Consider the following 51,411-nt stretch of genomic DNA (forward strand, 5'->3'; position numbering starts at 1 on the left):
CTCTGGAAACGAGATCGTCGTCGCGGTAGCTTCGCTCATGGCGGTGGGTTCCGGTGAAGGGTTGGAGGTCAGATGCCTCCCTTCTCCACGAACCCGCCGCCCTCTTCAACCTACGCCGTCCACAACATTCGACGATAACTCTCTGTTTGTCGCGTAATGGTTGCGCGATACCGCATGTTGGACGCCGAGTTGGGTCGGAAGTTCTACGCGGCGAGGCGGACCGGCCGGGTCACGACCTGCTCGGCCGCGAACGCTTCGACCGCGTCGATCACCCGCTGCTGCTCTTCGGGCCGCAGCTCGGGGTAGACCGGCAGCGACAGGACCTCTGCGGCGGCCCGCTCGGTGTGGGGCAGGTCGCCGGGGTGGTAGCCCAGCGGGGCGAAGCACTCTTGCAGGTGCAGGGGGATCGGGTAGTAGATCGCCGAGCCGATCTGGCGCGCGGCCAGGTGCTGCTGCAACGCGTCGCGGCGGCCGCCGGTCACCCGCACGGTGTACTGGTTCCAGACCGACGGGCAACCGAGGGCCTCGACCGGAGCGGTGACGACCTCGGCGGTGGGGCCGGCCGAGAAGGCGGCCGCGTAGCGGTCGGCGTGACGCGTGCGGGCGGCGGCGTACGCGTCGAGCCGGCGGAGCTTCACGCCGAGCGCGGCGGCTTGGATCGTGTCGAGCCGGCTGTTGAGGCCGACCACGTGGTGCACGTAGCGGGGGTTCTGGCCGTGGTCGCACAGCACGCGGACCGATTCGGCCAGCGTGGCGTCGTCGGTGGTGACCATGCCGCCGTCGCCCATGCCGCCGAGGTTCTTGGTCGGGTAGAAGCTGAAGCAGCCGAAGCGGCCGAGCGAGCCGACCGCGCGGCCGCGGTGCGTGGCGCCGATGGCCTGGGCCGCGTCCTCGATGAGCGGCAGGCCGTGCCGGTCGGCGACCTGCTCCAGCGCGGTCATGTCGGCCGCTTGGCCGAACAGGTGGACCGGCATGATCGCCTTGGTGGCCGGCGTGACGCGGCGGGCCACGTCGGCCGGGTCGATGTTGAACGTGTCGGGCAGGATGTCGGCGAACACCGGCGTGGCGCCCAGCCGCGACACGCAGCCGGCGGTCGCGAAGAACGTGAAGCTGGGCACGATGACCTCGTCGCCCGGCCCGACGCCCAAGGCCATCAGGGCGAGCAAGATCGCGTCGGTGCCCGAGGCGCAGCCGATCGCGTGGCCCACGCCGAGCCGCTCGGCGATGCGGTCTTCCAGGTCGCGGACGGCCGGCCCCTTGAGGAACGCGCCGGCGTCGATCACCTCGGCGATGGCGGCCAGCACCTCGTCGCGGAGCGGGTCGTTTTGGCGGTTGATGTCCAGCAGCGGGGTGGGCTGGTGCGCAGCGTCGGCGGGCGTTTGCATGACCGGTCTTCCCTGATCGGAACGTGGTGTTCGCTAGTGAGGGGACGCGCGGGCGGCTTCCTGCCGCCGGGGCGGCGTGGGGCGGAGCGTAGGAACGACCCGCAGGCCGAGTCAACGCCGACGCGCCGGCCCCGCTGGCCGGGCCCGCGCTAGGGAGGATCGGCCACCGGGGGCGCCGCTCACGAGACGAACCGGGCGGGTGCGACCATCGGTCGCTCTGCTAGCACGCGCAAACCAAGAGCCGCCGCCGGCGGGGCGCCGGCGGCGGCTCGTTGGGAGTCGATCGGTTGTGGGTCGCGCGAGCGCGGGTCAGCCGCGGCGGCCGCGGGCCGCGACGGCCGCGAGCGACACGAGCGCCAGGCCGGCGGCGGCCGGCTCGGGGATCGGCGTGAAGCTGCCGATCGGGAAGGCGTTGGCGCCGGTGTTCTCGGTCTTGCCGTCGTTGGCGTCGACGCCGCTGAAGCTCCAGTCGCTCAGCACGAACGGCGAGGGGGTCGTCGGGTCGTTGTCCGGGTCGGTCGCCGACGTGAAGTCGTTGCGGTAGGCCCAGCCGTCGAGGTGGTCCCAGGGCTGGCCGGTGCCGTCGACGTTGATGTCGCCGAACACGTCGCCGACGACCGACGTGGCGAAGTCGCCGTCCATGTCGTTGTCGAAGAAGACCTCGATCGCGTCGTCGCCGTTGATCGCGGCGGCGCCGCCGCCGGTGTCGAACGAGCCGTCGAAGATCAGGTCGGGGGTGAAGCCGAAGTAGGCAGCGAACGTGTCGAAGCCGCCGTCGACCACGTACAAGAAGTCGCCCGCGCTGGCCGAGCCCGAGAGGATCGTCTCGGCGCCGTCGGTGCCGCCGCCGTTGTTCGCGGCGCCGATCGCCCACTTGCCGAGGTCGGGGATGTCTTCCACGGCGAACAGCTCGACAACCTTCGGCACGCCGCCGGTGAGGGGGCCGTCGAACATGCCGGTCACGATCAAGCTGAGGTGCGCGGCCTGAGCCGACGCGGCCAGCATCAAGCCGGCCGAGAGGAATCCGAGGGTGCGTTTCATGAGACTGCTAACTCCGAGGGAAGGGGGATAGCGTCTGTCGTCCGCTGACAGGGCGTCTATCCAGAACGTTGAGCGTGAAGCCGTTCGCCGCGGGAAGAAGTCGGGCCGATTCGGAAGGGGGTGCGCGCGGGGAGGGCAAGCGGGGGGAGGCGGGCGATCGCGGGGCCGCCGCCCCGGCGGGAGCCGCCACGGTACTCTTTATCCAGATTGCCTCAACCCACTTTCGCCCGATCTGAACGCTTTCTTAACAATCGCCACGCCGGGCCGCCGGTCGCCGTGCGCAAAAGCAAGCGGGCGCCGGAGCCAATCGCCCCGGCGCCCGCCTGGTGAGAGTTCAAAGCCGCCGCCGGTGGGCGTCTGTGCCCCCCGCTTCCTGCATCCGGCGGCGGTGTGGAAAAGCTGTCGGCGGTCAGCTATCAGCGATCAGCTGTCAGCCGATAGCCGATAGCCTACGCATCAGCTGCAGCCCATGCTCGCTCCGCAGTTGTGGCACAGGTAGCAGTTGCCGTTGCGGACGGTGATACTGCCGCAGTTGTCGCACGCGGGGGCGTCGGTCTGGAAGCCGGCGAATTGCTCGTTGCGGCTGCCTTCGGAGAGGACCACGCCGGCGCGCTCCAGGAGCTTTGCGCCGAGGTCCTCGAGGGCGGCGGCCGAGTCGGCCAATTGCTTGGCGGCCCCTTGCTTGGCGGCCGCACCCGGCGCGTGGCCGTTGCGAGTGGCCGGCGTGGCGTCTTGCCCAGCCGTGTGCCCGCCGGCCGTCTTGGCGGCGGGCCCGGTCTCGCCGAGCTCGTCCCCGGTGGGCGGGGAAGAAGACTTGGCCGGGGCGGAGCTGCCCGCGTCGATCGCCGAGCCGGCCATCTGGCCCTGCGAGGCTTCCTTGTACCCGGGCAAGAACGTGATCCCGAGCCAGCGGAAGATGTAGTCGATCAGGCTCTTGGCGATGCGGATGTCGGGGTTCTTCGTGTGCCCCTGGGGCTCGAACCGCATGTGGCTGAACTTGCGGACGTAGTCCTCCAGCGGCACGCCGTACTGGAGGCTCATCGAGACACTCGTGCCGAACGCGTCCATCAGGCCGCCGATGGTGCTCCCTTCCTTGGCCATGGTGATGAACAGCTCGCCGGGGCGGCCGTCCTCGTAGAGGCCGACCGTGATGTAGCCCTCGTGGCCCGCGACGCTGAACTTGTGGGTCTTGGAGTCGCGGGTGTCGGGCAGCCGCTCGCGGCGGGGTTTAGCGACGCCGTGCTTGTGCGTGGCGGCCTCGTCGGCCTTGCCCTTGCCGCCTTGCTTCTTCGTGTTGAGCGGCTGGCTGTCCTTGGAGCCGTCGCGGTAGATGGCCAGCGCCTTGAGGCCCAGGCGCCAGCCGTCGTAGTAGGCCTCGGCGATCTCTTCGGGGGTCGTGTCGCGCGGCATGTTGACCGTCTTGCTGATGGCGCCAGACAAGAACGGCTGCGCGGCGGCCATCATCGACACGTGGGCCCGCCAAGGGATGCTGCGTGTGCCGCCCGCGGGGGTGAACGCGCAGTCGAACACGGCCAGGTGCTCGGGCTTGAGGTCGACGGCGCCCTCGATCGTGTCTTCGCGGTCGATGTGGCCCAGGATCGACTCGATCTCCGGCTGGTCGTAGCCGAGTTTCTCCAGCGCGATCGGCACCGTTTGGTTGACGATCTTCAGCATGCCGCCGCCGGCGAGCTGCTTGTACTTCACCAGCGCGATGTCCGGCTCGATGCCGGTCGTGTCGCAGTCCATCATGAAGCTGATGGTGCCGGTCGGTGCGAGCACGGTCGCTTGGGCGTTGCGGAAGCCGTGCGCGGCGCCGGCGTCGACGACCTTGTCCCAGACGAGCTGGGCCGCGTCGCGCAGGTGGGCCGGGCAGGCGGGGTCGATCTGGGCGACCGCGTCGCGGTGCATCTGCATCACCCGGTTCATCGGCTCGGAGTTCTCGGCGTAGCCGTCGAACGGGCCGACGGCCTCGGCCAGCTCGGCGCTGGTGAGGTTCGCCGTGCCGTGGAGGATGGCGGTGATGGCGCCGCACGTGCCGCGGCCCTCGTCCGAGTCGTACGGCTTGCCGCCCGCCATCAGCACGCTGCCGAGGTTCGAGTACCCCAGGCCCAGCGGGCGGAAGCGGTGGCTGTTCTCGGCGATCTGGGCGGTCGGGTAGCTGGCGTGGTCGACCAGGATCTCCTGAGCGATGAAGAACACACGGCACGCGGCGGCGAAGCGCTCGTGGTCGAACGTGCCCGCCGCGCCGCCGGCGTCGTCGGCCTTGCGGACGAACTTCATCAGGTTGATGCTCGCCAGGTTGCAGGCCGTGTCGTCGAGGAACATGTACTCGCTGCACGGGTTCGACGCGTTGATCCGGCCGCTCGCGGGGCAGGTGTGCCAGCGGTTGATCGTCGTGTCGTACTGCACGCCGGGGTCGCCGCAGTGCCACGCGCACTCGGCCATGCGGTTCATGACCTCGCGGGCCTTGTAGGTCGGCCCCTCGACGGTGTTGTCGGTCACCCAGCGGGTCCGCCACTCGGCGTCCTTCTCCAGCGCCTGCATGAAGTCGTCGGTCAGGCGGACCGACAGGTTGGCGTTCTGGAACATGACGGAGCTGTAGGCTTCGCCGTTGAAGTTGGCCTCGTACTTGCCGCTGGCGATGAGGGTCTGGGCCTTCTGCTCCTCCTTCCACTTGCACTCGATGAACTCCATCACGTCCGGGTGCCAGACCTTGATGGACTGCATCTTCGCCGCGCGGCGGGTCTTGCCGCCGGACTTCACGACCGCGGCGATCTGGTCGTACACCCGCATGAACGACAGCGGGCCCGAGGGGATGCCTCCGCCGGAGAGCTTTTCGCGTCGGCTGCGGAGGGTCGACAGGTCGGTGCCCGTGCCCGAGCCGAACTTGAAGAGCATGGCCTCGCTCGTGGCGAGGCGCATGATGTCCTCCATGTTGTCGCCGACCGACTGGATGAAGCAGGCCGAGCCCTGGGGGTACTCGTACGGGTTCTCCGGCTGCACGACCGACTCGGTCTGTGGGTCCCACCGCCAGTTGCACTTGTCGCCCGTGACGCCGTACTGGTGGTACAGGCCGACGTTGAACCACACCGGCGAGTTGAACGCGCCGTGCTGGTGCAGGCACAGCCACGAAAGGTCGCGGTAGAAGCGCTCGCCGTCTTCCTTGCTGGCGAAGTAGCCGTCCTCGAGGCCCCAGTCGGCGATCGTGCGGCTGACGCGGTGCACGAGCTGCCGCACGCTGTACTCACGCTCGGGGGTGCCGACCTCGCCGTAGAAGTACTTACTGCAGATGACGTTCGTGGCCAGCTGGCTCCAGAACGTGGGGACCTCGCAGTTGGTCTGCTCGAAGAAGACCTCGCCGTTCTCGTCCTTGATCTGCGAGGTGCGGACCTCCCAGTTGACCGTGTCGAACGGGTCCGCGACGTCCGTCGGGCAGAACGTCGGATCGACCTTCAACCGGCCGTGGAACGTCTTAGAGCGAGCCGGTGGGCCGCCAACCTGGGGGGTGGGGGTAGATTGGGCTTGAGCAGTCGCCACGAGGACCTCCTGTTTGGTTGGGCGAGACTGGGCATCCGAACCATTGGAGCAGGTGAACGGGTGTTCATTCAACTCCCGCTGCGTCGCATCGGCTAGTCGCGCCGAGAGGCTTCACTCCGTCTTGCGTACCGCGTTGCGTCCGTGCGGGCGACCGTCGTCGTGAGGTCCGCCCCCATATGTGGCCCCTATCGGAACCAACTCCCGAAAAAGGGGAGCTAAAACGCCGCGTAAGCCCAATATGTTGTGGCGGATGCCCTCCAGGACACAACATTTGGGCCCTCAGGCGGCAAATCGTACGCACCGCGGCGGGATCGTCAATCCAAATCCTGGTGTTTCGTAAGTTGCTAGCACACAACAGGTTGTGGATTGCGAGAAGACAAAGAGAAGCTGGCGTGAAGCCGCCGTTAAGAGCTTAAGTCGTTGCCATCATGCAGCTTACGGCAAAGCAGCTTGTCCAGGGGCAAGACGCCCCCTTCACCGAGCTTTTTAGGTCATGTGTGGCCCGCCTGCGAGAAGCCGGGCAGGATCGGTAAACGACGCCGGCTAGCGAGAGAGAGAGGGGGGCGCCTTTCGATCAGCCGAGGCCTCGGCACACGCCAGCCCCGCTAAGCCCGCGCTTCGCGCAGGGGCAAACCGTCGGCGAGCTGGCTGGCGGCGCCGAAGGTTCCCCTGACGGGGCGTCACGCAAGCGGTCGCTCGACGCGTGCGCCGAGCGTCGCGCGCCAAGTGTAGGTAGCGGCTCAGCCGCTACTCGACTTCCTCGACGGCCGGATCGTCGATGGCTGTGTCGCCGTTGGTTTCGCCGGTGGTCCCGCCGGCGGGCGGCGAGTCGGGCGTGGTGGCTGGCTCGTTCGTGTCGGGGCTGGTTTGGGGGGCCTCGTCCGTCTGGTTGTTGAAGGCGCCTTCCTCGCATCCGGCGAAGGTCAGGCCGACAACGGCGGTCAGAGCGGCGGCTCGGATCAATCCAAGAGTACGCATGGGTCGGTTGCTGGTTAGGTTCGGTTCGAGGGGAAGCCGTCGCCGGCGGCGAGCGGCCGGCGGCGACGGCGAGGATCGTGTGGATAGGGCAGCGCGACGCCGGGGGCTCTATTGCCCGCTGTCGTCATTGCCCGCTGTCGTCCTGGCCGCCGAACAAGCGAGTCGGCTCCTCCGACTTGACCGGCTTCTTGAGCGACTGGGATTCGAGGTTCGCCTGGAGCCGCACGGCGCCGGCTTTTTCGGCCTTGGCGACGAGTCGCCAGACCGCCTCGCCGCCGGGCTTCAGCTCATCGACTCGGTCGAAGCGGACTTGGCCATCTTGATCCTCCGCGTCGGTTTCGCCGGAGGCCTCGACGAACGAGAGCCCGCTGGGGATCTTCGCGGTCAGCTTCAGATTCTTGGCCGGCGCGTTGCCTTCGTTGCGGACGGTGATCGTGTACTCGACCTGCTCGCCGACGCGGACGACGTCGGGGTCGTCGATGACGCCGATCAACAAGCCCGGGATCTGGGCGACCTGGATCGTCGAGGAAGCTCGGGCGTAGCGCTGCTCTTGGTCTTCTTTGTTTGGGGCGCAGCCGTAGGCGGCGATCGCGGTGAGCTGGAACTCCTCGGCGTCGGCGGCGCGCAGCGAGAGGTTCACCGCTGGCCCTGCTGCGATTGGCCCTGCTGCGACTGATCCTGGTCAGAGGAGCCGTCGCCTTGCCCCGAGTCGACCTGCGAAGACCGTTCGCTTTGCGGCCCGTCGCTGCGGGATTTTTGGTCGTTGGACTGCTGACGGCTCGATTGCGACGACGAGCTGCTGCCGGAGCTACCGCTTTGCGACCGAGTGATCTCGATCGGGCCGTCGGCAGCGACGCGGATCTTGATGTCGTGAGCGGTTAGCTGGCTGCTGGTGTTCTTCACAACCAGTTCGATCTTGAAGCGCTCGCCGACACGCGTCTCGTCCGGTGTGGTGGCTTCGATCGACAGCATCCCCGCTTCGGGCGGCAAACGGAGCGACTGTGTCTCCGACACCGCGACGCCCGCCGTCAGGGCGGCGCTGAGCGCGAGCAGAGGGTGATAGCGACAGACAAGGCGCGACATGGTGGATCCTACCAAGCACAGAAGGGAGCGGATGAAACGGTTCGTTGGCTTCGCGCCCCTCGGGCAATCGCCATGCCGTCTGCCGCCGCGGCCGGGCGGCGTCTGCGGCGCGAACCTTTCTTGGTGTGCCGGGTTCTGGCTTGGTATGAGCACCACCGCCTATCGCTGGGACGCCCGCCAGGCCGCCGAGGACTACGACCGGGCCGGGCCCGTCATCCACCCGCTCTACGACGAGGTGCAGCGGGCGGTCGTCGCCGCGTTGCCCGAGGGCGTGTCGCACGTGGTCGACTTGGGCGGGGGCTCGGGCCGGCTCGCGGAGCGGATCCTCGCCACGCGGCCCGCCGCTGCCGTGACGGTCGTCGACCCTTCGGCCGCGTTCCTCCGCTTGGCCGCCGAGCGCCTGCACCGTCAGGCGAGCCGCGTGCGGCTGGTTTGTTCCAAGGCGCAGGACGACTGGCCGGGGCGCGTCGCGCCGCCCGGGGCGATCGTCAGCACCTCGGCGCTGCACCACCTGGAGGGCGAGGAGAAGCAAGCCGTGTTCGCCGCGTGCCGTGCGGCGTTGCCGCCGGGCGGCGTGCTGGTCAACGGCGACGAGTACCGCCCGCCGTCGGACGCGTTGTACCGCGGGCTGCTCGAAGAATGGGGCGAGCACATGGACGCGGCCGTGGCGACCGGCGCTATCCCCGACACGTTCCGCGGCGTGATCGACAAGTGGCGCCGCCGTAACCTGGGCGACTTCGGGGGGCCGCGCGCTAGCGGCGATGACTGCCACGAGACCGTCGAGGAGCAAATCGCCAGGCTCTACGGCGCCGGGTTCGCCGACGTGTCGGTCGCTTTCCGAGAGCGCCTGTGGGGCGTGTTGGTTGCGCAGAAGGCGTGAAGCGGCGGCCCTCAGCCCTCGGCGAGACCCGGCGGGTCGAAAGCCATCAGCGGCCCGCTGGAGGGCGGCGAAGCTTGACTTTCCCAGGCGCCTCGGATCGGCTTACGGGGCGGCGGCCAGGCTTGGTCGCTCCCCCTGGTCTACCGAGGTCCCCTGCTATGTCCGGTCGTGTCGCTGTTGGTGTGGCCCTGCTGGTTGCTGTGTCGTCGGCCGACGGCCGCGACTGGGCGCGGTTCCGCGGCCCCAACGGCGAGGGAACAACTGCCGACGCGGCGCCGCCCGTCGAGTGGGGGCCCGGCGAGAACGTGGCCTGGGAGGCCGACCTGCCGGGGCCCGGCTCTTCGAGCCCGATCGTCGTGGGCGACCTGGTGCTGGTGACTTGCTACACCGGGTACGGCCTGGACCAAGAGAACCCCGGCGACCAGCAGGACCTGAAGCGCTGTTTGATCGCGTACGACAAGCGGTCGGGCGAACAGCGGTGGCGCGTCGACGTGCCGGCCGAACTGCCCGAGGACGAGTACGCCGGCATGTTCGCGCAGCACGGCTACGCGAGCCACACCCCAGCCAGCGACGGCGAGCGGGTTTACGCGTACTTCGGCAAGTCCGGTGCGCTGGCGTACGACCTCCAGGGCAAGGAGCTCTGGCAGACCGATTGCGGCGATGGATTCGGCGCGAACGGGTGGGGCTCGGCCGCGAGCCCGCTGATCTACGGCGACCTGGTGATCTGCACCGCGACGGCCGAGAGCGAGTCGCTGATCGCCCTCGACAAGAAGACCGGCAAGGAGGTCTGGCGACGCTCCGAAGAGGGCTGGGACGGCGTCTGGGGAACGCCGGTGCTCGCCGAGGCCGACGGCCGGACCGACCTGGTCTTCGGCGCGCCGCAGCAGATGCTCGGCATGGACCCGGCAACCGGCGAAACACGCTGGACCTGCCGCGGCGTGGAGACCGACGCGGTCAGCACCAGCCCCGTCGCGCACGACGGCGTCGTTTACATCATCTCGGGCCGCGGCGGGGCGCTGGCCGTCCGCGCCGGCGGCGAGGGCGAGGTGGACGACTCGCACGTGCTGTGGCGCGCAGGGCTACGGGGCTCCATCAGCACGCCGGTCTACCACGACGGCCGGCTGTACGGGATCGGCCGCGAGGGCGTGTCGTGTGTCGATGCGCAGACCGGAGAGCGGGTCTACCAGGCGCGTTTCGAGGCCGTCGCCGAGGGGCCCGAAGCCCAGCAGCAAGAGCCCGGCGCCCAGCCACAAGAAGCCCAGCCACAAGAACAAGAGGAAGGCGACCAGCCGCGTCGCGGCCGCCGGGGGGGCGGCGGCGGGGGGCGCTTTGGCTCGATCGCTTACTCGTCGCCCGTGGTGGCCGGCGACCTGATGTACCACTTCGGCCGGCACGGGGCGGGCCACGTGGTGCGGCTCGCGGGGGAGTTCCAGCAGGTCGCTAGCAACCCGCCGCTGAGCGAAGGGGACTACAGCGGGACGCCGGCCCTGAGCGACGGCGCGATGTACGTGCGGTCGAGCCGCAAGCTGTACTGCGTGCGCGAAGGGGGCGAGTCGGTCGCGCTGCGGTGAACGACGGGGGGTGAACGACGGGCGGTGACCGGCGGCGAGGTTGACCCACGGGTGGGCCCGGCGCCGCAGGACGCGGATAGCGGAGCCGCGCTGAGGTGCCGTCTCTCTTCCCGGAGCGCTGTCAGCTTGTGATGCCGTCGATCTTCACGCGGGTGAACATCTTGCGGTGGCCCGTGTGGCGGCGGCTGTTCTTGCGGCGCCGCATCTTCACGACCTCGATCTTCTTGCCCTGGCCGGTGCCGAGGACCTCGGCCGTGACGCTCGCGCCGCTGAGGGTGGGCGTGCCGAACTTCAGGTCGGCGCCGGCGCCGACGGCGAGCACCCGGTCGAGCGAGAGCTTGTCGCCGGGCTTCGCGTCTTCGCGGTAGTCGAGCGCAAGCTCTTGGCCTTCCTCGACTTTGTATTGGCGGCCGCCGTCGACGATGATCGCGTACATAACTCGGTTACCTCGGGCAGCCGGGCAAAGGATACTGCCGCCCCGGCAAGAGCGGACGCTTCGCAGCGAGCCCCACAAGTTAGCGGCGCCGCCCGGGTGTGTCGAGGCCCGGACGCCAGCGTTTCCGGTCTGGGAAGGCGGCCGCCGCGGGGCTTGCGCGGCCCCCCCGCCCGATCCCCGCCCTCGCGGGCGGTAGGGCGTCGCCGTAGAACGGTCTGGCCCCGCCGCCGGCATGCCCATTGCTCCTGCTGCGGTATCCCGAAGCGCGCCGGCCCTGCGTCTGCCACCTTCTGGCCGCAACCGCAGCGGCGCGCCGCTGCCGTTCCCCCTCACGATCCCCGGCGCCGAGGTGACCCTATGCCGCTCGAGACCACCCTCCGGCTGTTGTGCGGCGTGCTGCTCGTCGCGGCGAACGGCTTCTTCGTGGCGACCGAGTTCGCCCTCACCCGGGTGCGGCAGTTCCCTAAGGAAGAGTTCCAAAGCCACCCGGGACTCCGCCGCGCGTGGAAGATGACCGAGGAGCTCGAGATCTACCTGACCGGCTGCCAAGTCGGGATCACCTTCACGAGCCTCCTGCTAGGGATCATCGTCGAGCCGGCGGTGACCGAGTTGATGGAGCCCCTGGTGATGCTCTTCGGCGTCAGCGAAACGGCCGCGCACGGCGTCGGGCTCACCGTGGGGCTCGTGCTGATCAACCTGGTGCACACGATCTGGGCCGAGCAAGCGCCCACGTACCTCGGGATCGAGAAGTCGAAGATGATCGCGAAGTACTGCGCGATCCCCCACCTGTGGTGGACGCGGATTTGTTACCCGCTGCTGATCGTCGGCGACGGCGTCGCGAAGTGGACGCTCCGCTTGTTCGGCATCGAGATGAACCGCTCTTGGACCGAGGCCGAGGCCGGCGAGAAGCCGCCCACGCAGCCGCAAAGCCGCGCCGACCTGATCAGGACGATGGGCCAGGCATTGGAGGGCGCCGGGCTGCCAGACGACCGCCGCGACGAGGTGCTGCGGACGCTCCACATCGGCGAGATCGCCGTGCGGCAAGCGGCCGTGCCGCGCGAACGGATCGTCGCGTTGCGGGCCGACGAGTCGTTCTCCGAGTCGATCGAGAAGATCGGGCTCTCGAAGCACACCCGCTACCCGTTGGTCGGCGACAGCCTCGAGGACTTCCGCGGCGTGGTCTACCTGCCGGAGCTGTTCGCCTACCTGGACGACCTGATCAGGGGCGACAAGCGACTGGCCGACATCGCCGCGGCGCCGATGGAGGTCTCGGCCGACCTGCCGATCGCCGAGCTCGTCGACCGCTTCCAGGAGAAGAGCCACGAGCTCGCCCTCGTGCGCGACGGGGACCGCGTGGTTGGTCTCATCACGTTGACCGACGCGGTCGAGAAGATCGTCGGCGAGGCCGAAGACCCGCTCGACGCCCGGGCCGACGACAGCGTCGGCCTTTGACGCGCGGCGGCGTCGGGGCGATACCTTCCGACCAACAACGCAACGAACCGCCCGCCCGCTCCCGCTATGCCGCCAGAAGAGAAACCGCCGATCGAGTTGGGCGTCGTCGTGGCGGGGCGGATCGACTCGATCGACGCGGCGGCCGCCGAGGAGGCCGTCGGGCGCGCGGTCGGCTTCCTGCAAGAGCGTTTCGACGCTTACAACTGGCGGGTCCAGATCGCGCGACGCGACGAGTGGACCGTCGACACGCCGGCCGAGCCGACCGTGCTGCTGCAACCCGCGCGCGACGCCCGCGACGAGCACGGCTGGGACTTCGCGTTCGTGGTCACCGCGGCCGACCTGGTCAGCCACTACAAGCCGTACAGCTTCGGCGTGGTCTCCAAGGCGCTCGACGTGGCCGTGCTGTCGACCGCCCGCGTGGACCCCCGCTCCGCCGATCCCGACGCGCCCGAGGAGCACCGCAAGCGGCGGATGACCGACGCGCTGTTGCGGATCCTCTTGTACTCCGTGGGCCACTGGCTGGGGCTCGACCCGCACGCCGACAGGGCCAACGCGATGCACCGGTTCGACCCCGCGCTCGAGCCGGGCGAGCCGCCGGAGCTCACCCGGGACCAGATCGACGAAGCGAACCGCGTGCTGCGCGACATCGCCGACCAAAGGCTCGAAGAGAGCCCCGGCGGCGCGTCGAAGTGGCTGCCGGCGTTCTACGTGCGGGCCGTGTGGCTGAACCGGTGGGTGATCCTCGACACGCTGCGCCGCGCGCGCCCGTGGGAGTTCCCGCTGCGGCTCAGCCGGCTGACGACGGCCGCGTTGTCGACGGCGGTGGTGCTGTTGATGACCGCCGAGACCTGGGACATGGCGATGAGCCAGCGTTGGTCGGTGGTGGCGGCGCTGCTGGTGTTCTCGATCGTTGCGACGACGGCCTACGTCGCCGTGCGGCAGGGGTTGTTCCTCCGCCGCAACGGCCGCCGGGTGACCGAGCAGATCGTCACGAGCAACGTGACCGCCGCGTCGATCGTCGCCGCGGGGATGCTCTTCATGTACGCGTGGCTGCTGCTGATCACGTTCCTCGGCGCGTGGCTGCTGTTCCCGAGTCGGGTGGTGACCGGGTGGGCCGCTTCGCTGGGCGGCGAGCCGCGTTTGGAGCACTACTGTTTGATGGCCGCGACCGTCGGCTGTCTGGGGATCCTGATCGGCGCGCTCGGCGCGTCGTTCGAGCGGAACACGCACTTCCGGCACGTGATCTATGTCGACGAAGAGGTCTGACCACCCGACCGCCCGGCTACGCGTCTGGGGCCGCGCGGCGCTTGCCGGGGCGGCGCTGGTTGGCGTCGCTGCGGCGCAGGACCCTCCCGCCGAACCGCCCGAAACCGCCCCGGCCGAGGGAGCGCCGGGCAAGGTCGACGTCGAGCCGGTCGCCGAAGACCAGCAGATCGCCGCCCGCCTGGAGCGGATCCTCCGCGCGACCGAGTGGTACGAGTCGCCCGGCGTGCGCGTCGACGAGGGGGTGGTCTTCCTCACCGGCTCGACCGACACCGACGACCGCAAGGCGTGGGCGGCCCAGCTCGCCAAGGCGACGCAGGACGTCGTAGCCGTGGTCAACGGGATCCGGGTCCGCACGCCGAGCCTGCTCGACTTCACGCCCGCGTATGCGCAGCTACGCGAGATGGGACGCGGCGTGGTGCAATCGGCGCCGGCAATCGCAGTGGCGGTCGGGTTGTTGCTCCTCGCTTGGCTGGCGTCGCTGTGGGCGAGCAAGCTGACGACTTACCTGGCCGAGGGCCGTATCGGCAACCGGCTGCTCCGCGGCGTGCTGGCCAAGGCGGCCGGCGTGCTGGTGATGGTGATCGGCGCCTACCTCGCGCTGCAGGTGGCCGACGCCACGCGGCTGGCGGCGACGGTGCTGGGCGGGACGGGGCTGTTGGGCATCGTGATCGGCATCGCGTTCCGCGACATCGCGGAGAACTTCCTGGCCAGCCTCCTCATAAGCGTGCAGCGGCCGTTCGAGATCGGCGACCTCGTCACCATCGAGGGCCGCCAGGGCTTCGTCCAGGCGGTGACCACCCGCGGCACGCAACTCATGACCCTCGACGGCAACCACGTGCAGATCCCCAACTCGATCGTCTACAAGAGCGTCATCGAGAACACGACCGCCAACCCCAACGTGCGGCTGTCGTTCTTGGTCGGCGTGGACTACGCGGACTCCGCGGCCGAGGCCCAGCGTGCGGTCCTCCAGACCCTCCGCGCGCACGAAGCGGTCCTCGACGAGCCCGAGCCGCTGGTGCTCGTCGACGAGCTGGCCACGTCGACCGTCAACCTGCGAGTCTACTTCTGGGTCAACGGCCACGAGCACAGCGTCATCAAGGTCCGCTCGGCCGTCATGCGCCAGGTGAAGCGGGCGCTGCAGCAGGGCGGGTTCACGCTGCCGGACGAGTCGCGCGAGATGATCTTCCCGCAAGGGGTCCCGGTCACGCTGCGGCAAACGGACGAGCCGCCCCCACCGCCGCGCAAAGACCCCGCCGAGGCGGACACGGCCGAGTCGGCCGAGAGCGCCGCGTCGACGACCGAAGCGGAAGGGGGCCTCGCGCCGGAGAGCGTCGAGATCAGCCGGCAAGCGGCCGCGTCGCGTCCGCTGGAGCGTGGGGAGAATTTGCTCTAGCGGGGTCGGCGTCGCGTTCGGCTTGGAGGTATTCGAACTCGATCGGCGCGTGGGCCACACGGCGGAAGACCAGCAGGCTGCCGACCGTGTCGGTGAGGCCCGCGAACACCGTGGCGACGGCCGTCCACATTGCGACCCAGCCGCCGACGCGCACCGCCTCGCCGATGGTGCTCATCAGCTCATCCGCTCCGGCGCTGTTGGACACCAGCTTCGCCGCGAGCAGCGTCGCGAAGCCCAGGCACAGCAGCAAGCCCGAACGCTTGGCCTTGCGCCGCAACGCGTCCGAGTGGCGGCCGGCCATGTCGCGGAACAGCGCGTGGTAAGCGTCGCGCGTTTGTCGCTCTCCGGCCTCGGAGGGGGGGGAGTCGCGCATCTCGAAGACCAGCCGCGGGGGCTTCTTACCCGGCAGGGCCGCTACCTGCTCCCGGAGCACAGCACAGAGCTGCTCGTCGACCTGCCGCGTTGTGGGGTGCGACAGGTCGTTCGGCTTGTACGGGGGGCGGTAGCCGGGCAGCGCTACGCGGAGCTCGCCGCCGCGGCGGCGCCGCCCGGGGGACGGAGATGGCGGTTGCGTCGTCATGGTGTGACGGCGGGCTGCTGCCCGCGTCGAATGCTTGTTGGGCGGCCGATAGCATCGTCGCCAGCGACTTGCAACATTCGCGCCAAGCGTCAGGCCGGCGGTCTCGTCGAATCGATCGGCCACGGATCGGCGCCGCTGGCGGCAATAGCGGGACGGGCCGAGCGGCTCGTCGCGCGCCTCCGACGCGGAGAATCGACCGGCCTAGTCGGCGTCGCGTCGCCGTGGGTCCGCGCGCCCTTGCTCTGGCGGATGCCCGGTGCGCCGGGCTCCGAGTCGGCCTTGCGTCGCTCCCGTTCCGGACCCCAAGCCGAGGGCCGTTGCGCGGCGGTCAGCGGCTCGCTCGGCGGGTGCAAACTCTCGTTGAGTCGCTTGGACCACTCGACGCGCTAGGGCATCCGCAATGCGGAGTCGACGATAGGGCCGACATCGGAGTCGGGCGTCGCGACGGTTCCTCGTTCGTGGAAGTCGCGATCGATTCTGTCCCGCCGGCGGTCAGCCCGCGTCGATCCGCACCTCGTGGCCGGTGTCGTCTTCGCAGGCGACCTGGAGGAACTCGGGCGACACGCCCTCCCGGCCCAACACGAGCACCTGGGCGCCCCCCTCGACCTCGAGCGCGGCGAGCTCGCGGCGCTTGCGGTTGTTGAGGTAGTTGGCGACGTCGTCGAGCACGGTGATCGTCACCTTCGCGACGCGCTGGTCGTGGGCGAGCCGCATGACCTTCCGCAGCACGTCGATGGCCATCGCCTCGGTGGCTTTGACGAGGCCGGTCCCCGCGCAGCCCGGGCACTCGCGGTACACGCTGCGCTTGAGGCTCGGGCGGATCCGCTGCCGCGTCATCTCGATGAGGCCGAAGGGGCTGGTGCGGAGGATCTTGGTGCGCGCGCGGTCGCGCTTGACGGCGTCCTTGAGGGTCCGCTCGACGATGCGGCGGTACTTCTCGCGCCGCATGTCGATGAAGTCGTTCACGACCACGCCGCCGAGGTCGCGCAGGCGGAGCTGGCGGGCGATCTCCTTTGCGGCGATCTGGTTGAGCTGGAACGCGGACTCCTCGTGCCCCGCGCTGGAGCGGAAGGAGCCGCTGTTCACGTCGATCGCCACGAGGGCCTCGGTCTGGTCGATCACCAGCGACCCGCCCCCCTTGAGCGGCACGTGGCGGTCGTTGATGCGGGCGATCTCTTGGTCGACGTTGTGCTTGGCGAAGAGGGGCTCCTTGCCCTCGTAGAACTGCAGGCGGTCCACGTAGCGCGGCATCACGACCTTGAGGAAATCGCGAGCGCGCTCGTACGCCGCCTGTTGGTCGATCTGGATCGAGTCGATCTCGGCCGAGAAGATGTCGCGGATCGTGCGGATCACGATGTCCGACTCTTGGTACAGCGCTCCGGGCCCCTCCTGGGCGTTGATCCGCTTGACGATCATCTTCCACAGCCGCAGCAGGTAGGCGAGGTCGCGCGACAGGTCGCGGCGGTTGCGGTCGGCGCCGGCCGTGCGGGCGATGAAGCCGAGGCCCTTCGGCGGGTTCAGCTCGCGGAGGATCGCGCGCAGGCGCTTGCGGGCGTCGTCGTCTTCGATCTTGCGGGACACGCCGATCCGGCCCAGCGCGGGCATCAGCACCAGGTAGCGGCCGGGGATGCTGATGTAGGTCGAGAGGGTCGGCCCCTTCGTGCCGATCCCTTCCTTGATCACCTGCACGACGACCTCGTCGCCGCGGCGGAAGATCTCTTCGATGGGCGGCTTGATCCGCGGCCTCACGCCGGGGCGGCGCTTCTTGGGGCGGGCCTTGGTGGCGACCGGGCCTTGCTCGTCGGCGTCGTCGTCCTCGTCGTCGGCGTCCTCGATGTCGTCGATGTCGTCGTCCGGTTCTTCCTCGGCCTTGGCCTGCGAGCCGTCGCGGCCGATGGGCAGGTCCGGGTCGTAGCCGCCCTGGCGGAAGTACTCGGCCTCGACGTCCGAGATGTGGAGGAAGCCGTTGCGGCCCACGCCGAAGTCGACGAACGCCGCTTGGATGCTCGGCTCGAGGTTGACGATCCGCCCCTTGTAGATGTTGCCAACGTAGTTGTCTTGGCTGGCGCGCTCGGTGTAGAGCTCCTCTAGCACGCCGTCTTCGACGACCGCGATGCGGCACTCCTCTTCTTGGGCGACATTGATCAGCATCTCCGTCTTCATGCGGTGGATTCCGTTTGCGTTGTGTTGCTTGTCGCCGCGCAGGGTTGCGCCGGCGGGTTGTTCGGTGTTGACCGCGGATGGGAAGTGGCCAGTGGCCAATGATCAGCGATCGGTGGCCGATCGCTGGCCGCTGACAACTGGCTACTGACGGCTGGCTTCTCCGTGGTCGAACAGGTTGGTTCGTTTCTAAATCGGTTGGTCCGGCAGCAGCCGGGAAAGCTCCTCCCGGAGGTAGGTCTTCACGTCGCGGGCGCTCTCGAGGGTCAGCACCTTGGCCGCCACCTGCTCGCAGTGCTCCAGCGTGGTGCTGCGGCAGACGCGCTTCACCTCCGGCGCGGCGGAGGGGGTCACGCTCAGCGTGCGGAGGCCGAGGCCGACCAGCAGCATCGTGTACAGCGGGGAGCCGGACATCTGGCCGCAGAGGCTGATCGGCCGCCCGCCGGCGTTCGCGGTGTCGACCGCCATCTTCACCAGGCGGATGACCGCGGGGTCGGAGCTGGTGTACAGGGCGGCGACGTCCTTGTTGCTGCGGTCGACGGCCAGCGTGTACTGCACCAGGTCGTTGGTGCCGATGCTGAAGAAGTCGACCTCGTCGACGAACCGCTCCAACATCACCACGGCCGAGGGGACCTCGACCATCATCCCGACCTGGATGTTGCGGTTGAACGGCGCGCCCTCCTCGTCGAGGTCTTCCATCGCGTCGGCGAGCACCATCCGCGCGCGGCGCAGCTCCATCACGTTGCTGATCAGCGGGAACATGACGCGCACGTCGCCGGTGGTGCTGGCGCGGAGGATCGCGCGGAGCTGCATGCGGAACAGGTCGACGTGCTTCAGCGCCAGGCGGATGCTGCGGAGCCCGAGGAACGGGTTGCGTTCGTCGTCGGGCTTGGGGAACAGCGGCATCTTGTCGGCGCCCAGGTCGAGCGTGCGCATCACGACGGGCCGGTCGCCCATCGCCTCGACGACCTCGCGGTACGCGCGGTAGTGCTCCTCCTCGGTGGGGATGGTGTCGCCCATCAGGAACAAGAACTCCGTCCGGTAGAGGCCGATCCCGTCGAGGCCGCGTTCCAGGCAGAGGGCGGTCTCGGCCGGGAACTCGATGTTCCCCATCAGCTGCACGCACACGCCGTCGAGGGTCTCGCACGGCTTGTCGGAGAGCAGGTCGAGCTTCGCGGCGAGCGAGCGTTGCTCCTCCACCTCGTGGCGGTAGCGGGCGAGGGTCTCCTCGTCGGGCCGCAGGATGACGACGCCCTCGTCGCCGTCGACGATGACGGTCTCGCCGCCGGACACGTCGGACAAGAACGCCCCCGCGCCGACCACCGCGGGGATGCCGAGCCCCTCGGCGACGATCGCCGTGTGGCTGCCGGGCCCGCCGGTCTCGGTGGCGAAGCCGCGGACGAACTCCGGCTTCATCGCCGCGGTCTCGCTCGGCGTGAGGTTGCGCGCGAGCACGAGCACCTCGCCGGAGACCTGCGCCAGCTCCTCGCGCCGCTCGCCGAGCAGGCGGCGGAGCAGCCGCTTCTCGATGTCGAAGATGTCGTTCGCCCGCTCCGCCATGTAGGCGCCCTCGAGCGACTGGAACACCTTCGCGTAGCGGCGCAGCACGCGGCTGACGGAGTACTCGGCCGAGTAATGCCGCTCCCGGATGAGCTCCTCGAGCTCCTTGCGGAGCTTCTGGTCGTTCACCATCTGGGCGTGGGCCGAGAAGATCGATCCGTAGTCTTCGCCGAGCCGGTGAGCGATCCGCTGGCGGCTCTGCTCGATCTCGTCGAGCGTCTCGTCGATGGCCTCGCCCAGCCGCTTGATCTCGTGCTCGACGGCGTCGCGCGGCAAGAAACGCCGGGGGATCCGAAACCCCTCGTTGTCGAGCACCAGCGCCTCGCCGATGGCGACGCCCGGTGAAACGGCGATCCCCTGCAGCCGCAGCATCGCAGGTCCCTCGGCGGCGCCCGCGGGGCGAGCGGGCCGGCCCGGGGCTCGCGCCGCGGCGGCGAGGGCGCGCGGCCGATCTTGGTGATCGGCCACGCGCGACGCCGGCCCGAGGGCGGGGAGGGTCGGCCCGGACGCGGCGTCGTTGTCTCGGCCGAGCGGCCGGCTCACGACGCCCGCGGCGCCGGGTTGGTTCGGTTGTGGTGGTCGCCGTCGGAGGGGCAAACCCTTAGGAGGGTCCGCCGGTCCCGGGGCGTGTTGTGTCGTTGAAGTCGTTCTCGAAGAGTTCCGCGAGGCGCGTGACGGCCGCTTCGGCATCGGGGCCGCGGGCCTCGATAACCAGCTCGGCGCCACACTCGGCGACCAACCCGATCAACTCGAGGATGCTCTTCGCGTCCGCCCGGTGCGGCTCGCAGCGGAGGGTCACCTCCGACACGTACTGCATGGCGGTGCGGGCGACCAGCTCCGCCGGCCGCATGTGCAGCCCGTGCTCTTGCCGAACGGTGACGCGGCGCGTCGCCAGCGGGGGGTCGTCCATGGGGCGCGTCGGGTTCGCCGGGCTTGGGTCATCGAATCGCGCCGGGCGAAGCGGCGGGGCCGCCCGGCAGCGGTTCACGAGCCAAACTGATCCTTGTCCGCGTCCATCAGCAACTGCCACACGTCGTCGGACGTGTTGCTCTGCCGCAGCAGTCGGCAGAACTGGTCGTCGCGTAGCTTCCGCGAGACGTTCTCCAGCGCTCGGAGGTGGTCGCCCGGCCGGTCCGGCGGCGAGACCAGCAAGAACAGGATGTTCACCGGGTCGCCGTCGAGGCTCGAGAACTCGACGCCCCCCTCGCTCACGGCGACCGCCCCGCAGAGCCTCTCGACGCTCGGGTGCTTCGTGTGCGGCACCGCGACGCCGCGGCCGATCCCCGTGCTGCCGAGCTGCTCGCGGTCCAGCACTTTCTGCACGATCCCGTCGTACTGGTCCGAGCCGATCTCGCCCGAGTCGACAAGGGCATGGACCATCTCGCGGATCGCTTCCTCCTTCTGCTTGGCCTCGAGCCGCGGCTTGATCGCTTTCTTGATGATGAAATCGGCAAAGTCCATGGGTTGGCCCGTGGGTCGTATGGTGACAGAGCGGCCGAGCGCGCGGCCGCTGGTGATTTAGGGCGCGGCGGGCTACCGGCGCGGGGCTTGGGTGGCGGCTTGTGTGGTGGCCTAGAAGCTCGGTGGCTGGGGAGCTCGGCGCGGTTTCTCGGCTGGGGCGGCGGAGCTGGGAAAGGGCTGCGGAGCTGGGAAGGCGCGGCGGAGCTGGGAGCGCCGAACGCGTTCAGTCCTCGTCGGCCTCGTCCTCCGCAGGGGGCAGGGTACGCTTGGCTTCGGGGTCGCGGTGGTTCTCGATGATCCGCTCTTTGTACTTGCGTAGCTGCTGGTCCATTTTGTGGACCGCCGACTCCATCGACGTGAGCAGGTTGGGCGTCTGCTCGTGCGCACGGAAGTCGTGTTTGTGCTCGGCCGAAACCAGCAGGTCGACCTTCGGCTTCGAGGCGTCCTGCAGGTCGACGACCACCTCGATCGACGTCAGCCGGTCGAAATGCCGCGTCAGCTTCTCGGCCTTCGCCTTGAGTTTGTCCTGCGTTTCTTCGCTAAGGTGCCCGTGGCGGGCCGTCACCTGGATCTGCACGTTGCTCGTTCTCCTCGCGCTGGGTCGGTGTCGGGTGCACAGCCCGCGGCGACCACGGCCCGGCCCGATCCGAGCGCCGCAGTTTAGCGTCGCGGCCCCGCTCGCGTAACCAGCCCCACGCGCCGGATCCGCATCCGCCGCCGCCGCCCGGTGGCCCGCCTCAGCGAGCAGCCGGACGCAGCTCGGCCTCCGTAATCTGCCGCGACAGCACTTGCAGGGCCCGCGCCCGCTTCCGCATCGTGTCCAGCGGGTCGTACGGGCGGTCGAGCGGCTCGACCGATTCCTCCAGCACCAGGCTCGCTAGCACCCGGGACGCGAGGTCTTCCGACTCGAGGATCGGCAGGATCACGTTGGGCACCGCGCCCCGGGCGAGGGCCTCGGCGTCGGCGCCGACCTCGTCGCGGCTGAAGCCCACGAGCAGCTCGACCAGGTCGCCAGCGGCGGCCGGGCCGTACTTTTCGGCGAAGACCCGTTCGATCTCGGCCATTTTCTCGGTGCTACGGCTCGCCGCTCGTCGCAGCGCGTCGAGGTTCGACCTCCACGCCGCGCTCTCGGACGGCTGGCGGAACGACTCGACGAGCGGCTCGGGGTGGCCCAACGCCAGGCTGGTGCGGCCGGCTAGCGAGCGCACTTCGCGGTACGGCTCGGCGGCCAGCTCCATCAGTTGGGGCCAGACCGGTTTGGCCGGGTCGATCGCTTCGGCGATGGCCGGCGCGGCGAACAGGTCGGGCGGAGAGACCTCCAAGGCCTCGATCCACGAGGGGTCGCCGAAATCGTCGGGCGTGTACGAGTTGCTCTCGCCGGTCACGTACCACTGCTTCGGCTTGCTGATCTTCAGGTCGACCCCCTTTGAGCTCCAGCCGATCGTGCCCGACAGGCCGTGGGCGATGGCGACCAGCGGCTGGGCGGCCTCTTCGGAGAGCTCGCCCGGCTGGAAGAACCGGTCGGCTTCGATCGCCAGCACGGCGCTCGGCCCGAGCGTCGCGCGGTACGTGACGCCGTCGATCACCAGGTCGATCGGCGCGGGCTCCTCGCCCTCTTCGCCCCCTTGCGGCGTGCGGAGCAGCAGCTTGCCGTGCTCCAGGCGGATCCGCGGCGGGGCGCCCTCTTCGGCCCCGGCTTCGGATTCGGCGTTCTCGTCGTTGCTCGGGCCGGTCGCGGGGGTGAGGATCGCTTCGGTCTGGCCCACCAGCTCGGCCGTGATCCGGTCGGTCAGCCGGAACACGGGGCGGTAGGTGGGCGCCGACACGACGTGGGTCGCTTGGCCGATTTCCGCGTCTGGCAAGAGCCGCCGCCAGCGGCCCTCGGCCGTCTCGACCATGGCGAGCGCCGTGGGGGGGCCGACGAATTTGGCCGGCGGGGGCGGTTCGGCTTCTTCGGTCTCGTCGTCCGTGTCGGCCGGCACAGGTTGGGCGGCTTGCTCGCCGGGGGCTCGGGCCGGCGTTTCTCCCGTGGCGGCGGCGCCCGTTTCGCCGGCGCCCGCTTCGCCGGTGATGGGCTGCTCGTCGGCAGGGGGCGTGGGGGTGGTTGGCGTCGGCGCCGGGCCCGGCGGGGCGGCGTTGGCCGCGTCGCTCGGATCGCTCGCGCCGGCCGCGGGCTCCGCTTCCGCGGCGTCGTCATCGGCGGCGCCGGCGGCTTCGTCGGGCTCGGGCTCGGCCGGGGCTTCGTCGGTCGCCGGGTCGACGGCGGCCGGTTCTGCCGTATCGGCTTCGGCCACACGCTGCTGGTCGCGCAACAGGCCGCCGGGACCCAACGCGACGACCAGAGTTACCGCCAAGACCACCAGCGCCGCCAGCGCCGGCGCCCACCGCTTCAGCGCGCTCTCTTCGCGCCGGCGGAGGTAGTCGGGCGCTCTGTCTGCGACGGCCGCGGGCTCTGTCGGTGCGGCCCTGTCCGCCGCGTCGGTGCTGGCCGTGGCGGCGACCGGGACGGGCTCGGTCGCCGCGGCGGGCGGGGCCTCGTGGTCGGGCGGCGGCTGAGGCTGCGTAGCGGCGCGGGCCGCGAGGGCTTCGGCCAGGTCGTCTTTGAGCCGGTGCAGCCGGTTGCGTGTGTCGGGGTCGATCTCCGGCGGCTCGGAGAGGAACATCGCCAGCACGTGGTGGCACGACGCGACCTCCGCCAGCATCAGGTCCGACTCGAAGCACGCCCTCTCGAACTCCGACACGCCTTCCTCGGGCAGCGTGCGGTCGAGGTACTCGGCCACCGTGTTGGGGTCGTCGGCCGAGCCGGTCCCGCCGGTCGGCGGCGCGCCGAGCCGCAGGCGACGCGTCACGTCGCGGGTGCGGTGGACCCACTCGCTGGCGTGCTCGCTGTTTTCGATCTGCCGTCGCAGCTCGGACCTCGCGGGCTCTTCCAGCACGTTGTCGATGTACGAGAGCAGAGTGCGGAGGGTCAGTCGCATGGTCGGTCTCCTCGCTGGCCGAATGGGCCGCCGGTCGATGCCGCGTGGCGGCGGACGTCGCTTCTACCAGGGTTAGTGACGCCCGGCGGCGTGATCCGTGCGAGAAAATCTCACGGGTGCGCGGAAACCCAGCGTGATTCGGTCGCCGGCGCCGTTTGCCCCAAGCGCGCATCCGGATCGCGGCGGGCCACCGAGGGGGCGTGCTTAAGCGTTGCGGCGAAGCGACTTAAGCATTGCTCGGCGCCAAAAGCTTTTGGCTAAGCAACCCGGGCCGCTAGAATGCACGCGGCGCGGGCAGCGGGTTGGTCGCCGCCGCGGTGTTTTTGGCCTCGGGTCTACTCAGGGGAGCGAGTCGCTCACATGCTCACCGCGATCAGCCGCAGCCGCATGCAGCTCGAGGGAGCTTCGCGCGAAGCGGAGGGCTACCTCGAACTCGGCATGCACGACCAAGCGCTGCGTAGCTTGCAGCGGCGGGGGAAGCTCGTGCACGGCGATGGCCACGCTTGTTACTTGATGGGCGAGTGCCTGCGCGAGATGCGGCGCTACCACGAGGCGATCTACCCGCTGCGCCGCAGCGTCGAGCTCGACCCGAAGCCGTGCGAGTCGTGGCTCGCTCTGGGCTGGTGCTACAAGCGGACGGGCCGCCTCGACGAGGCGATCCGCGCCCTCCAGCGGGCCGGCGACTTCGCGCCGGACCAGGCGCTCGTGCAGTACAACCTGGCTTGCTACCACAGCCTCGCCGGCGAGCGGATGGCGGCGCTGCGGCGGTTGAAGCGGGCGTTGGACCTCGACCGGTCGCTCGCGGCCCTCGTGGCCGACGAGCCCGACTTCGACGCGATGCGGGCCGACCCGGCGCTGCGGATGCTGCTCGCCGCGCCGCGTTGAGCCACACGCCGCTGGGCCTCGCCGACGGCGGCGGATTGAACGCTTCGGGCGCTTCCTAGCGCGTGGCACGCAGCGCCCCCGCCGCTCTTAAAAAGCACGACGGGACCTGCCGACCGTGGCCGACAGGTCCCGCCGCACCTAAAGGGGGGCTCGTTGAGCGCGAAGCGGTCGCCGGCCGGGCCGGTGGGGCCGCGTCACGCGGTTGGTTCTACGCGGCGGGTCAGAACTTCCACTCGGCGCCGGCCTGCAAGCCGTGCAGGATGATCGAGTTGTTGGCGTCGATGTGGCCGGCGACCGACGGGTCGACCCACAGGGTGTTCTGGAACTCCTCGACACCAAGGGCCACGCCGCCGATGCCGACGAAGCGGTAGGCGGCCGTCAAGCGGCACCGCGGGCTGATCTGGTAGCCCACGCCGGTGCGGAGCTCGCCCACGTAGCTGACCACAGTGTCGCTGCCCCGGGCGTACGCGGCGCCGCCGCCGTTGGCGTAGCTCACGTACGAGTCGCCGCCGCCGGTGACCCGTTTGGTGACCGACACGCTGTTGCCGTAGATGCCGAAGTTGGAGTCGGCGAAGATGTTCCACCGGCAGCCGATCAGCCAGTTCATGCTGCCGCCGATCTGCAAGCCGACGAGCTCGTTCTCGGCGTCGTAGTCGCTGAAGACGACCGAGTTGTCGTCGGCGGGGAAGCCGCCCTCGTACTCGGTCGGCCAGCCGGCCGGCGGGTCGCCCTGGGTCGGCGAGCCGGCCGCGGTGTCGACCGGGGTCTGCATCCAGTCGAGGCCGAAGCTGTCGTCGATCCGCAGGTACCGCGCACCGCACAGGCCGTTGAAGAAGTAGCGCCGCGGCGGCTTGCACGGGGCACAGGCCGCGGGAGCACAAGCCTGGGGGCCGCACGGGTCACACCCGGCCCCGTACGAGGGGCCGCAGCCGCCGTGGCCCAGGCCGAGCGTCGGCGCGGCGGCCGGCGTGCCGAACCGCCAGAAGTTCAGCTCGAGGTTCTCCATCTGGAAGTACTGCCGCACGCGGACCGCGATGATGCGGACGTCGTTCGCGTAGATGTCGCCGTCGGCCGGGTCGCCCGGGTCGGTGTAGACCGGCCGATCGGCCCAGGTCGCGCCGCCGCCGTCCAGGTCGGTCTGCAGGCCGTTGTAGTTCCACAGCGAGTAGATCCGCTCGGTGGTCGTGGCGCTGACCTCGTCCGGCAGGATCATCGTCGACGAGCTGTTGTCGCCGTCGAGCGCCCAGTAGCCGACCTCCCAAGCGAACGGCTGGCCGCAGCCGCACGCATCGCGCCCGAAGGTGCTCCCGATCCGGATTTCCGCGCCGAACAGGTCTTCGGCCTCGGCTTCGTTGGTGAACATCCAGTCGTCGGCCGGCATCGGGTAGTAGTTGTCGCCGGGCGTGAAGCCGGCGGTGTCGGTCATGTACGCGACGGCCCGCTTGCCGGTGTCGTCGATGCGGTCGAGGTACAGACCGTAGATGCCCACGAAGAACTGCCGCTTCGGCCGCGGCGGCGCCACGTTGCAGGCCGGCGCGGGGGGGCAGTCGTAGCAGCCGGCGCCCGGATCGTAGCCGTACGGAGCGGATGAGTAGCCGCTCTGGTCGTAAGTTGGCTGGCCGCCGTAATCGCCCTGCGAGTCGCCGGCCGGGCCGTGCTGCGGCGTCGGGGAGTACGAATCGCCGTAGTAGGTCGTCGGCGAGGCGGGCATCGTCGCCGCGCCGGAGTAGTCGATAGAGGGTCCGTTGATCAGCGGAGCGCCGTTCGGAGCGCCGTTCGGAGCGCCGTTCGCCGGCGGCGCAACGGCTTCTGCCGCGCGGCTGGACGGCTCGCCCGCCGCTTGGGGCGGCACGGGCAGCTCAGCGGCCTGCGCGACGCGTGGGTAGCCCGGCTGGGCGCCCGGCGCGGAGGGGGCGAATAGCTGCTGCGGCCCCGCGGCCCGGGTGGGCTGGTACGCCGGCGGCGCGAGGGCGGCCTGACCGCCGAAGGCCCCCTGCTGCTGGTTCGTGTACGCGGGAGCCTGCGCCGCGAACGAAGGCTGCTGAGCGGCGTAGGCTGGCGGCTGGGCCGCGTACGCTGGCGGCTGGGCGTAGCCGTAGCTGGCCGGGTAGGACGCGTTCTGGGCGGGGGCCACGGTCGTCGCGACGCTCGCCGAGGCGAGCCCCGCCGCGAAGAAGCGGCCGGCTTTCTTGATACCCTTCATCCGTGTGGGCTCCTGTCGCTCCGTCGTCCGCGACGCCGCCGGGCGGTTACGCGTGTCGGGCTGTGTGTTGGGTCCGCGACGCGCGGCGACGAAAGGCTCGCCTGTCGCACGATCGACGGTTGGGCGCCTCCTGCGCCGCAGCAGTCCGTCCCGCAGACTCAATCGGGCGGCGCGTCCGCTGCGATCGTGCCAAACCGCTCTGCTGGCGCCCCGAAACGGCCGCCCGCGAGCGGTTCGATCGCTACATCCCTCGGCTAGGCCGCAGTCGGCCCCGGCTCGCTAGCCGGCACACCTTGCCAAACGCGTCAGGCTCGGCGGACCAAAACGCCGCTGACGCGTGTGACCGCGCCGCCTGCTTCCAGGCGGCTGAGGCTCGCCAGCACGCGCTCGACCGGCAGCTGCGTGGCGCCCACGAGCGTGTCGATCGAGGTCGGCTCGTCGTTGATGCAGCCCAGCAGCGTGGCCTCGGGTTCGTCCCAGTCGATCGGCGGGGGGTCGGCCGGCGGGGATGCTGCGGGGGCCGCTGCCGGGGTCGGGCGTGCCGCCCGGACCGGCGCGGCGGGCGCGAAGCCGTCGATCTCTTCGAGCACGTCGTCGACCGAGGTGACGAGCTTCGCTCCCTCTTGGATGACGCGGTGGCAGCCGCGTGACTGGGGGCTGTCGATCGGCCCCGGCAGGGCGAACGCGTCGCGCCCTTGCTCGGCCGCGTGCCGCACGGTGATCAACGCGCCGCTACGCTCGGCCGCCTCGATGACCAGAACGCCGAGCGAGAGCCCGCTGATGATGCGGTTGCGTTGCGGGAAGGCGCCGGCCATCGGCGGCATCGGCGGCGGGGCCTCGGCGAGCAACGCGCCGCGCTCGGCGACCCGGTCGGCCAGGCGCGTGTGCTCGGGCGGGTAGATGCGTGAGAGCCCGCCGGCGAGGGCCGCCAGGGTCCGCCCGCCCGCGTCGAGCGCTGCCGTGTGGGCCGCGCCGTCGACGCCCCGCGCCAAGCCGCTGACGACCGTTACGCCGGCGCGTGCGAGTTCCGCGGCGAACGTGGCGGCGCAGCGGAGCCCGTACCGCGTGGCGCGGCGGGTGCCGACGATGGCGACCGCGCGGCGGTCCTCGGCATGGATCGCGCCGCGGCAGTACAGCACCGGCGGCGGGTCGTGGATTTCGCGGAGCCCGGGGGGGTACTCCTCGTCGGCGGGCGTGAGGACCCGCACGCCGTACTGGGCCGCGTCGGCGAGCATCCGGCCGACGGACTCCCGGTCGGGCGCCCGGGCGATCGCTCCGGCGAGCTTCGGGCCGACGCCGCTGACCGCGCCGAGGTCCGCCGCGGCGGCAGACAGCGCCCCGCCGGCGGAGCCGAAGCGGTCGATCAGCTTCTGCCGCATCCGCGGCCCGACGCCCCGCACGGCCGACAGCCGCACCTCGTCCAGCACGTCGGGCGGCAGGTCGGCGTTAGGCGAGGGGCCGGGCATGGACGGCCTGACCCTACCCACCCGGCGGCGGCCACGCCACTGACTTGGTGGGGCGTGCTCAGACGTGCCGCGCGGCGCAAACGTGGCTGATCAGCTGGGCCACGCTGCTGGCGTCCATCTTGCGCATGATCTTGGAGCGCCGGAGTTCGACGGTCCGCAGCCCGATCGACAGCCGCTGGGCAATCTGCTTGTTGGCCAAGCCGTCGAGCATCAGGTCGAGCACGTCGGACTCGGCCGAGGTGAGCGCGGCTAACGACTGCCGGTGCTTCGCTGCGGCCCGCCGCTGCGGCTGCTTGCGGCGCGCCGGTTCGACGACCTCGCTCAGGTGCTGCGACAGCGAGTCGCTCGACTGCGACAGCGGCAAAAGCCCCGACGCGCCCTGATTGACGACCGCCGCCACGTGCTGCAGACCCGCGTCGGCCGAAGCGACGACGATCGACGCATCGGGCGCCGCGGCGCGGGCTCGGGCGACCAGCCGCAATGCGGCGATGCGTCCACAGTCGCCGTGCAGCACGACGATGTCGGTCGGATCGGCGACCTGTCCGGTTTTGCTCTGCTTCTCGAACCAGGCCTCGGGGGCAGCGAAGCGACGAGCGGCGGCGCCCAGCGGCGCAGCGGCTGCGGCGATCGCGTGCGGGTCGCCCCCGTCGATCGAGATGATGTCGATCGAAACCTCAGAGTGGGGGGCGCCCGCGTGCCCGTTCGCGGAGTTGGCGTCGGTAGCCGGGTAGTCCGATTGCGTCATGGTCGCGGTCAACTCAATACCTCGTACTGCGTCTCTAGCCGGTGTTGGAAACCGTCGCGTCGCTTCGGTTTCCGCGAGGCAAGATCATTGTCAACACGCCGCAGCTCGACGAGCTATACGGCTCATTTAATGCCTAAGGCGCCAAAAACCGCATGTTTCTGCCGCTAGGTCAGCTGTGACACCTAAGCCTGATTGCGGCCGGACGCGAAAGCACGTGCGGTTTGCCGCTGACGTCTCGATTCTATCGCTTCGCCCTTACGCCTGAGCGGAACGCAGCGATTGCATAAGCTGCTCGTCGCCGGGGCTGGGCACGAGATCGACCTCCCCCAGCCGGCTGGGCAGGACGAAGCGGATCTCGCCGTCGTGCACCTTCTTGTCGCGCCACATGAGGCTCGACAATTCCCCGAGGTCGATGCCCCGCGGCAGCTTCACGGGCAGGCCGAATCGCCGCAGCAGGCTGAGCTGCCGGTTGGTCTCGTCGGCCGTGATGCGGCCCATCAGTTCCGCCATGCGCGACGCGCAGACCATGCCGATTGAGACCGCCTCGCCGTGGAGCAGCTGCTCGTAACCGGTCGCGGCTTCGAGGGCGTGGCCGAAGGTGTGCCCGTAGTTGAGCTTCGCCCGGGCGCCGGTCTGCTCGGTCTCGTCTAGCTGCACGATCTGGGCTTTGAGCTGGCAGCTCCGCTGGATCACGCGCCGCAGGGCGCCCGCGTCGCGCGCCACGATGGCGTCGGCCGAGGCCTCCAGCCAGCCGAAGAAGTCCGCGTCGAGGATCACGCCGTACTTGACGACTTCGGCCAGCCCGGCACGGAACTCGCGGTCGGGCAGGGTCGACAGCACGTCGGTGTCGACCAGCACGCCCCGCGGCTGCCAGAACGCGCCGACCATGTTCTTGGCGCCCTCGAGGTTGACGCCCGTCTTGCCGCCGACGGAGCTGTCGACCTGGGCCAGCAGGGTGGTGGGGAATTGGAAGAAGGTGAGCCCGCGGGCGAAGGTGGCGGCTATGAAGCCGGCGATGTCGCCAACCACGCCGCCGCCGACGGCGACCACGACCGTTTGGCGGTCGCAGCCCTCGTCGACCATCGTCTGCCAGAGGTCGGCGGCCACGTCGGGCGACTTGCTGGTCTCGCCCGCGTCGACCACCAGCACGTGGGCCTCGACGCCCGCGTCGACAAAGCGGTCGGCGACCGCGTCGCCGTAGAGGCCGTCGACGTTCGTGTCGGTCACGACCGCCACGTGCCGCGCGCCGCCGCGGGCGTCGACGAACTCGGTCACCCGGTCGAGCAAGCCGGCGCCGATCAGGATGTCGTAGCTACGCTCGGCGAGTTCGACCCGGACGGTGGCGGTGCTGTCGGTCATATCGCTAGGAGGGGCTTCGCGCGGCGGCAGGTTTTCCACCGCCGAGGCGGTCGGTCGATCCCCGCGCCTGCGGCGCAACCAGTGGGTCGCCCAGGGCGGACTCCCTGAGCGTAAGCGGCCGGGCGCCGCGCCGCGAGGCGCCGGCCGCCTCGGCGGTGGGCGGATTGCTCTAGAGCGGCGAGTCCCCAACGGCTACCGTCCGCGCCCCCCGGTCGCCACCCCCTGTGGCGGCCGCGGTCCGCGTCGACGCGAGGTCTCGGGATGCACACGCTAGCGGTCATCAACCAGAAAGGCGGAGTGGGCAAGACCACCACAGCGGTCAACTTGGCCGCCGCCCTGGCGCGGTCGGGCGCTAGGGTGGGGGTGATCGACCTCGACCCGCAGGCCCACGCGACGCTCCACCTCGGGGCCGAGCCGAAGCGGCCCTCGGCGACCACCTACGACCTGCTGGCGGGCGACGCCACACTCGAGCAGGTGTGGGTCACGACCGACGAAGGTGTGCGGGTCGCGCCGGCCCACATCGACTTGGCGGCTGCCGAGCTGGAGCTCGCCGGCACGGTAGGCCGCGAGGTCATTATGCGGGACCGCCTGCGAGCCGTGACCGATCTGGATTACGTGCTCATCGACTGCCCACCCTCCTTGGGGGTGTTGACGATCAACGCCCTGACGGCGGTGGAAGACGTTTTTCTGCCGCTCCAGCCGCACTTCCTCGCGCTGCATGGCTTGAGCAAGCTGATGAAGACGGTCGACCTAGTCGCACAGCGGCTCAATCCGCGGCTGAAGATGGCGGGCGTGGTCATGTGCCTGTACGAGTCCGGCACGCGGCTAGCCAGCGAAGTGACGACCGACGTGGAGTTCTACTTCGAGCAACTCCGGGAGCGCGGAGGACCGTGGCGGCATATTCGCTTGTTCGAAACGCGGATCCGCCGGAATATTCGGTTGGCCGAAGCGCCGAGTCACGGTGCGTCGATCTTCGGGTACGACGCTGCGAGCCGCGGGGCGGAAGACTACCGGGATCTGGGCGGGGAGGTGCTCGCGTACTATGCGGGTCGAGAGATGTTAGCCGCCGCTTAGGGGGCCTCTCCGACTGGCCGGAGCGGGTTGTGAGGTTGGTTCGTCGCGGCGCTGCGGGCCTCGTCACAACCCGGCCTTTTCGCAGGACTTATGGAACTCAGCGCGGTCCCGAAGCGTCTCAATTGCGTCGGGACAGAGCGCGTCAAAATTGAACAATCGTCTCATATTGAGAGACGCTCGATGGCAGAGCTGTCGAGTTGATTGTCGATTTTGACAGTTCGTCAGATTTACAGGCCGTCCGTTTCGCGGTTGGTTCTGGGTCTGGCGGAGACGTAAGTCATTTGCCGGTAAGGATTCAGCGGTATTGGCTGAGTCGCTAGCGTGGCTTTCGTGTAATCGCCTGGCACAAACGTTGCTTTAGTAAGTGCCCGGCCGCAGTTCTACCGCCTGCGATGGAGATGCGGTGATCCGCTGCGGCCGAATCCCAATGTCCCAAGGAAGCTCGCGAACCGTCTTAGCGCGAGGGACAGAGGGCTCACCAACAAGACGACGGGGAAGCAAGGATTACTTCCCACCGGACGTCGAACTCTCCGACTGAGGAGATTCGCCACGATGACTATCAAAGCCATGGACGCACGCCAGCAAGATCTCGCGGCGCTAGCCGATCGTCCGCTCGCGGAATTGTCCGACGAGCAATTGCTCGCTCTACACCAGCAGAGCGAAGTAGAGGATCGCCCCTACCTGGCGACCCTCATCGAGCGGTACGAGCGCGAGCTGTACAGCTTCTTACGCCGCTACCTGGGCGACGCCACGATGGCCGAAGACGCCTTCCAGGCGACGTTTCTCCAGGTGCACCGCAAGGGGCACCTCTTCGATTCCAGCCGCAAGTTCCGGCCCTGGCTGTACACGGTCGCGACCAACCGCGCGATCGACCTGCAGCGTCGTAACAAGCGTCACCAAGCGGTCAGCCTCGACCGCACCAACCGCGCCGACCAGTCCGAGACCGGCTCTCTGATCGATCTTTTGCCGTCGACCGAGTCGGGCCCGGGCGAACGCTTCGAGCTCGCCGAGCGTACGGAGTGGGTGAAGCGAGCGGTCGCGACCCTGCCGGAGCAGCTTCAGCAGGCCGTGTCGCTCGTGTATTTTCGTGGGATGAAGTACCGCGAAGCGGCGGCCGAGCTCAGCGTGCCGGTAGGCACCGTGAAGAGTCGGCTCCACTCCGCGGTCGGACGCCTCGGCCAGCAGTGGCGCGAGTCGCACCCGAACGCCTGAGCCCCCGTGGACATCGTTCCAACAGCGGGCCGCCCGGCTTCGGGCGGCCCGCTTTTTTTGTTGTGCTGCCACCGGCGGCGTCTCCCGAGCTAAGCTTTGAGTTGGCGTAGCGGCTGGCCGCTCGCCGGCGAGCCGCGATGACCGTATGGGTCGGCAAGGCGATGGGTGACGACGAATTTCTGGTCCGCTACTGCCTGGGCGACCTCGACCAGTCCGAACGGGACGAGATCGAGGCGCGGCTCCGCAGCGATCCGGCGTTCGCCGCGCACTTGGCCCAGATCCGCGAGTGCCTGCAGGACGTCTGCCGCGATGACGGGCCTCAGCCCGCCGAGCCCAGGGAGTCGCCGCCCGAGTCGCTCGCCTCGCGGACGGCGGCCGCTGTGATGGCCGCTCCTCCCTACGACGGGCCCGACGACAACGCCGTCGGCTTGTCGCCCGAGCGTGGCGCCGGCCTTTCCGAGCGACGCTTCAGCCTCGTCGAAGTGGCGACGGTCGGCGTCGCGGCGCTGCTGCTGGGCATGCTGATTCTGCCCGCCATCCAGACCGGCCGTGAGGCCTCACGACGATTGGTCTGCGCGAACAACCTGCGGCAAGTCGGGGCCAACCTGCAGCAGTACTCGATAGAAAACTTCCGTCGCTACCCGCCGATCGGCCCCGGCGTGCACGCCGGGATGTTCTCGGTGATGCTGGTCGACGACGGATTCGTCACCGCAGAGCAATTGGAGCGGCGCTTGCTGTGCCCCTCGTCGTGGCAAGCGGAGGAGGTTCGCGCCGGCTCTCACCGGGTTCGGATCCCTTCGAGCGAAGAGGTCCGGCTCGCGTCGGACGAGCTGGTCTCGCTGCTGATGCGGCAGGCGGCCGGCAGCTACGCGTACCGACTGGGCCACCTGCATAAGCGGGCGTACTGGTACCCGCGCGACCGCGGCGACAGCCGCGCGCCGGTCATGGCCGACGCCCCCGAGTACACCCTGCCGACGGTGCTCGTCAGCCGCAACCACGGCCCCTGCGGCGAGAACGTGCTGTTCCAGGATGGCCGCGTTGCGTTCGTGACGAGTTGCTACTCGCAGTCGGGCGTCGACCACTTGTTCCTCAACGACGCGGGCCAGCTAGCCGCCGGCCGGCGCCCGGCCGACGTGGTCCTCGCCCCCGGCGACGTGACGCCGGGCGTGTCGGGCGTGGTCAGCATCCAGTACTGAGGTCTTGGCGCCGGCCGCAGCAGCCGGCTCGCGGCGGTTGCGTCGACGCGACACGACCAGCGGGGATGATGTCGAAAACCGACACGCTTCCCGCCCTTTGCGGCCCTGTGTCTTCGCCTTAAGGCCTTGTGGGACAACGCGTTGGCTGCGTTCTTGCAGCCGCGTAGGGGGGTTTGGCTTCCCGCGTGCTCGCGGGGTCGGGCAGTACGCCCGCTCCCCCGAAGCGTTGTCGGTATGCACGCCCGTTGCTTGGTAGAGATCGCCGCTGTGCTCGGCTTCACGGCCGGGCCGCCGTTGCGGCGCGGCGACCCGCTCGCGAGCGACGCGCTGGCCGAGTACTGGATCGCGTCGCGGTGCCGTTTTGACACGTGGGGCAGGGGGTTGCGTCGGCTGGGTCACAGCCATTCGGCGCCCCCCAGCGAGGAACCGAGCGATTTGCTGACGCGGCTGGTCGAAGAGATCCTCTTGTCCGAGGTGCTCGCCCGTGTCGTCACGGGGGTGGCGGTCCTCAGCGATCGCGCGTTGGGCCGCGAAGACGCGTCGATCATCGCGGCCAGCACGCTCGACGGATGCCTCGAAGCGAAGCGCCGGCTGCGTTCGCTGCTCTCGGCCTGGTGGCCGCCCGACGCGCCCCGCACTCGGCACGCCGAAACGCTCCGCCGGCTTTCGTCGCGTTGGTCGGACGTGCTGTTGGCCCGCCTCGGCAGCGGGTCGGAGTTCGCCCGTCTGGCGACCGACCGACGCCGCTTCACGCAGTCGCGACGCGACACACTCGAGGAAGACCCGGCCGCGGCGCGCGTGGCGGAGCGCCTGACGCTGGTCGCGATCCGCGAAGCGATGCGCGGCGCCGGCTCGCCGCCGGTCTCCGCCGCGCAGAACGAGCGAGTCGGCTCGGCCGCGTTGGGCCTGCTAGCCGCCGGCTCGTTCGACTCCTTTGGCCTGCCACGCCCCGCGTGGATGCTGCGGGCGGAGCGCGTCGTCGACGAGACCGTCGGGCTGATCGGCTTGGCGACCGAAGGGCCGGCCGAGCCGAACCCGCGCGACCTGGGCCCGACGGTCTCCCGGTGGTGGCTCTAAACCGCCCGCGCCCGGCGGAAGGCGGGCCCGCGGCCGACCGTGGTCACGGCGTTGCGGACGCCTCGGCGCGCTGCTTTTCGCGCTCGGCGACGCGCTCCCGGATCTGATCCAGGTCGTCGTCTGGTGTGGCGGCGATGAGCTTCTGCGTGTAGGCCTCGCGTGGCGCGGCGTAGATCGCCTCGGAGGGGCCGAACTCGACGATCCTACCCCCCACGGCGCCGCTCTCGCCCTCGACAGGTACCGGCTGCATCACGGCCATCATGTCGGCCATGAACTTCACGACCGACAGGTCGTGGCTGATGAAGATGTACGTCAGCCCGCGGCTCTCTTGCAGACGCTTCAGCAGGTTCAGCACCTGCGCCTGAACCGAAACGTCGAGCGCCGACACCGACTCGTCGCACACGAGGAATTCCGGCTCCACGGCCAGCGCCCTGGCGATACAGATCCGTTGGCGTTGGCCGCCGGAGAACTCGTGCGGGTAGCGGCGGAGGTAGGCGCTGGAGAGGCCGACCTCGTCCATCAGCTGGGCCGCCATATCGCGGCGCTCGCGCTTGTTCTTGCCGAGGCCGTGCACGGTCATCGGCTCGACGATCGTCGACTCGACGGTCATCCGCGGGTTCAGCGAGCCGTAGGGGTCTTGGAAGATGATCTGCATGCGGCGGCGGAGCTTGCGCAACTCGCCCCGGCCGAGCGACGCGACGTGTTGTCCGTCGAACAGCACGTCGCCGCTGGTCGGCTCGATGAGCCGCAGGATCGCGCGGCCGGCGGTGGTCTTGCCGCAGCCCGACTCGCCCACCAAGCCGAGCGTCTGCCCGCGGTACACCTTGAACGAGATGCCGTCCACCGCCCGCACGTGGTCCACCACGCGGGAGAGGAGGCCGCGTCGCACCGGGAAGTGGACCTTCAGGTCTCGGACCTCGAGGAGGGGTCGCGTCCCCTCGTCGACGGACGTCGTGTCGGCGGCGTGGCCCGCTTGCTCCCACGGGTGGCCCATCGCGGCCAGCTCGCTCTTGGGGTGGAGCAACCGCCCGCGGCCGTGGGTGGTCATCCGCTGGATGTCCGCCTCGGAGAGCTGCTTCTCGATCACCTCCACGTGCTCGACGCCCGCGTCGTCGACGCGCGCGCGGGTCTCCATGAAGTCGGACACCGTCGGCAGCAACCGGTACTTCGACTCCAGCCGCGGCCGGCAAGCGAGCAGGCCCTTCGTGTAGGGGTGCTTAGGGTTCTCGAAGATCTCCAGCACCGAGCCGTACTCGACCATCTTGCCCCGTAACATCACGAGCACGTCGTCGGCGATCTCGGCGATCACCCCCAGGTCGTGCGTGATGAACAGGATCGACATGCCGCGCGAGTCGCGCAGCCGCCGGAGGATGTCGAGGATCTGCGCCTGGATCGTCACGTCGAGCGCGGTGGTCGGCTCGTCGGCGATGAGCAGCTCGGGGTCGCACGACAGCGCCATGGCGATCATCACGCGTTGCTTCTGCCCGCCGGACATCTGGTGCGGGTAGCTGTCGACGCGCGACGCGGGGTTGGGGATGCCGACCTCGTCGAACAGCTCGATGGTGCGTTGGCGCGCGTCGGCCTTGCTCAGGCCCTGGTGCAGGCGCAGCGCCTCGACGACCTGGGCGCCGACGGTGAAGACCGGGTTGAGCGAGGTCATCGGCTCTTGGAAGATCATGCTGATCCGGTCGCCCCGCACGCTGCGCATCTGCGGCTCGGGGAGGCCGACCAGGTCCTTGCCCAACAGCGAGATCGACCCGCTCTCGATCTTCGCGCTGCTGGCCAGCAGGCGCATGATCGACAGGCTCGTGACGCTCTTGCCGGAGCCGCTCTCTCCGACGATGCCGAGCGTGCGCCCCGCGTCGATGCGGAACGACACGTCGTCCACGGCCGGGACCACGCCCTCCTCGGTGTGGAAGTAGGTCCGCAGGTTCTGGACGTCGATGACCGCTTCGGACATGGCGATGTGGGGGAGGGCCTTTACTGCGGAGGACGGGGAGCAGGCTGTCGGCTTCCAGCGGTCAGCAATCAGCAGTCAGTAGCCAGTGGTCAGTAGCCAGTAATCTGCTGACAGCCGATAGCCACAGTGACCGCGTCGAAATACCAAGCGGACCGGCCTCGCAACGCGTCACTTAAAATCACTCAGCTTGTTCACGTCCGCCTGCTTGCCGACGACCAGCAGCACCTGGTCGGCGGACAGCACGTAGTCGCCGCCGGGGAACATCTGCAGCTTGCCGGTGAGGGCGTCTTTCACGCCGACGATCCACACGTTGTGCTTGCGCCGCAGGTCGAGCGTCTGCAGCGTCTTGCCGGCCCACTCGTCGGGCGAGGCGACCTCCACGAAGCTGTACTCCGGGTCGATCGCGAGGAAGTCCAGCACGTTGGGCCACGTCATCCGGTCGGCAAGCTGCCGGGCGATCTCTTCCTCGGGGAAGATCACGCGGTCGACCCCCAGGCACTTGAGGATCCGCGCGTGCTCGTCGGTCACGCCCTTGACGATAACCTGCCTGGCCCCGAGCTCGCGCGTGTGCAGGGTCGCGAGCAGCGACCGCGTGATGTCCTCGCCCATGCTGATGATCACCGCGTGCGCCTGGGCGATCGGCAGGTGGGAGATCGAGTCGCGGTCGCGGGCGTCGCCGATGACGGCTTCGTAGAGCACGTCCTTGAGCGACTCGACGCGTTCCTTGTTGCTGTCCATGCCGGTCACGCGGCAGCCGTTCTCGCCCAGGCGCTCCGCGAGCGCCCCGCCGAACGAGCCCAAACCGATAACGACGAATTGCTTGTGTTCGGCCAAGGGGAGGCTGGAGGCTGGAGGACGCAGGCTGTACGACGCGCCGGGGGGCGTGGCTCGGGCGGGGGGTGCTTCGATCTCCCCATTAGCCCCGGGGGCCCCGCCCTGGGAAAGGGGGCCGGCCGCTCCGGGGGGCTCAGCCCACGAGCGGTTCCTCGGTGGGGTACTCGACCCGCTCGTTCCGCGCCGAGTGCGACAGCGCGACGAACGTGGTGATCGGCCCCAGCCGCCCCATGAGCATCAGCACGATCACGATCGCGCGGCTGGCGGGCTTGAGGTCGACGGTCAGCCCAGTCGACAGGCCCACGGTGCCGAGGGCCGAAATGGTTTCGAACAGGGTCTCCATGAACAAACCGGCCGAGCCGGTGTGGCCGAACGCGGACTGCTCGATCACCAGCAGCCCGGTCAACGCGACCGCCGCCACCCCCACGAACAGCATCGCCGTAGCGACCGCCCGCTCGACGCTCTCCGGCGGCAGCGTGCGCCGGAACAGGTTCACCCGCGCGTAGCCCTGGAAGGTCGCCCACGCGCGCAGCGTGATGATCGCCGCGGTGCTGACCTTGAACCCGCCGCCGGTGCTGCACGGCCCCGCGCCGATCATCATCAGCAGCACGCTGATGAAGAGCATCGCGTTGGTGAGCTCGGCGATCTCGACCGTGTTGAAGCCGGCCGTGCGGCAGGTGATCGAGTGGAAGGCCGCTTTGAGCACACGCGTGGTGACCGGGTCGTCGACGAGCACGCCGTCGTGCTCCAGCGCGAGGAAGCTCGCGAAGCCAACCACCAGCAACACTCCGGTGCCGATCAGCATGATCTTGGTGTGCAGTTGCAGCCCGCTCCAGCGGTTCGCGGCGGGGCGTTTGCGGCTCTTCCACAGGTCGTTCACGACCGGGAACCCGAGCCCGCCGATGACGATCAGCAGGCCGATCGTCGCGTTGACGACCAGGCTGTCCGCGAACGGCATCAGGCTCTGGTCGTGCAGCGCGAAGCCCGCGTTGCAGAACGCCGAGATGCTGTGGAACAACGCGTGCCAGACCGCGTCGGCCTGCGAGGCCCACAGCCCCTCCTCCGCGTAGTGCTCGTAGTTCGCCAAGTTGTACGCGCACAAGATGGCGAAACCGACCGCCTCGCACAGGCCGGTCATCACGAGCACGTTGCGGAGGATTCGGCGGATGTCGCCCTGGTCGCCCGCGCCGAGGGTCTCGGCGACCACCTTGCGGCGCCGCAGGCTGCCGCTGCGGTCGAACTGCACCACGATAAACGTGGTGACCGTCATGATGCCGATCCCCCCCAACTGCACCAGCGCGATGATCACGGCCTGGCCCAGCAACGAGAAATCGTGCGGCGTGGAACGCACGATCAGCCCCGTCACGCACGACGCGCTGGTCGACGTGAACAACGCATCGAGCGCCGTGATCGGCGCCGCCGGGTCCGCCGCGCACGCGGGCACGAAGTACAGCACCGCGAACCCCACGAGGATCAGCGCCGCGTACCACGTGAGCGACGCCCGCCCGGGGTACTGATTGATCGAGCCGACGAGCTGCGGCATGGCGCGAGCGTGCGAGAGGGGAAAGCGGAAAGCGGAAAGTGGAATGCGGGAGGGGGAGCACGAAAAGGGAGAGTCAGAGCCCGGCGGGGCGCGTGACGGCCCGCTCGCGCGGCGCTCCGCTTTCTGCTTCCCCCTTTTTCGTTCACCCCTTCACGTCGGTCGGGCCGGTGAACTTCACCTTGCCGGGGCGGTCTTGGTAGTTCGCCAGCTCGCCGGCGATATCGGCCGCCGCGCGGGCGCCGGCCATCGACGGCGGCCCCTCGGCCAGCTCCACGGGCGTGGCCGGCTCGCTGTCGCGGCGCAGGTGCAGCGTCTGGGTCGGGAACGCGAACGACACGCCGACCGACTCGGCCAGCCGGAGGATGTCCGCCAGCAGCCGGTGCCGCTCGCGCAGCTCGGTCGGCCAGTCGCCGGCCTCGAAGAACACGACCATCAGCACGTCGAGCGAGCTGGGCCCGAAGTCGTTGAAGTACACCGCGTAGAAGTCCTTGCGCGTGTGCGGGTGGCGGCGGATCAGCTCGCGGATCCCCTCGCAGAAGGCCTCGATCCGGTCCGGCGGGGTGCCGTACTCCAGGCCCAGCTTGCCCAGGTAACGGCGGTACCGCCGGCGGCCCCAGTTGTCGACCACAGAGCTGGCGAGCTTGCTGTTGGGCATCGTCACCTGGCTGTTCTCGGCGGTGCGGATCGTGGTGCTGCGGAAGCCGAGCGCCTCGACCTCGCCGACGATGCCCTCGATCTTCACGAAGTCGCCGACCTCGAACGGGCGGTCGAAGAGCAGCGACAACGAGCCGACGAAGTTGGAGAGCGTCTCTTGCGAGGCGAGCGCGATCGCGATGCCGCCGATGCCCACGCCGGCCAGCAGCGTGGTCGGCAGCTCTGCGGAGAAGGTGGCCATCGCCGCGACGGCGCCGACCGCGACCACCAACACCTTCAGCGTCGACGAGGCCAGCGGCAGCATCAGCTTGTTGAACGACAGAGACTGCCGCCCCGCGCGGCGCTCGAAGTACGCGACGACCACGTCGATCACCGCGAAGGCCGCGAAGACCGCCGCGATGATCATCACGGCGACCAGGACCGGCATCAGCACGTTGGTGACCGGCGTCGGAAGGTTGAGTAAGCCGACGCCGACGACCCATATCATCGCGTTGGTCAGCCTGCCGACCGGCTTCCAGACCGCGCGGGTGGTCTCGCGGGTGTTGTCGAAATCGGGATCGACGCGCTGCAGCGCCTCGTCGGCGAAACGCGTCAGGCCCCGCCGGGTGACGACCTCGACCAGCCGGCTCACCGGCAGCACCACCAGCAGCAAGCAGAGCCACTGGTAGGTCTTCATCAAGAAGTAGGTGTCGCGCGTCCACTCCGGGAACTGCTCCTCGATCAGAACGCTCAGCGGAACCGTGGGCTCGCCCGCCCGATCGGCCTCCTTGAGCCGCTTGCGCGCGCCGGTCTCGTTGAACAGCTCGTCGATCTCGGCGACCGTCGTGGCGCTGAACCGCCAGCGGCCGTCGTCGCCGCGCGCGAGCGTGATCCGCGAAGATCGGTCCGACTCGGCGAAGCCGCGACGGGTCTCCCAGTCTTTGAGCGACCAGGCCGCCTCTTCCTCGGTCAGCTCGCCCTCTTTTGGGATCCCGGCGAACGCGTCGAGGTTGGTGGCCACCCCGTCGGGGTCGGCCGGCGGGCTTTCGGCCGGCGGGGGCAGCTCGCCGAGTTGGCTCAGCACCTCGTACAGCTTGAACGACAGGTTCGGCCCCCGGCTGCCCGCGGCGGCCGAACTCATCCCCGACAGGTCGAGCAACTCGGCCGCCTTGCCCTTCGCGTCGAGCCGCATCCGCTGCACGAAGGTCGCCACCGCGGCGCGCGGCGACCGCATCGCGGGCGGGACCGGCGTGGCCTCGGCCGGGCCGTTGGGCTGGGCCTCGTCGGCCGCCTGGGCGCCCGCCGTGCCGGTGGCCGCGGGCAGCGACTGCCCGTGCGTGTCGCCGACCACCAGGGCAAAGCACAGCGCGAGCAACAAGCCCGGCGCCGGGCGAGCGAGCATCGAGGTCTTCAGCGGATTGATCACAAGGGAACGCGTCATTGGAGAGTGCGGCATGGCCACGCGAGAGTCGTCCACGCGAGCGTAAGCGCCCCAGCCTAGGGCGGAAGCCCCAACACGGCGCCGGAGCAAAACCCGCCCACGTGCTCCGCCGCACGCCGCCCGAGGAAGTCGGGGGCACGCGGCGCTTGCCCCCGTTGGCGGCGGCTGAGGGGCCGGCGTTTCGGGCAGTGCGAGGCTAGGGGCAGCCGGCCGCGCGGGGGTTTGCTGGCTTTTTTCTGTCGATTCGGCGATACTTTACCATCCCCCGCCGGCCCCGCGGCAAGGCGGCGGGTCCGCTCCGCGCGTGGCGCCACCGATGGCCGGCGTGCGGCTCGCCGAACCTCCTCCGGAACAGAGGTCCACCGCCGATGAATACAAGCCGCCTCCCCACCGCCCCCCGCCAGCCGCACACGGCCCGGCCGGGCTTCACGCTCGTCGAGCTGCTGGTGGTGATCGCCATCATCGGCATCCTGGTCGCGCTGCTGCTGCCCGCCGTCCAGGCCGCCCGCGGCCGCGCCAGGCAAGCCGAGTGCTTGAACAACCTCAAGCAACTCGGCACGGGGATGATCAACTACGAGACCTCCAGGCAAAAGTTCCCGGGCTACGTGCAGCCGGTGAAGCGGAGCGACGGGACGTTCTTGCGGGTCGACACGACGGGCGGCATGTCGGGCTACCAGATGTACAGCACGCCCGAGCGTGCTGCGTCGTGGATCAGCTGGGTCGGCGTGATCACGCCGCAGATCGACTTGCAGAGCGTTTACGACGCGATGACCGATGGGACGGTGGTCGGTTCCGGTACTGGTGCTGAAACGCTCGCCAGCATCCGGCCGAACGGGTCGATGATCTGCCCGGCCGACTCGGAGCTCGCTTCGATCGAGACCAATGCCGGCCTGTCGTACATCGGCAACGCGGGCAACTGGGACCACGACGGCTCGACGTACCTGGGCGACGCCAAAGAGAACGGCCTGCTGCACAACCTCACGCTCGGCAACGTGACCACCAAGCTCGGCGACATCCCCGACGGCGCGGCGTCGACGCTGTTGCTCAGCGAAAACCTGCACAAAGAGATCGAAGACGTCTTCTACAGCTGGATGGGAATCTCCAATCCTCAACTCTTTGGCGAGCAGCAGTACGGCATGGTTTGGACGACCAGCCTCAACCCGGCCGCCGAGACCAACCCGCGGCTCTTCCAGTTCCCGATCAGCACCGAGATCTTGGGCAGCGCGATAGGCCCGCCGTACCCGGTCGACGTCCCCGCGTTCGCCCGCCCGGCGAGCGGTCACCCGGCCGGCACGGTCAACGTGTTCTTCGCCGACGGCCACGGCGGCAGCCTCGCCCAAGACATCGACCCCACGGTCTACCAGCGCCTGCTCACGCCAGAAGGGCGGAAGTGTCTTGATCCGCTGAACGGAGACAGCGGGCCCACCGGCCCCATCATCACGCAGCTCCGCAATCTTGCGCCGCTGGCGAATAGCGACTACTGATCCCGCTCGCGCACCCCCGTCCCTCATCTCTCGTCCCCCGTCCCTCCACGAGCCCGGAGCCCCGCTACGGCCGGCAAGAACAAAGCGAAGAAGCCCGCCAAAGGCGACGACCCCAACGAGCGGACGGTCGCGACCAACCGCAAGGCGCGGCACGAGTACGAGGTGCTCGACAAGCTCGAGTGCGGCATCGTGCTGGTCGGCAGCGAGGTCAAGTCGCTGCGCAACGGCCACGTTTCGCTCGAAGAGGCTTACGGCCGCGTGAAGGGCGGCGAGGTGTTCCTCGTCGGCTGCACGATCGAGGAGTACCGCAACTCCGCCCACCAGCAGCACGAGCAGAAGCGCTGGCGCAAGCTCCTGCTGCACCGCCGCGAGATCGCCAAGTTCGCCCTGCGCGCGTACGAGAAGAACCTGACGCTTGTGCCCCTGAAGCTCTACTTCAAAGAGGGCCGCGCGAAGCTCCTGCTCGGCCTCTGCCGCGGCAAGAAGTCGTACGACAAGCGCGAGTCGCTCAAGAAGAAAGACGCCCAACGAGCCATGGACCGCGCAATGCGGCCGCGGTGAGTAAGGAAGAGGGAAGAGGGAAGAGGGAAGCGAGCCCACGACGTAAGTCGTGGGTGGGAACCAAAAGATCAACGTCACGGAAGCGAAGCACCCCTCACCCCTCAAGCCTCGTTGTCCGCTCCCGCCGACCCGCCGCCCGCTGCCGCTACGGCGGGCCAGCCGCTCTCGGCCGACCGGCTCCGCGCGGCCTTTGCGCGGATGCTCGGCAAGCCCGAGTCGGCCGCCCCGGCCGCTCGGCCCGACCCAGAGGCCGTCACGCCCGAGGCGATCGTCGAGGCGCTGCTGTTCGTCGGCCACGCCGACGGCTCGCCGGTGTCGGCCGAAGAGATCGCCGCGGCGATCCGCGACCACGCGCCCGAGGAGATCCCCCCACTGGTGGAGCGTGTCGACGCGGCCTACGAGGCGCGCGGCGCGGGGCTGCGTGTGGAGCGCTCGGCCGGCGGCTGGCGGCTGGCGGCCGCCGACGGGCTCGAGCGCGTCGCCGATCGCTTGGCGGGGCGGGTGAAGGCCGCCCGGCTGTCCCAGCCGGCGCTCGAGACGCTCTCCGTGGTTGCGTACCGCCAGCCCATCTCCGAGGCGGAGGTGACCGACCTCCGCGGCGCCAGCAGCGCGGGCTTGCTGCGGCGGTTGGTCCGGCAAGGCCTGCTCCGCACCGACCCCGCCGAGGCCGACGGCGCCCCCCCACGCTACGCGACCACCGACCGCTTCCTGCGGACCGTCGGGCTAGCAAGCCTCGGCGACCTGCCCCGCGTCGCGGAGCTCGATGAGTAGGGGGGAATTAGGTGTCCGGTGATCGGTGGCGTAGCGCGGTTCGCAACTCTTCGCTGCCACGAGCCACCTCGCCCCGGCCCTAGGGGGTCCCCCCGGGTTTTCCGTGGGTAGCCTCAAACAAGTGCGGGTTCGGACCTCAACGCGGACAACGACGACGGGGCTTGAGCGGGCTCGGGATTGGAGAAAACCCCACGCAACGCGGCGCCCCTCTTGGCGCGCCTGGGCCGAGGGAACCCTACCCACGGAAAACCTGGGTGGACCCCCTATGGGCCGGACAGTCGGCGTGGCCCGCCGCCGCTTGGCGAACTATGCGGCGTTCCGCACGTGCGGGGCTTGCGTCCGGGGCGAACTCGTGACAAAACGTTTCAGTAGAGGACGGCCCGCGTGTGGGGCCGTCCTCGTTTTTTGTCTGTGGTAGCTGACCGTTCGCTGAGTGACCGCCCGCCGGCCGTTTGCTGCCGGCGTCCTCGTATCGGAAACTCCTCCCGTCATGACGGGCGCCGCTGCCGCCACCACCGAAGGACTCCGCGCGCAGTGCCTGCCGCGCGGCGTGGCGATTGCGCCGTCGCTCTTGGCGTGTGATTTTGGCCGCGTGGCCGAAGAGATCGCCGCTATCGAGCGGGCGGGCGCCACGCTGCTGCACCTGGACATCATGGACGGGCACTTCGTGCCCAACCTGTCGATCGGCGTGCCGGTGGTGAAAGCGGTGCGGCGGCTCACCGAGCTGCCGCTCGACGTGCACCTGATGCTCGACAACCCGGCCGAGTACGTCGCCCCGTTCCGCGACGCCGGCGCCGACAACATCACCGTCCACGCGGAGGTGCTCGACGACCCCCGGCCCTTGCTCGACCGGATCCGGGAATTGGGAGCGACGGCCGGATTGTCGGTTAACCCCCCGACGCCGATCGAGTCGATCGAAGGCGTAATCGACGCCTGCGACTTGGTGCTAGTGATGAGTGTGATGCCCGGATTTGGCGGGCAAGAGTTCAACCCGGTGGCGCTGGAGAAGCTCCGCTGGCTCCGCGACCACCCCCGCTGCAGGGCGGTGCGGGAGGTTGACGGCGGCGTCAATTCCGAGACGATTTCCGCCTGCGCCCAAGCGGGCGCCGAACTGATGGTCGCCGGCACGGCGGTCTTCGGCGCCGGAGGCGACGCGCACACAGGCGGCGGGGCGGAGGACTACGGCGCAAGGATTGCGGAACTCAGCCGGCTAGCGGAGCGAGGCGCCCGCTAGCCCCCCGCCCGGTTCCTTAACGAGAAGTGCTTGATGTTCACGTTGTTGCTAGTGCGGCCCGGCGCCACGGAGTTCGACCAGCAGGGCCGGATCCAAGGGACGCTCGACATGCCCCTGAGCGACGACGGCCGCCGCCAAGCGGCCGAGGCCGCTCCCGGCGTGGCCGCGCAGCGTCCGGCGGCGGTGTACGCCTCGCCGTGTCGTTCGGCTCAGGAGACCGCGCAGATGATCGCCGCGCAGCTCGGCCAAAAGCACAAGACGCTCGACAAGCTCAAGAACCTCGACCACGGCCTCTGGCAAGGCATGCTCGTGGAGGAGGTCCGCACCAAGCAGCCGAAGGTCTACCGCCAGTGGCAAGAGCAGCCGCAAACGATCTGCCCTCCCGGCGGCGAGACGATCCAAACCGCCCGCCTGCGCGTGAACGAAGCGCTCAAGAAGCTGCAGAAGAAGCACAAGGAGGGCGTCATCGCCCTGGTGGCGCCGGAGCCGCTCGCGAGCGTGATCGCCGCGGAGCTGCGGCAGGGCGTGGTGAGCGGCCTGTGGAAGGCCTCCGAGCGTTGCGGCGCGTGGGAGGCGATCCCCGCCGACCCGGCGCCGGTCGCCGGCGTGGCGTGACCGGGGGGGCTACGATTCGCCGAGGTCGCGCTTTCGCAGCGGCCGCTGGCCTGGACCTCTCAGACGCAGAACGATGACGCGGTCGTCTTTCACTTCGAACACGACCCGATAGACGCGGCCGTGCCGCGTACAGAACAGCGCCTGACGAACCGGTCTCGTCAGGGCCCGGCTTTCGGGCGCCGCCCCGAAGGAGTTGGGGGTGACGCGGATTCGCGCTAACGCGGCGTCCAGAGCATCGTCCCAGTTCGCCGCGCCCTGAGGCGACCGCTGGGCGATGTAGGAGTACAGCCGCCTGTAGTCGCTCTTTGCTTGGCCGATGAACTCGACGCGGTAGCTCACGCGGAGCCGCCCGAAGATCTCGCCGCCCGCTCCCTTGAGAGGAACTCTTCGGCCGGCTCGGCCGGTGCGCCACGGTCGACGGCGTCGAGTGCTTCCTGAATCGCATCGACGTCCTCGTCCAAAGCGAACGTCGACCGCCACTGCTCATAGAGCTCGTCGATCGAGAGCGCGTCGCGCTCGTGGGCGGGCAGTTCGATGGCGAAGCGGTACAAGTCGTCGAGTTGTTCGATGGTGGCCATGGCTCGATTGTAATCCGGGATTCCCGACCGGGAGACCGTTCTGCCGCGCTTCAAGCCGCCGCGTACTGCTCCGCGTAGTCCAGCACCCAGCGGTCGATGAGGTCCTTGAACTCTTCCTCGTCGAACTCGGCGATCGGTCGGTGGTGGGTGCGGGTGAAGTTCTCTTTGTTGCGGATCGCCCCCTTGGCGGTCACGTCGACCACGTGGAACTCGTTGAACGGCCCCACGAGCAGCTGCAGCCGGCTGTAGAGGTTCCGCCGCTTGCCGCGGGAGACCACCAAGTCGTCGCGGCTGAGGCCCGCGCCCCAGCCGCGGTCCTCGACGAGCGTCTGGAGCTTGAACCCCGGCACGTTGTCGGCCAGCTCTCTCAGCCGCTTCTCGATGTGCTCGGTGAGCGTCAGGCGGTGCTGCGAGTGCCGGCGCCGCTGCTCCTCCTCGCTGAGCGCCTCGGCGGCCGCTTCGAGCTCTTTCTCCGCGCGCGTGCTGTGGCCGCGTTGCGTGGCGCGTTTGAGTCGTTCGCTAAAGTCCATAACGCTTTCACTCGGGGGCGGTTGAGCCCCCAAGTTTACGGCCCCCCGGCCCAGCGGCCCAGGCGAGGGGGGGGGGCGCGGCGGCCGCCACCCGCAGCGGGTACGCTCGCGGGCATGGTGATCGAAGTCGACGTGCTCGTGATCGGCCAGGGACTCGCCGGCTCGACCCTGGTCTGGCGGTTGGCCGAGCGCGGCCTGTCGACACTCGTCGTCGACCGCGGCGGCGTGGACCCGTGGGGGCGGGCCAGCAGCTCGCGTGTCGCCGCCGGACTCGTCACCCCGGTGACCGGCAAGCGCCTGACGCTCGCGGACGACTTCGCCGAGCTTTGGGACGACGCGCGGCGTTTCTACCGCCGCGTCGAGAGGGCGACCCGCTCTACACTGCTCGACGAGGCGCCGGCCGTGCGGTTGTTCGTCGACGAAACCGAGCGCGGGCTGTTCCACTCGCGCCTGGCCGCCGGCGAGTACGGCGAGCACGCCCGCCCGGCCGACCCCCACGAGCTGCCCGCCGGGCTAGCGGCGCCGTTCGGTGGATTTGTGATGCCGTCGGCCGCGCGGCTGAGGGTCGCCGACTTCCTGCTGGCGACACGCGGCTCGCTCGCGGCCGAAGACCGCTACATCAAGGCCGACGCCGATCCCAGCGAGCTTTGCTTCCAGAGCGATCGGGTCTTGCTCGAACGCTACGGCGTGGCGGGCCGACGCGCGGTGCTCTGCCAGGGCTACGCGCCGTCGCAGCCGCCGTGGCTGGGCGGGCCCACCCTCGCGCCGGCCAAGGGCGAGGTGCTCACCATCGAGTCCGCGAGCCACGGCGACGACCGGGTCGTCCACCGCGGCGTGTGGATCGCACCCGAGGGGCCGGGCGGCTACCGCGTCGGGGCGACGACCGACCACGACCGCATCGACTCCGAACCGACCGAAGAGGGCCGCGCCGAGCTGCTCGGCCGGCTGGCCGAGGCCGGCTTGACCGACGCTCGGGTCACCGACCACTCGGCCGCGGTCCGCCCCGCCACGCCCGACCGCCGGCCGACCTTCGGGTTTTCCGAGCGACAGCCGCGGGCCGCTTGGCTGAACGGCCTCGGCGCGAAGGGCGTGCTGTGGGCCCCGACTTACGCGGACCGTTTGGCCGAGCAGGTCGCCCGGTCGCTGGGCAGCCCGTGACGGGGCAGCCCGTGACGGGATGGCTAGCCGCCCGCGATGCGCAGCTGTGAAAGCGGGGCCAAAAGCGTTAAATTGCGGGGCTCATTCGGGCGACCCGGCCGTGTCCTCTGACGCCGGCCGCCGCGCCCCCGGATCGCGACCTCGAGGAACCCGCGCGTGGCCGACGAAACCAACGGACCAGACGACCCGCAAGACACCCCGCAAGACGCCCCGGGCGGCGCCGGCCCCGAAGGGGCGACCCCCGCAGCCGGCGGCGCCGGCGCGCCGCGGAAGCCGGGTTTCGACCCGTCGACCGACGCGATCGCGCTGCGCCTCGAAGACCTGTCGATCGAGGACGAGCTGAAGCAGTCGTACCTGACGTACGCGATGAGCGTGATCGTCAGCCGCGCGTTGCCCGACGTGCGCGACGGGCTGAAGCCCTCGCAGCGGCGGATCCTCGTCGCGATGAACGACCTCGGCCTCACGCCCGGCGGCAGCACGAGCAAGTGCGCGGGCATCGTCGGCGAGACCATGAAGCGGTACCACCCGCACGGCGACGGCGCCATCTACCCGACCCTCGTGCGGATGGCCCAGTGGTGGGCGACACGCAACCTGCTGATCGACCCGCAGGGCAACTTCGGTTCGCTCGCCGGGCTGCCCGCCGCGGCGATGCGTTACACCGAGGCGCGGCTGTCGAACGTCGCCACGATGATGCTGGAGGACATCAAGCTCGACACGGTCGACTACGTCCCCACGTACGACGAGAAGCTCACCGAGCCGACCGTCCTGCCGTCGAAGTTCCCGAACCTGATGGTCAACGGGTCGGGCGGCATCGCCGTGGGCATGGCCACCAGCATCCCGCCGCACAATCTGCGGGAGGTCTGCCAGGGGGTGATCGCGCTGATCGACAACCCGGAGATCACGATCTCCGAGCTGATGGAGCACATCCCGGGGCCCGACTTCCCGACCGGCGGTGTGATCTGCGGCCGCAGCGGCATCCTCAAGGGCTACCAGACCGGCCGCAGCACGATCGTGCTCCGCGCGAAGACCGAGATCGTCGAGACCGGCAAGAAGCGGCGCATCCTCGTGCACGAGCTGCCCTACCAGCAGACGCGCGACAACATGATCGCCAAGATCGCCGGGCTGGTGAACGACGGCCGGATCGCCGGCATCAGCGCCGTGAACGACGAGTCGGACCTCAACGAGCCGGCCCGCATCGCGATCGACATCAAACGCGACGCCGACCCCGACGTGGTCCTCAACCAGCTCTACAAGTTCTCGCCGCTGCAAGACTCGCAGAGCGTGATCTTCCTCGCGCTGGTCGACGGCAAGCCCCGCGTGCTCAACCTCAAGGAGATGCTCGAGGAGTTCGTCCGCCACCGCGTGACCGTGGTCCGCCGGCGCACCCAGTTCCTCCTCGCCCGCGCGCGCAAACGCAAGCACACCGTGCAGGGCCTCTTGCTCGCCCACGCGAACATCGACGAGGTGATCCGCGTCATCCGCGCGAGCAAGACCCAGCCCGAGGCCAAGCAGGCGCTGATGCAGATCCGCACTCCCGGCGCGCTGCTGCGGCGCGCGCTGGGCGACGACGGCTACGCTCAGTTCCAGGACGAGCGCGGCGTGGCCGAGGAGTACACGCTCACGCCCGTGCAGGCCGACGCGATCCTCAAGATGACGCTCGGCCAGCTCGTGAACCTCGAGCAAGAGAAGCTCGCCGACGAGCACGCGGAGCTGCTGAAGCAGATCGCCGAGTACCTCGACATCCTCGGCGACGAGCGCCGCATCTACGGCATCATCCGCGAGGACATGGAGGACCTGCTCAAGAGCCGGATGGTCGACGCGCGGAAGACCCGGATCAGCTCCGAGGAGGTCGGCGACGTCGACCTCGAGGACCTGATCGAAGAAGAGACGATGGTCGTCACCATCACGCACAACGGCTACATCAAACGCACCGCGGCCAGCGTGTACCAGGCGCAGCGCCGCGGCGGCAAGGGCATCAAGGGCGCGAAGACCGACGAAGACGACCCGATCGAGCACCTGTTCGTCACCAGCACGCACGACTACCTGATGTTCTTCACGAACCAGGGCAAGGTCTACTGGGAGAAGGTCTACAACCTCCCCGAGCTGGCCCGCGACTCCAAGGGCCGCGCGGTCGTGAACCTGTTGAACTTCGCCGAGGGCGAGAAGATCGCCGACTGCCGCGCGGTGCGCGACTTCGACGCGCCGGACCACTACCTGATGATGGCCACCCGCAAGGGCCTCGTGAAGAAGACCGACCTGTCCGCGTACAGCCGGCCGATGAAGACCGGCATCATCGCGATCAAGCTCAAGGAGGGCGACGAGCTGGTCGACGTGGCCATCGTCCAGAAGGGCGACGAGGTTCTCCTCGCCACCGCCGACGGGATGGCCATCCGCTTCAACGAGTCCGACGCCCGCCCCATGGGGCGCAACTCGTCCGGCGTGAAGGGCGTGAAGCTCATGAAGGGCGACGAGCTGGTCGGCATGGTCGTGGCCGACCCCGACGCCACGCTGCTGACCGCCACCCAGTTCGGCTACGGCAAGCGGACCCACTTCGGCCCGAACGCGGCCGCGGGCGAGACCGCCGCCGAGCCCTCCGACAACGGCGACGACGAGTCGAGCTCTTCCGGCGCCCGCTACCGCACCCAGAACCGCGGCGGCAAGGGCCTCCGCGACATCAAGACCACCGACCGCAACGGCCGCGTGGTCGGCGTGGCCGCCGTCACCGACGACGACGAGCTGCTCATGATGACCGCCCGCGGCAAGCTCCAACGCATCCGCGCGGCCGACGTCAGCACCATCGGCCGCAACACGCAAGGCGTGCGGATCATGTCCGTCGACGAGGGCGACACCCTCGCCGCGGTGGTCGTGGTGCCGCTGGAGGAGAAGGAATCGGCCGACGAGCCGGAAGCCGCCGAGAGTGACGGGCCGTCGTGAGCAATTCGTGGCGCCTCCTTAGAAGCCCAGACAAAACCCCACCCGATTTCGGCACGGGTTTTGCGCCGTGCGTGAGTTATTGGTACGACGACTCACGACGGAGGGCCCAGCGATGGCCGATTCAAGGATGCCCAACGAGTTCTTCGACGAGTTGCAG

General features: G+C 69.6%; 41 protein-coding genes and 1 pseudogene. 17 read left to right on the plus strand and 25 right to left on the minus strand.

The genetic code is table 11. The annotated features are described in order from the left end of the window. Positions 1-203 precede the first annotated feature (203 nt). The 6 genes from RIC11_RS15865 to RIC11_RS15890 form a co-directional block, all read right to left on the minus strand. Entirely contained in the window at positions 204-1,385 is a 1,182-nt protein-coding gene (locus RIC11_RS15865) for a DegT/DnrJ/EryC1/StrS family aminotransferase (RefSeq protein ID WP_350213031.1), read from the minus strand. A gap of 309 nt (positions 1,386-1,694) precedes the next feature. After that, positions 1,695-2,426, minus strand: coding sequence for a hypothetical protein (locus RIC11_RS15870; protein WP_350213033.1), 732 nt, complete (start codon positions 2,424-2,426; stop codon positions 1,695-1,697). A gap of 456 nt (positions 2,427-2,882) precedes the next feature. Next, positions 2,883-5,963 (minus strand): vitamin B12-dependent ribonucleotide reductase, encoded by a 3,081-nt coding sequence (locus RIC11_RS15875; RefSeq protein ID WP_350213035.1) that lies wholly within the window; start codon positions 5,961-5,963, stop codon positions 2,883-2,885. 747 nt (positions 5,964-6,710) lie between these two features. Beyond that, positions 6,711-6,941, minus strand: a complete 231-nt coding sequence (locus tag RIC11_RS15880; protein WP_350213037.1) for a hypothetical protein — start codon at positions 6,939-6,941, stop codon at positions 6,711-6,713. A gap of 124 nt (positions 6,942-7,065) precedes the next feature. Then, complete coding sequence (locus RIC11_RS15885) at positions 7,066-7,581, minus strand: hypothetical protein (RefSeq protein WP_350213039.1); 516 nt, start codon at positions 7,579-7,581, stop codon at positions 7,066-7,068. Further along, a complete protein-coding gene (locus tag RIC11_RS15890) occupies positions 7,578-8,024 on the minus strand; it encodes a hypothetical protein (RefSeq protein WP_350213041.1) in 447 nt (148 codons plus the stop codon). The genes RIC11_RS15885 and RIC11_RS15890 overlap by 4 nt, the downstream gene beginning before the upstream one ends. A gap of 145 nt (positions 8,025-8,169) precedes the next feature. On the opposite strand from RIC11_RS15890, the gene RIC11_RS15895 reads away from it, so the two are divergent. Together RIC11_RS15895 and RIC11_RS15900 are read left to right on the plus strand one after the other, a co-directional pair. Continuing rightward, positions 8,170-8,904 carry a class I SAM-dependent methyltransferase gene (locus tag RIC11_RS15895; protein WP_350213043.1) on the plus strand — a complete coding sequence of 245 codons (735 nt, stop codon included), beginning with the start codon at positions 8,170-8,172 and terminating at the stop codon, positions 8,902-8,904. Between the two features lie 158 nt (positions 8,905-9,062). Next, a complete protein-coding gene (locus tag RIC11_RS15900; RefSeq protein ID WP_350213045.1) occupies positions 9,063-10,475 on the plus strand; it encodes a PQQ-binding-like beta-propeller repeat protein in 1,413 nt (470 codons plus the stop codon). Positions 10,476-10,596: 121 nt separating this feature from the next. Here the strand turns inward: RIC11_RS15900 and rplU are convergent, their stop codons facing one another. Continuing rightward, entirely contained in the window at positions 10,597-10,911 is a 315-nt protein-coding gene (gene rplU / locus RIC11_RS15905) for a 50S ribosomal protein L21 (RefSeq protein ID WP_350213047.1), read from the minus strand. Between the two features lie 357 nt (positions 10,912-11,268). Here rplU and RIC11_RS15910 point away from each other — a divergent pair, with 357 nt between their 5' ends. From RIC11_RS15910 to RIC11_RS15920, 3 genes are all read left to right on the plus strand, one after another. Beyond that, the gene (locus RIC11_RS15910) at positions 11,269-12,363 is read left to right on the plus strand and encodes a CNNM domain-containing protein (protein ID WP_350213048.1); all 1,095 of its coding nucleotides are present in this window, start codon (positions 11,269-11,271) and stop codon (positions 12,361-12,363) included. 66 nt (positions 12,364-12,429) lie between these two features. Next, complete coding sequence (locus RIC11_RS15915; RefSeq protein WP_350213050.1) at positions 12,430-13,629, plus strand: hypothetical protein; 1,200 nt, start codon at positions 12,430-12,432, stop codon at positions 13,627-13,629. Further along, on the plus strand, positions 13,610-15,022 hold the full coding sequence (locus RIC11_RS15920; RefSeq protein ID WP_350213052.1) for a mechanosensitive ion channel domain-containing protein: 1,413 nt from the start codon (positions 13,610-13,612) through the stop codon (positions 15,020-15,022). Before RIC11_RS15915 ends, RIC11_RS15920 begins: the two co-directional genes overlap by 20 nt. On the opposite strand, the gene RIC11_RS15925 is transcribed toward RIC11_RS15920, so the two are convergent. The 7 genes from RIC11_RS15925 to RIC11_RS15955 all read right to left on the minus strand — a co-directional run bounded on the left by RIC11_RS15925 (position 14,967) and on the right by RIC11_RS15955 (position 23,761). Beyond that, a complete protein-coding gene (locus tag RIC11_RS15925; RefSeq protein WP_350213054.1) occupies positions 14,967-15,602 on the minus strand; it encodes a hypothetical protein in 636 nt (211 codons plus the stop codon). The two genes, RIC11_RS15920 and RIC11_RS15925, sit on opposite strands and share 56 nt — an antisense overlap. Before the next feature lie 492 nt (positions 15,603-16,094). Beyond that, on the minus strand, positions 16,095-17,765 hold the full coding sequence (locus tag RIC11_RS15930; protein ID WP_350213056.1) for an Rne/Rng family ribonuclease: 1,671 nt from the start codon (positions 17,763-17,765) through the stop codon (positions 16,095-16,097). Positions 17,766-17,951: 186 nt separating this feature from the next. Then, positions 17,952-19,694: a phosphoenolpyruvate--protein phosphotransferase gene (gene ptsP / locus RIC11_RS15935; protein WP_350213058.1), complete on the minus strand. Its 1,743-nt coding sequence runs from the start codon at positions 19,692-19,694 to the stop codon at positions 17,952-17,954. 229 nt (positions 19,695-19,923) lie between these two features. Further along, complete coding sequence (locus tag RIC11_RS15940; protein WP_350213060.1) at positions 19,924-20,232, minus strand: HPr family phosphocarrier protein; 309 nt, start codon at positions 20,230-20,232, stop codon at positions 19,924-19,926. A gap of 74 nt (positions 20,233-20,306) precedes the next feature. Next, complete coding sequence (locus tag RIC11_RS15945) at positions 20,307-20,783, minus strand: PTS sugar transporter subunit IIA (RefSeq protein ID WP_350213062.1); 477 nt, start codon at positions 20,781-20,783, stop codon at positions 20,307-20,309. Between the two features lie 223 nt (positions 20,784-21,006). Continuing rightward, complete coding sequence (gene hpf / locus RIC11_RS15950) at positions 21,007-21,360, minus strand: ribosome hibernation-promoting factor, HPF/YfiA family (protein ID WP_350213064.1); 354 nt, start codon at positions 21,358-21,360, stop codon at positions 21,007-21,009. Between the two features lie 160 nt (positions 21,361-21,520). After that, positions 21,521-23,761 (minus strand): hypothetical protein, encoded by a 2,241-nt coding sequence (locus RIC11_RS15955; RefSeq protein ID WP_350213066.1) that lies wholly within the window; start codon positions 23,759-23,761, stop codon positions 21,521-21,523. Positions 23,762-24,121: 360 nt separating this feature from the next. On the opposite strand from RIC11_RS15955, the gene RIC11_RS15960 reads away from it, so the two are divergent. Further along, positions 24,122-24,646, plus strand: coding sequence for a TPR end-of-group domain-containing protein (locus RIC11_RS15960; RefSeq protein ID WP_350213068.1), 525 nt, complete (start codon positions 24,122-24,124; stop codon positions 24,644-24,646). 220 nt (positions 24,647-24,866) lie between these two features. Here the strand turns inward: RIC11_RS15960 and RIC11_RS15965 are convergent, their stop codons facing one another. The 4 genes from RIC11_RS15965 to aroB form a co-directional block, all read right to left on the minus strand. Next, positions 24,867-26,849: a hypothetical protein gene (locus tag RIC11_RS15965; RefSeq protein WP_350213070.1), complete on the minus strand. Its 1,983-nt coding sequence runs from the start codon at positions 26,847-26,849 to the stop codon at positions 24,867-24,869. A 305-nt stretch (positions 26,850-27,154) separates the two neighbouring features. Further along, entirely contained in the window at positions 27,155-28,315 is a 1,161-nt protein-coding gene (gene dprA / locus RIC11_RS15970; protein WP_350213072.1) for a DNA-processing protein DprA, read from the minus strand. A 58-nt stretch (positions 28,316-28,373) separates the two neighbouring features. Then, a complete protein-coding gene (locus RIC11_RS15975; RefSeq protein ID WP_350213074.1) occupies positions 28,374-29,072 on the minus strand; it encodes a response regulator transcription factor in 699 nt (232 codons plus the stop codon). A gap of 243 nt (positions 29,073-29,315) precedes the next feature. Next, the gene (gene aroB / locus RIC11_RS15980) at positions 29,316-30,419 is read right to left on the minus strand and encodes a 3-dehydroquinate synthase (protein WP_350213076.1); all 1,104 of its coding nucleotides are present in this window, start codon (positions 30,417-30,419) and stop codon (positions 29,316-29,318) included. A gap of 261 nt (positions 30,420-30,680) precedes the next feature. On the opposite strand from aroB, the gene RIC11_RS15985 reads away from it, so the two are divergent. From RIC11_RS15985 to RIC11_RS16000, 4 genes are all read left to right on the plus strand, one after another. Further along, on the plus strand, positions 30,681-31,493 hold the full coding sequence (locus RIC11_RS15985; protein WP_350213078.1) for a ParA family protein: 813 nt from the start codon (positions 30,681-30,683) through the stop codon (positions 31,491-31,493). Between the two features lie 552 nt (positions 31,494-32,045). Then, positions 32,046-32,705: an RNA polymerase sigma factor gene (locus RIC11_RS15990; RefSeq protein ID WP_350213080.1), complete on the plus strand. Its 660-nt coding sequence runs from the start codon at positions 32,046-32,048 to the stop codon at positions 32,703-32,705. Between the two features lie 137 nt (positions 32,706-32,842). Further along, positions 32,843-33,901, plus strand: coding sequence for a DUF1559 family PulG-like putative transporter (locus tag RIC11_RS15995; protein ID WP_350213082.1), 1,059 nt, complete (start codon positions 32,843-32,845; stop codon positions 33,899-33,901). 234 nt (positions 33,902-34,135) lie between these two features. Beyond that, positions 34,136-34,978 (plus strand): hypothetical protein, encoded by an 843-nt coding sequence (locus RIC11_RS16000; protein ID WP_350213084.1) that lies wholly within the window; start codon positions 34,136-34,138, stop codon positions 34,976-34,978. Positions 34,979-35,021: 43 nt separating this feature from the next. On the opposite strand, the gene RIC11_RS16005 is transcribed toward RIC11_RS16000, so the two are convergent. The 4 genes from RIC11_RS16005 to RIC11_RS16020 form a co-directional block, all read right to left on the minus strand. Beyond that, positions 35,022-36,938, minus strand: a complete 1,917-nt coding sequence (locus RIC11_RS16005) for an ABC transporter ATP-binding protein (RefSeq protein WP_350213086.1) — start codon at positions 36,936-36,938, stop codon at positions 35,022-35,024. A gap of 168 nt (positions 36,939-37,106) precedes the next feature. Beyond that, entirely contained in the window at positions 37,107-37,772 is a 666-nt protein-coding gene (locus RIC11_RS16010) for a potassium channel family protein (protein WP_350213088.1), read from the minus strand. Positions 37,773-37,905: 133 nt separating this feature from the next. Continuing rightward, positions 37,906-39,315 carry a TrkH family potassium uptake protein gene (locus RIC11_RS16015; RefSeq protein WP_350213090.1) on the minus strand — a complete coding sequence of 470 codons (1,410 nt, stop codon included), beginning with the start codon at positions 39,313-39,315 and terminating at the stop codon, positions 37,906-37,908. 142 nt (positions 39,316-39,457) lie between these two features. Next, positions 39,458-41,389: a mechanosensitive ion channel family protein gene (locus RIC11_RS16020; protein WP_350213092.1), complete on the minus strand. Its 1,932-nt coding sequence runs from the start codon at positions 41,387-41,389 to the stop codon at positions 39,458-39,460. Between the two features lie 368 nt (positions 41,390-41,757). On the opposite strand from RIC11_RS16020, the gene RIC11_RS16025 reads away from it, so the two are divergent. From RIC11_RS16025 to RIC11_RS16045, 5 genes and pseudogenes are all read left to right on the plus strand, one after another. Continuing rightward, entirely contained in the window at positions 41,758-42,873 is a 1,116-nt protein-coding gene (locus RIC11_RS16025) for a DUF1559 family PulG-like putative transporter (RefSeq protein ID WP_350213094.1), read from the plus strand. Between the two features lie 114 nt (positions 42,874-42,987). Further along, positions 42,988-43,434 (plus strand): annotated as a pseudogene (gene smpB, locus RIC11_RS16030) (SsrA-binding protein SmpB); the annotation flags it as partial. 111 nt (positions 43,435-43,545) lie between these two features. After that, the gene (gene scpB / locus RIC11_RS16035; RefSeq protein WP_350213096.1) at positions 43,546-44,205 is read left to right on the plus strand and encodes an SMC-Scp complex subunit ScpB; all 660 of its coding nucleotides are present in this window, start codon (positions 43,546-43,548) and stop codon (positions 44,203-44,205) included. A 490-nt stretch (positions 44,206-44,695) separates the two neighbouring features. Beyond that, the gene (rpe, locus tag RIC11_RS16040; RefSeq protein ID WP_350213098.1) at positions 44,696-45,439 is read left to right on the plus strand and encodes a ribulose-phosphate 3-epimerase; all 744 of its coding nucleotides are present in this window, start codon (positions 44,696-44,698) and stop codon (positions 45,437-45,439) included. A gap of 33 nt (positions 45,440-45,472) precedes the next feature. Continuing rightward, a complete protein-coding gene (locus RIC11_RS16045; RefSeq protein ID WP_350213100.1) occupies positions 45,473-46,054 on the plus strand; it encodes a histidine phosphatase family protein in 582 nt (193 codons plus the stop codon). Positions 46,055-46,063: 9 nt separating this feature from the next. Here the strand turns inward: RIC11_RS16045 and RIC11_RS16050 are convergent, their stop codons facing one another. The 3 genes from RIC11_RS16050 to RIC11_RS16060 are packed head-to-tail and all read right to left on the minus strand — an operon-like array spanning position 46,064 to position 47,162. After that, positions 46,064-46,393, minus strand: coding sequence for a type II toxin-antitoxin system RelE/ParE family toxin (locus RIC11_RS16050; RefSeq protein ID WP_350213102.1), 330 nt, complete (start codon positions 46,391-46,393; stop codon positions 46,064-46,066). Continuing rightward, entirely contained in the window at positions 46,390-46,632 is a 243-nt protein-coding gene (locus tag RIC11_RS16055) for a hypothetical protein (RefSeq protein WP_350213104.1), read from the minus strand. Before RIC11_RS16055 ends, RIC11_RS16050 begins: the two co-directional genes overlap by 4 nt. 50 nt (positions 46,633-46,682) lie before the next feature. After that, the gene (locus RIC11_RS16060) at positions 46,683-47,162 is read right to left on the minus strand and encodes a hypothetical protein (protein WP_350213105.1); all 480 of its coding nucleotides are present in this window, start codon (positions 47,160-47,162) and stop codon (positions 46,683-46,685) included. 114 nt (positions 47,163-47,276) lie between these two features. Here RIC11_RS16060 and RIC11_RS16065 point away from each other — a divergent pair, with 114 nt between their 5' ends. Then, positions 47,277-48,320, plus strand: a complete 1,044-nt coding sequence (locus RIC11_RS16065) for an NAD(P)/FAD-dependent oxidoreductase (RefSeq protein WP_350213107.1) — start codon at positions 47,277-47,279, stop codon at positions 48,318-48,320. A gap of 156 nt (positions 48,321-48,476) precedes the next feature. Continuing rightward, positions 48,477-51,254 (plus strand): DNA gyrase subunit A, encoded by a 2,778-nt coding sequence (gyrA, locus tag RIC11_RS16070; protein WP_350213109.1) that lies wholly within the window; start codon positions 48,477-48,479, stop codon positions 51,252-51,254. Positions 51,255-51,411: the final 157 nt, after the last annotated feature.

This window comes from Botrimarina sp. (genome assembly GCF_040219535.1).
Lineage (GTDB): Bacteria > Planctomycetota > Planctomycetia > Pirellulales > Lacipirellulaceae > Botrimarina.

Excerpts from the sequence above, each read along its gene's own strand:
- RIC11_RS15865 (WP_350213031.1), bottom strand. The coding sequence starts at position 1,385 with ATGCAAACGCCCGCCGACGCTGCGCACCAGCCCACCCCGCTGCTGGAC.
- RIC11_RS15870 (WP_350213033.1), bottom strand. The coding sequence starts at position 2,426 with ATGAAACGCACCCTCGGATTCCTCTCGGCCGGCTTGATGCTGGCCGCG.
- RIC11_RS15880 (WP_350213037.1), bottom strand. The coding sequence starts at position 6,941 with ATGCGTACTCTTGGATTGATCCGAGCCGCCGCTCTGACCGCCGTTGTC.
- RIC11_RS15890 (WP_350213041.1), bottom strand. The coding sequence starts at position 8,024 with ATGTCGCGCCTTGTCTGTCGCTATCACCCTCTGCTCGCGCTCAGCGCC.
- RIC11_RS15895 (WP_350213043.1), top strand. The coding sequence starts at position 8,170 with ATGAGCACCACCGCCTATCGCTGGGACGCCCGCCAGGCCGCCGAGGAC.
- RIC11_RS15900 (WP_350213045.1), top strand. The coding sequence starts at position 9,063 with ATGTCCGGTCGTGTCGCTGTTGGTGTGGCCCTGCTGGTTGCTGTGTCG.
- rplU (WP_350213047.1), bottom strand. The coding sequence starts at position 10,911 with ATGTACGCGATCATCGTCGACGGCGGCCGCCAATACAAAGTCGAGGAA.
- RIC11_RS15910 (WP_350213048.1), top strand. The coding sequence starts at position 11,269 with ATGCCGCTCGAGACCACCCTCCGGCTGTTGTGCGGCGTGCTGCTCGTC.
- RIC11_RS15915 (WP_350213050.1), top strand. The coding sequence starts at position 12,430 with ATGCCGCCAGAAGAGAAACCGCCGATCGAGTTGGGCGTCGTCGTGGCG.
- RIC11_RS15920 (WP_350213052.1), top strand. The coding sequence starts at position 13,610 with ATGTCGACGAAGAGGTCTGACCACCCGACCGCCCGGCTACGCGTCTGG.
- RIC11_RS15925 (WP_350213054.1), bottom strand. The coding sequence starts at position 15,602 with ATGACGACGCAACCGCCATCTCCGTCCCCCGGGCGGCGCCGCCGCGGC.
- RIC11_RS15930 (WP_350213056.1), bottom strand. The coding sequence starts at position 17,765 with ATGAAGACGGAGATGCTGATCAATGTCGCCCAAGAAGAGGAGTGCCGC.
- ptsP (WP_350213058.1), bottom strand. The coding sequence starts at position 19,694 with ATGCTGCGGCTGCAGGGGATCGCCGTTTCACCGGGCGTCGCCATCGGC.
- RIC11_RS15940 (WP_350213060.1), bottom strand. The coding sequence starts at position 20,232 with ATGGACGACCCCCCGCTGGCGACGCGCCGCGTCACCGTTCGGCAAGAG.
- RIC11_RS15945 (WP_350213062.1), bottom strand. The coding sequence starts at position 20,783 with ATGGACTTTGCCGATTTCATCATCAAGAAAGCGATCAAGCCGCGGCTC.
- RIC11_RS15955 (WP_350213066.1), bottom strand. The coding sequence starts at position 23,761 with ATGCGACTGACCCTCCGCACTCTGCTCTCGTACATCGACAACGTGCTG.
- RIC11_RS15960 (WP_350213068.1), top strand. The coding sequence starts at position 24,122 with ATGCTCACCGCGATCAGCCGCAGCCGCATGCAGCTCGAGGGAGCTTCG.
- RIC11_RS15965 (WP_350213070.1), bottom strand. The coding sequence starts at position 26,849 with ATGAAGGGTATCAAGAAAGCCGGCCGCTTCTTCGCGGCGGGGCTCGCC.
- dprA (WP_350213072.1), bottom strand. The coding sequence starts at position 28,315 with ATGCCCGGCCCCTCGCCTAACGCCGACCTGCCGCCCGACGTGCTGGAC.
- aroB (WP_350213076.1), bottom strand. The coding sequence starts at position 30,419 with ATGACCGACAGCACCGCCACCGTCCGGGTCGAACTCGCCGAGCGTAGC.
- RIC11_RS15985 (WP_350213078.1), top strand. The coding sequence starts at position 30,681 with ATGCACACGCTAGCGGTCATCAACCAGAAAGGCGGAGTGGGCAAGACC.
- RIC11_RS15990 (WP_350213080.1), top strand. The coding sequence starts at position 32,046 with ATGACTATCAAAGCCATGGACGCACGCCAGCAAGATCTCGCGGCGCTA.
- RIC11_RS15995 (WP_350213082.1), top strand. The coding sequence starts at position 32,843 with ATGACCGTATGGGTCGGCAAGGCGATGGGTGACGACGAATTTCTGGTC.
- RIC11_RS16000 (WP_350213084.1), top strand. The coding sequence starts at position 34,136 with ATGCACGCCCGTTGCTTGGTAGAGATCGCCGCTGTGCTCGGCTTCACG.
- RIC11_RS16005 (WP_350213086.1), bottom strand. The coding sequence starts at position 36,938 with ATGTCCGAAGCGGTCATCGACGTCCAGAACCTGCGGACCTACTTCCAC.
- RIC11_RS16015 (WP_350213090.1), bottom strand. The coding sequence starts at position 39,315 with ATGCCGCAGCTCGTCGGCTCGATCAATCAGTACCCCGGGCGGGCGTCG.
- RIC11_RS16020 (WP_350213092.1), bottom strand. The coding sequence starts at position 41,389 with ATGACGCGTTCCCTTGTGATCAATCCGCTGAAGACCTCGATGCTCGCT.
- RIC11_RS16025 (WP_350213094.1), top strand. The coding sequence starts at position 41,758 with ATGAATACAAGCCGCCTCCCCACCGCCCCCCGCCAGCCGCACACGGCC.
- rpe (WP_350213098.1), top strand. The coding sequence starts at position 44,696 with ATGACGGGCGCCGCTGCCGCCACCACCGAAGGACTCCGCGCGCAGTGC.
- RIC11_RS16045 (WP_350213100.1), top strand. The coding sequence starts at position 45,473 with ATGTTCACGTTGTTGCTAGTGCGGCCCGGCGCCACGGAGTTCGACCAG.
- RIC11_RS16055 (WP_350213104.1), bottom strand. The coding sequence starts at position 46,632 with ATGGCCACCATCGAACAACTCGACGACTTGTACCGCTTCGCCATCGAA.
- RIC11_RS16060 (WP_350213105.1), bottom strand. The coding sequence starts at position 47,162 with ATGGACTTTAGCGAACGACTCAAACGCGCCACGCAACGCGGCCACAGC.
- RIC11_RS16065 (WP_350213107.1), top strand. The coding sequence starts at position 47,277 with ATGGTGATCGAAGTCGACGTGCTCGTGATCGGCCAGGGACTCGCCGGC.